The following is a 57,671-nucleotide window of genomic DNA, read 5'->3' on the forward strand; positions in this document are numbered from 1 at the left end:
CACCCTGACCGTGCTTCCCGCGCTCCCCACCCCCCACGTCCCCCCCGCCCCCCCCAGGGCCCGGGGCGCCCCCCGCCCCCCCCCCCCCCGGGGCGGGGGGGGGGGGGGGGGCCCGCCGCCCCCCCCCCCCCCCCCCCCCCCCCCCCCCCCCCCCCAACGGCCGACCAGTAGGTCGCCTCTCGGCGAGTAACGCAGTACGGCTCCAGCCGAACGGTATTCCGTACCGGTTGTTTCAGATGCGGCCCGGGGGACACGTACTGGCCAACCGCTTCCTACAACGGTACGGGTCTCCTGCTTGTTCCCGCATCCCTCGGCAGGTGCAAACGTCCGCGTGAGGATGATCACTCACCGTGGCCGACACGCCCTCGGCCGCCGCAATACGGCCTGCCCACAGGGGTTTCCGGCCAACATCGACAGGAAGCCGACACGAGGGGGCGCGCGGATGCAGGGCGGCAGGCGGCGGGAACTGGCCCGGCTGTGGCAGGTGGCGGTCCGCCGGCCGCGCTGGCAGCTCTGGGTCGCCGCCTTCGTGTCGCTGTGGACGCTGTGCTGGATCTTCGGCCAGCTCGCCGCGCACGCCAGCTCGCCGCTGGACGTGCTGCGCGGCGGCCTCGGCTGGGCCGACGTGCCGACCGGCTGGCTCGACGCGGTCACGGACTGGCTGCGGGCCGACCGGCGGCAGCCGCTGCTGGGTCTGCTGGCCGTGGCCGGCGGCCTGCTGTGGGCGTCGACGACCGAACGCAACCAGCTGCCGGCGCTGCTGGGCTGGCTGGCGGCGATGGTCGCGGCCGAGGGCATCGGCTACGCCGGCGCGATCGACCGGGCGCTGCTCAGCCTGGCCGCGTTCATCGCCGTGCTGCTGCTGTTCTCCATCCCCGGCCGGCGGGCGTTCGTGCTGCGGCGGGTGGTGCTGATGCCGCGGGACGTGCTGCACGCCGGGGTCACCGCGGCCACCCTGTCGGCGGTTGTCCCGCTGCTGGCCCCCGGATTCGTTCTGGTCCGGCTGTGCCGTCCCTACGTCACGCGGCCGCCCCGGGCCAGCGAAATGGAGATCGCTCCACCGGCTGGGACCGCGTTGACAAATGGCGACCCGCACGGTGTTGTTGAGCCATGATGGCTGCGGCTGAGCGGTTGTGCGACAGCGTTGTTACGGATGCGTTGCGCCGCTGTCGGTGATCGTCGGCGCTGGTCGCGGGCGCGTCCGAAATGGCGGACTACCGACGAAAGTCGTAGGCCGTACTGCCTAGCGGCTCACACGAATACGCGGTTGGAATACCGGTGTGTGGCCGAAGAGAATGGTGGAGTACCAACTCTGCCCTGCGGTTGAGGTACCACATCATGAATGAATCAGGCCCGGTTGGGCGTGCCGAGCTCCTGCACTCGGCACGAGAACACCTGGTGGGCGGCAGTGTGCTGTTCTGCGGCCCGGCCGGCATCGGCAAGTCGACGCTGCTGGGCGCGCTGGCCGGCGAGCTGGCCGCCGGCGGCGACCCGGTGCTGCGCTGCGCGCCGGCCGAGTCGGACCGCAGGCTGCCCTTCGTCTGCCTGATCGACCTGCTGGCCGACGTCTCCGACGAGCTGCTCGCGACGCTGCCGGCGCCGCTGCGCACCGCGCTGGACGCCGCCCTGCTGCGCGGCGAGCACCCGAGCTCGGACCAGAGCCGGCTCGGCGTGCGGCTGGCCGTGCTCCAGGTGTTGCAGCTGCTGTCCGAGCGAGGCCCGGTCACGTTGGTGATCGACGACTTGCAGTGGGTGGACCGGCCCAGCGCCGAGGTGCTGGCCTTCGTGGCCCGCCGGCTGGCCGGCGACCGGCTGCGGGTGCTGGCCGCCGAGCGGGTGCCGGAGGGGGAGCAGCCGGTGCACCGCACCCTGTGCCCGCCGGACGTGGCCGAGCTGCCGGTGCCGCCGCTGACTCCGCGCGAGGTGGCCCGATTGCTGCTGCGCGACAACGGGGTCCTGCTGCCGCACGGCTCGGTGTTGCAGATCCACCAGCTGGCCGACGGGAATCCGTTCTACGCCTTGGAACTGGGCCGGGCGGTGCTGCGCTCGGGTGTGCCGGACAGCCCCGGCCGGCCGCTGCCGGTGCCGCGGCGGCTGCGGGCCCTGCTGCTGGACCGGTTGGGGGAGCTGAGCGAACGGGCGCAGGCCACGCTGCTGCTGGCCAGCGCCGCGACCCGGCCGAGCCTGACTCTGCTGCGCGCCGCCGGGCATCCACACGCCACCGCCGACCTGGTCGCGGCCGAGCACTGCGACCTGGCCGTGGCCGACGACGACGGCATCGTCCGGTTCAGACATCCGCTCATCCGAGCGGCGATCTACGCCGAGGCCCCCTCGCACCGCCGCATCGACGCCCACGCCCGGCTGGCCGACGTGGTGACCGAGCCGGTGGAGCGGGCCCGGCACCTGGCGCTGGCCAAGCCGCACGAGGACGAGTCGGTGGCGGCGACGCTGATGGCGGCGGCCGCCTCGGCCCGGCGGCGGGGCGCGCCGGTGACCGCGGCCGAGCTGTCGGCGATGGCCGCCGACCGAACCCCGTGGGACAGTCAGCAGATCCGGGCCGAGCGCCGGCTGGTCGCGGCCGAGCACGCCTGCGACGCCGGGCTGCGGGCCGAGGCCCGGACCGCGGCCGAGTCGGTGCTGGCCGACGCGCGCAGCCCGCGGCTGCGGGTGCGGGCCCGGCTCGTGTTGCTGCGCAATGCCGGACAGGCCCTGCACGACCTCGGCCCGTTGATCGACGACGGGCTGGCCGACGCCGCCGGCGATCCGGGACTGGAGGCGCCACTGCGGATGTGGCTGGCCGGCCGGGCCCTGCTCGGCGGTGACACCGTGGAGGCGGCCAGGCAGGCCGGCCGCTCGGCCGAACTGGCCACAGTGGCCGGTGACCCGGCGACCGCCGTGCAGGCGCTGACCCGACTGGCCCATCTCCAGTCCCTGTGCGGGAATCCGCGCGCCCGCGCCACCGTGGCCACCGCCCTGGAGATCATCGAACGGCATCCGGTCACCGAGTCGTGGGAGCTGGAACGGCAGCAGGCCGTGATGGAGCTGCACGACGACGACCTGCCGCGGGCCGAGCGGCGGCTGTCCTCCTTGCTGCGCAAGGTGGAGGAGACCGCGGCGGTGGAGAACACCGTCGCGATCATGGTCACGCTGGCCGAGGTGCAGTCCCGCGCCGGGCAGTGCCGGCGGGCCGTGGACACCGCGCGGCGGGCCATGCGCCTGTTCTCCGAAGCCGGCGTGAGCTGCCCGCCCGCGCTGTTCGCGGCCGCGCTCGCGGAGGCCAACGGCGGCAGCGTGGCCGCGGCGACCGAGTACGCCGAGCGCGGCGCCCGCGAGTCGGCGGCCGACGGCGACCAGCTGTACCTGATGCGCAACTTGGCCGTGCTGGGCCAGATCCAGCTGACCACCGGTGACGCGCCGGCCGCGGTGGAGACCCTGTGCCGGGTCGGCGAGATCGGCCGGCGGATGGACATCCGCGATCCGGCGGTGGTGCGCTGGCACGCCGACCTGGCCGAGGCGCTGGTGGCGACCGGCGCGCTCGAGGACGCCCGCGAGCTGATCGACCACACGTCCAAGCAGGCCCTTGACCTGGAACGGCATTCGGTGTCGGCGAACCTGGACCGCGCGGCCGCGTTGCTGGCCGTGGCCTCGGGCCTGCCCAACGACGGGCTGGACCGGCTGCGCGAGGTCGCCGACCGGCAGACCGGGCTGGACCGGGCCCGCACCCTGATCGCCCTGGCCGGCGTGGAAAGGCGTTGCCGCCGACGGGCCGCCGCCCGGGCCGCGCTGTCGGAGGCTTACGACATCTGTGTGTCGATCGGCGCGACTCCTTGGGCCGAACGGGTTCTGGAGGACCTGGACCGCACCGGCGCGCAGGCCCGCGCCGACCACGCGGTGGCGCTCACCGTTGCCGAGCAACGGGTTGCCGAGCTGGTCCGGTCCGGGTCCACCAACCGCGAGGTGGCCGCGGTCCTGTTCATAAGCGTCAAAACGGTCGAAGCCACGCTGTCGAGGATCTATCGCAAGGTAGGCGTCCGGTCACGCACCGAACTGGTGCGGGCCATGGACGTCCCGGTCCCGCAGGCCCGCGAGCCCGAACCCGAGCCCCTGCGCAGCCAAGCCGTCTGACCACCCCGGCGAGTCCCGCCGAGCGTCACACCGAGCGTGTGAAACGAATTCGGCACTTCGGTGTGACGGCGGGCGGGACTCGCGGGGGCAGGGCAAGGGTTTCCTCGGTTTCACCGAGGGTGCGCGGTTTATAGCGTTGTGTGCGTACCGATCCTTCCCCGCACCGGGAGAGCAGACGTGAAAACAGTGAGGATCATTGGCGCGCTGGTCGCTCCGCTTGCCATCGCCGCGGTCGCGGCGCCGGTCGCGCTGGCCGCGCCGGCACCGCGGGTCACGCTGGCCACGGACACGGTGAGCGGCCTCCAGCAGGCGCAGAGCCTCGGCGCCGTGCCATCCGACCAGAAGGTGTCGGTGGCCGTCAGCCTGAACCTGCGCAACAGCGCTGAGCTGGACCGCACGATCGCGGCGGTGAACGACCCGCATTCCGCCCAGTACGGCCGCTTCCTCACCCCGGAGCAGTTCACCGCCCGCTTCGGCCCCACCTCCGACCAGGTCGACCGGGTCACGAACTACCTGCGCGGCCAGGGCCTTTCGGTGGACAGCGTCAGCGGCAACCACCTCACCGTGGACGCCAGCGGCCCGGCCGCCGCGGTCCAGAAGGCCTTCGGCACCACGCTGCAGAACTACCGCGACGGCGCTCGTTCCTTCTACGCCAACGCCTCCGCGCCCAGCCTGCCCGCTGAGCTGAGCGGAGTAGTGCTCGACGTCGCTGGTCTGAACAACCGACAGATCCGCGTCCACCACGGCGCGGTCTCCCCGCACGCGGGCCCCGGCGGCGGCTTCACGCCGACCCAGCTCAAGGGCGCCTACGACGTGTCGTCCACCTACAACGGCACCGGCCAGACGGTGGCGCTGTGGGAGTTCGACGGCTTCCAGCAGGCCAACATCACCAAGTACGACACCAACTACGCCACCGGCTCGCCCACGCCCACGGTGCAGAAGGTCTCCGGCGGCTCCGGCGCGCTGGGCGACGGCCAGGTCGAGGTGGAGCTGGACATCGAGGCCGTGCAGGCGATCGCGCCCAAGGCCAACATCACCGTGTTCGAGGCGCCCAACACCGACCAGGGCGAGGTCGACCTGGCCAACGCCGTCGTGGCCAGCAAGATCCCGGTCACCTCGATCAGCTGGGGCCTGTCGGAGAAGGGCCGCACCACCTCGGGCATCCAGGCCGTGGACAACGTGTTCAAGCAGGGCGCGGCCCAGGGCCAGAGCTTCTTCGCCGCCTCCGGCGACAGCGGCTCGGACGACAACGGCGACGGCAGCACCAGCGTCGACTACCCGGCCAGCGACCCGTACGTGACCGGCGTCGGCGGCACCAACCTGTCCACTTCCACGACCACTTCGTGGAAGAGCGAGACCGCGTGGAACGGCTCGGGCGGCGGTGTTTCCAGCGTGTTCGCGCTGCCCTCGTTCCAGAGCGGCGTGAAGGTCGGCACCTCCGGCAAGCGCCAGGTGCCCGATGTCTCCGCCCAGGGCGGGCCCACCGGCATCTCCGTCTACACGCAGGGCCAGTGGACCTCGGTGTACGGCACCTCCGGCGCGGCCCCGATCTGGGCCGGCGTCGCCACCGTCTACAACCAGGCCGCCGCCGCGGCCGGCAAGACCGGCCTGGGGTCGGCCAACGCCAAGCTGTACTCGCTCGCCGCGTCGAACTTCCACGACATCACCAGCGGCAGCAACGGGGCCTACCGGGCCGGCACGGGCTTCGACCTGGTGACCGGCATCGGCTCGCCGGACGCCGCCAAGATCGAGGCCGCCGGCATCAAGTAGCGGCCGGCGATCTGGTCGCCATCCTGGAAAATCGTCGCGCCCCGTCCGGCTCCCGCCGGGCGGGGCGCACCCGTGATCACGGCCTGTTGCGCACCGTTTGCCGCAGAGTGAGCGTTACTCGGCCGCCCGGGTGATGACCCCTCATATGGGCCCGAATGGCATTTTCCCTGGTCAGCGTGAAAGCGCTGCCACAACGCCCGGACTTTCCTGGCAGTCCGCTGAGTGTTTGGGCCGAACAGTGCGCAAAACGGGCCGTGAGGCCGCACCATGTTCCGGTGCAGGACGATCACACCAACAGCAGACTTGCCCTGCTGATGCGCAGACAGCCCGTGCAGGCAAGGGGAGCGGCCACCGTGACCGCGATCCTCGACGCGTGCCAGGCGCTGCTGGGCGAGCGGGACTACGACTCGATCACCACGGCTCGCATCGCCGAGTCCGCCGGCATTCCGATCGGGTCCTTCTACCAGTACTTCCCCGACAAGCGGTCGGTGGTGCGGGCCCTGGCCCTGCGCTGCACCGACAAGTTCCTCACGGAGGTCGAGGAGTACTTCCAGGGTGCGCCCGACGACTGGCGACAGGCCGTCGCCGGTGTGCTCGCGGTGCACGAGCGGATGCGCAAGCAGGATCCCAACTTCGGGCGCGTCCGTTTCGCCGAGGTGCTCGACAACCACCTCGAGGACCCGGAATCCGACCACCGCCGTCTGGTGGCCGACCAGATCGGCGGCATGTTCGCCACCCGGTACAAGGTGCGCAAGGGCGCGGGATACCGCCTGGCGTTCCTGGCCGCGGTGGAATCCGGCGGGTCACTGCTGCAGATGGCCGACCGGGTGCCGAGCCGGCAGCGACGCCAAGTGGTCGCGACGGCACAGGAAGTCATCACTACGCTGTTGGCCAAGGCGCTGGAGAAGAGCTGACGGCGAGAGGACACCGCGCGAATGGCCACCGACCTGTCGAGTTTCCCTCGCATCCAGTTGGGACAGTGGCCATCGCCGCTCCAGGTGTGCCCGCGCCTGTCCGAGCGCCTGGGACCAGGCGTCCTGGTCAAGCGCGACGACGTCGGCCTGATCGGCGTCGGCGGCAACAAGCTGCGCAAACTGGAGTTCCTGCTGGGCGCCGCCGTCCGTGACGGCGCCGAGCGGGTCGTCACCTTCGGCGCGGTCCAGACCAACCACGGCCGGCTGACCGCGGCCGCCTGCGCCCGGCTCGGGTTGGCCTGCGACCTGGTGCTCACGCGTTCGGTGCCGCGCGAGGGCGAGGCGTACGAGCGGTCGGGCAACATCCTGCTCGACCGCGTCTACGGCGCGACCGTGCACGTGCTCGACACCGACGAGCAAGCCGAAGTCCGTCACCAGGAGTTGTTGGCCGCTCACGGAAAGACGGTCAGCATCCCGGTCGGTGGTTCCACCGGCGTAGGGGCGCTCGGCTATGTGCAGGCGGTCGCCGAGCTGATCGGGCAGTTCGGCGACACCGGCTTGTGGCCGTCCCGGCTGGTCGCCCCGCTGGCCAGCGCCGGCACCGCCGCCGGCCTGATCACCGGCGCCGCCGCCTTCGGCTGGGAGATCGACATCGACCTGATCGCCGTGTCCCGTCCGGTCGACGCGGCCCGCGAGGTGCTGCGGCCGCTGGTCGCCGAGACGGCCGCGCTGCTGGACATCGCCCCGCCGTCGCTGGACCGGGTCCGGATCACCGACCGCACCCTGGGCCTCGGCTACGGCCAGCCCACCGACGACGTGTGGCGGGCCATCGCGCTGTTCGGCTCGACCGAGGCGATCACCCTGGAGCCCGTCTACTCCGGCAAGACCGCCGCCGGCCTGGTGTCGCTGGTCTCCGACGGCTCCATCGGCGCCGACGAGACCGTGCTGTTCCTGCACACCGGCGGCCTGCCCGGCCTGTTCGCCTACACCCCCGAAGCCACCGCCGCCCTCGCCCTGTGACGCTTGGAAGGGGGCTTTCCTCCACTCCGAGTGGAGGAAAGCCCCCTTCCAAGCGCACGGACGGCCGGGATCAGGTTGCCCGGGGATCGGCGGTGGTGTGAGGTTGCCGCGTGACAGATACCTTCGACGTGATCGTGATCGGTGGCGGCGCGGTCGGCGAGAACGTCGCCGCGCGGGCGGTTCGGGGCGGGCTGACCGCCGCCCTGGTCGAGCACGAGCTGGTCGGCGGGGAGTGCTCGTACTGGGCCTGCATGCCGAGCAAGGCTCTGCTGCGGCCCGGGCACGCGCTGGCCGCCGCCCGCCGGCTGCCGGGCGTGCCGGTCGGCGACCACCTGGACGCCGCCCAGGTGCTGGCCCGCCGTACCTACTTCACGTCCAACTGGGACGACGCCGGCCAGGTGCAATGGGCCGAGGGGGCCGGCATCACCGTGGTCCGCGGCCGGGCCCGACTGGACGGCGAGCGTCGGGTGGTGGTCGGCGACCGGACGCTGACCGCCCGGCAGGCCGTGGCGGTGTGCACCGGCAGTGTGCCGAGCATGCCTCCGCTGGAGGGCATCGCCGACACCCGGGTGTGGACGTCTCGCGAGGCCACCTCGGCCAAGGAGGCGCCGGGCCGGCTGATCGTGCTCGGCGGCGGCGTGGTCGGCGTGGAGCTGGCCCAGGCCTGGCGGCGGCTGGGCTCGGAGGTGGACCTGGTGATCAGCGGCGACCGGCCGCTGCCCAAGCTGGAGCCGATCGCCGGCGAGCTCGTCGCCGAAGGACTGATCGAGGACGGCGTCCGCGTGCACACCGGGGCCAAGGCCGTGCGGGTGTCACGGGACGGCTCGGAGATCTCCCTGGGCCTGGCCGACGGCACCGTGCTCAAGGCCGACGAACTGCTGGTCGCCGTCGGGCGTCGGCCCGCGACCACCGATCTGGGCGTGGAGACGCTGGGCCTCAAGCCCGGCGACAACCTGCACGTCGACGACTCCGGCCTGGTGTCCGGGGTGGACGGTCAGTGGCTGTACGCCGCCGGCGACGTCACCGGCCGCGCGCTGCTGACCCACCAGGGCAAGTACGCCGCCCGCGTCGTCGGCGACGTGATCGCAGCGCGGGCCAAGGGCCCGGTCGACGCCTCGCCGTGGAGCCAGTACGCCGCCACCGCCGACCACGCCTCCGTGCCGGCGGTCGTGTTCACCGACCCCGAGGTTGCCTCCGTCGGCCGCACCGCCGCCCAGGCGGCCGCCGCCGGCATCGAGACCCGGGTCGTGGACCTGGACATCGCCGTCGCCGGCTCCTCCGTGCACGCCGACGGCTACCGCGGCAAGACCCGCATGGTCGTCGACGAGCAGCGACGGGTGCTGGTCGGCGTGACCTTCGTCGGCCAGGACGTCGCCGAGCTCCTGCACTCGGCCACCGTGGCCATCGTCGGCGAGGTGCCGCTGGAGCGCCTCTGGCACGCCGTGCCCTCGTACCCGACGATCAGCGAAGTCTGGCTCCGCCTCCTTGAGGCCTACGGCCTCTAGTCCACCCCCCGGCGACCCCGCCTCACGTTCAACGCTTGGAAGGGGGCTTTCCTCCACTCGGAGTGGAGGAAAGCCCCCTTCCAAGCGTCAGGGAAGCGTCGGGGGAGCGTCAGGGGAGCGTTAGGAGAGGGCTAGGTTGAGGGTGCGGTGGGCGAGGGAGACGAGGGCGGGGTCGTCGGCGGCGCTGGGCTGTCCGATCCAGACGGTCTCGACCAGGCGCACCGTGCCGCCGGAGCGGTTGCTGGTGTAGGCGGCCCGGTCGAACGAGGTCGGGCCGCCGGGCCATGGCCGTTCCTTGAGCAGCTCGGTGATGCCGCCGGCGCCGGGCTGGTCGGCCAGGGCCTGGAACTCGGCGGCCGGCTCGGCCCCGCCGAAGCGGATCTCGGCCACGGCCACCCCGGCCGCCCGCCCGTCGCTGTCGGCCCGGTAGTTCCAGCGCCGCAGGTCCACGCACTGGTTGCGGCCCAGCCACACCTGCACGTCCCCGTACGCGTGCTCGGCGCACCGGCCGGCGTCGTCCACGGTCGCGACCCGGGTGTAGCCGTTGGCCTGCGAGGCGGCGGCCGGGGCAGGGCCGCCGGCGGTGCTCAGGGCGGCGATGACGCTGCCGACGGCCAGCGCCCCGATCAGCGCGGCGGCCCCGATCGGCAGCCAGCGGCGGCGTTTCTTCGCCGGCGCCTCGGCCGGCGCGGCTTTGACGGTGGCCGGGAAACCCTCGGCGATCAGCTCGTCGGCGGTGAATCGCTCGTCCGGGCAGAGGTGGATCAACAGCCCACCGGCCTGCTCGGCGCCGATGCCCGGGCCGGGGCCGGCGACGTCGCGCACGGCGGCCAGCAGCGTGGTCGGCATCGGGTGCAGCACGCGGATGCCGCGGTCCAGGTCCATCTGCGGCTGCGTCACCTGACCGACGTAAGGGCCGATGGCCAGGATCAGCCGAACGGGTAAGCCGGTCTCCCGCACCACCTCGGCCACCGCCCCGGCCACGCCGACCGCCTCGGCCGCCGGGTTCGCCGTCGGATCCGGGCCGACCAGCGGCCAGCCGTCGATCTTCCACTGGCCGGTGACCGGCGCGTCCAGCCGCATGGCCGGGTCGGGCAGGTCGACGCCGGCGATCACCACCACGCAGTTGGGCAGCAGCACCAGCATGTCCACCGGCCGGGGCCGGCCGGGCGGCAGGTAGCCGGCCAGCGCCACGCCGCCGAGCACGGCGTCGCCGCCGCCCCACGACGCCAGCGCCGCCTTGACGTCGGCCGCGACCGCGGACTGCGCGTCGCCCAGTCGCACCAGGCGCACGACGCCCACCTCCCCAGCTGGATGACCCGAGGGCACAACGGTAACCGGCCCGCCTGCGCGCGCCACGCCCCGGCCTGTGATCGACCTCACCCGTGTTGCTGCCCCCTCGCTCGGGTGATCTCTGCCCCGTGATCTCGCTCTTGCGGTGGCGGCTGAGCCCGGGCGCAGGGCAGAATGGCGCATCGGCTTGATCCGCTGGTGGTCACCGGCACGTGTGAGGGCGTAGGGGAAGACGTCCCTCGGCGAGTGGCGGAGGTCAGCAGTGAACAACCGTGGCAAGACCAGTGGCGTGGTGTACGTCCACTCGTCGCCGTCTGCGGTCTGTCCGCACGTCGAGTGGGCCATCTCGGGCACCCTCGGGGTCCGGGCCGACCTGCGCTGGTCCGCGCAACCGGCCGCACCCGGCCAGTTGCGGGCCGAGTGCGCGTGGACCGGCGAGCCGGGCACCGGCGCGCAGCTGTCCGGCGCGCTCAAGGCGTGGCCCATGATCAGGTTCGAGGTCACCGAGGATCCCAGCCCCGGCGTCGACGGCGAGCGCTTCTGCTTCGCCCCCGGCATCGGGCTGTGGCACGCGCGCGCCGCCGCCAACGGCGACGTGGTGGTGGCCGAGGACCAGCTGCGGGCCCTGGCGGCCAAGGCCCGGGCCGGCGAGTCCTTCGCGCACGGCGTCGACGCCCTGCTCGGCAGGCCCTGGGACGACGCCCTGGAGCCGTTCCGCCGGGCCGGCGACGGCGCGCCGGTGACCTGGTTGCACCGGGTGGGGTGAGCCGTGGCACTCTCGGTGCTGTGACCCCGCAGGCTTCACCCAATCGGACGACGTTGACCTGGCTGATCCCGATCACCCTGCTGATCGCCGTCGGGGCGATGGTCGGCGGCCTGATCGCCCGCCAGGTCTACGCGGTGACCAAGCCGCCGTCGGTCAGCAACGCGCCGGCCACCACGTCCTCCGCGCCGACGGCCACCCGGCCGTCCGACCCGCGCTCGGTGTACTTCCTGCCGTTCGCGCAGAACGACCCGCTGTTCTCCCGGGTGCGCGACGCCATCCAGAACTACTTCAACGCCACCAACGACAGGAACTTCGGCCTGTGGCGGCAGACCATGCTGCCCTCGGTGGGATCACAGGAGACCCAGCAGAGCTGGACGGGCGGGCTGGCCAGCACCAAGGACAGCGACATGACGGTGTACCGCATCGAGGCCACCGACAAGGGCGCGGACGTGTTCGGCTCGTTCACCAGCCGGCAGGAACTCAAGGACGCCCCGGACAATCTCCAGGCCACCTGCATCAACTGGTGGATGGTGTGGCCGATGCAGGACGTGGGCAGCGGCAACTTCCGCATCGGCAGCCCGTCGGTCGTCAACAAGAAATGCGACGGCTGACGCGCCCGGTCATGTCATGAAGGGCCCCTTACTGACGTTCAACGTCAGTAAGGGGCCCTTCATGACACAAAAAGGAGATCAGACCTTGGCGAAGGCGAGGGCCACGTTGTGGCCGCCGAAGCCGAACGAGTCGTTGATCGCGGCCTTGAGCTCAACGCGACGGGGCTCGCCGGCCACGACCTCGTGCAGCAGCGCCGGATCCGGGTTCTCCAGGTTCGCGGTCGGCGGGATGACACCGTCCCGGATGGACAGCACCGTCGCGATGGCCTCGACCGCGCCGGACGCCCCCAGCAGGTGCCCCAGCGACCCCTTCGGCGCGGTCAGCAACGGATGGTCGCCGATCGCCCGGTGGATGGCGATCGACTCGATCGTGTCGCCGACCGGGGTCGAGGTGGCGTGGCAGTTCACGTGCCCGATGTCCTCGGCCGCCAGCTCACCGCTGCGCATGGCCGCCTTGATGGCGCGCAGCTGGCCGTTGCCCTCGGGGTCGGGACCGGTGATGTGGTACGCGTCGGAGCTGGTGCCGATGCCGGCGAGCCGGCCGTACACCTTGGCCCCACGGGCCTTCGCGTGGTCGGCCCGCTCCAGCACCATGATGCCGGCGCCCTCGCCGAGCACGAACCCGTCCCGCTCCACGTCGAACGGGCGCGAGGCGGCCGCCGGGTCGTTGTTGCGGGTGGACATGGTCCGCGCCTGCGCGAAACCGGCCATGGTGATGCCGGTGATGCACGCCTCGGCGCCGCCGGCCACGACCACGTCGGCCTCGCCGCTGCGGATCATCCGGTACGCCCAGGCGATCGCCTCCGCGCCGGACGCGCAGGCCGACACCGGGGCGTGCACCCCGGCCCGGGCCTTGAGCGTCAGGCCGACGTGCGCGGCCGGCCCGTTGGGCATCAGCATCGGCACGGTCAGCGGCGACACCTTGCGCAGGCCCGCCGTCTCCAGCAGGTCATCCTGGGCGAGCAGGGTCAGCGCGCCGCCGATGCCGGTGCCGATGATCACGGCGAGCCGCTCCGGGTCGACGCTGTCCTCGTCGAGGCCGGCGTCGGAGTAAGCCTGCCGGGACGCCACCATGGCGACCTGTTCGCTGCGGTCCAGCCGCCGGGCCTCGACCCTGGGCAGGATCTCGGTGGGCTGAACCTTGAGCTGCGCGGCGATCTGCACCGGCAGCTCGTACTTGTGCACCCAGTCCGCGTCCAGGGTCGACACCCCGCTGCGGCCGGCGAGCAGGCCGTCCCAGGTGGACGCGACGTCCCCGCCCAGTGGGGTCGTCGCGCCGACACCGGTGACGACGACGTCGACAGAGCTCACTTCGCCTCCGCTCTACTGCTGTTGACCGACAAGCTCAGGCGTTGCTGGCGATGTAGTTCACCGCGTCGCCGACCGTCTTCAGGTTGGCCAGCTCGTCGTCCGGGATCTTCACGCCGAACTTGTCCTCGGCCTGCACGGCGATCTCCACCATGGACAGCGAGTCGATGTCCAGGTCGTCGACGAAGGACTTGTCGATCGTCACGTCGTCGACGGCGACACCGGCGACCTCCTCGACGATCTCGGCCAGACCGGTGCGGATCTCCTCGTTCTCCACCTTGTGGTTCCTTTCATCGTGATCCCCGGCGGAGCGGGTCGCCGCGCCGGAAAGCTGTTGCCCGTCACGGGCAGATGGCGACCTGGCCCGAGTAGGACAGGCCGGCGCCGAAGCCGACCAGCAGCATCACGTCGCCGCTGGTGATCCGGCCGTCGGCCCGCATGTGGTCGATGGCCATCGGGATCGACGCGGACGAGGTGTTGCCGGAGTGCACGATGTCGTCGGCCACCACCATGTCGTCGCGCGCGCCCTTGGCCCGCAGCTTCTTGGCGATGTGCTCGACGATGCGCAGGTTGGCCTGGTGCGGCACCAGCACGTCGATGTCGGACAGCTTCACGCCGGCCGCCTCGACCGCGCGCTCGGCGATCGGCGCGATCTGCGTGGTGGCCCAGCGGAAGACCGACTGGCCCTCCTGGAAGATGTGGCCGGCCGGGGTCAGACCGATCATGTCCACCAGGTCGCCGGAGCTGCCCAGCACGGCCGGCGCGATCAGCGGCTCGTCGGACGGGCCGACCACGCAGGCGCCCGCGCCGTCGGCGAAGATGATGCAGTTGCCGCGGTCTTTCCAGTCCACCCACTCGGTGAACCGCTCCGCGCCGATCACCAGCACCTTGTTGGCGCTGCCGCCGCGGATCATGTCGCTGGCCACGGTCAGCGAGTACGGGAAGCCGGCGCACGCGGCGTTCAGGTCGAACGCGGCCGGCGAGCTGATGCCGATCCGGTCCGCGGTCTGCGCGGCCGCGTTGGGGATGTTGCCCGGCATGGTGCAGGTCGCCACCAGCACGGTGTCGATCTCGCCCGGCGCCACGCCCGAGTCGGCCAGCGCGTTGGCACCGGCGCCAACGGCCAGGTCGACCAGCGTCTGGTCCGGGTCGCACAGCCGCCGCTCGACGATGCCGACCCGCTGCCGGATCCACTCGTCGTTGGTGTCCACGCCCATAGCCGCGATGTCGTCGTTGGTGACGACGCGGTTGCCCTGCGCGCTGCCGAAGCCCAACAGCCTCGTGCCGGCGGGGCCGGTGCGCCCGATCAGACTGGGACGCTCGCTCACTGCTGCACCGCCTCCACTGCCTTGTCCAGGTCCGCCGGGGTCTTGATCGCGATCGGCTTGGTCACGACGTCCTTGAGCTGTCGCTTGACCAGGCCGGTCAGCGCGCCGCCCGGGGCCAGTTCGATGGTGGTCGTCACGCCGGAGCGGGCCAGCGTGTCCATGCACAGGTCCCACCGCACCGGCAGGGTCACCTGGGCGACCAGGCGGCCGAGCATCTCGGCGCCGCTGGTCACCACCGAGCCGTCCGCGTTGGACAGCAGCGGCCGGTTCGGGTCCGCGGTCGCCACCCCGGCGACCTTGTCCCGCAACGTCTCCCGGGCCGGGTCCATGTAGTGGGTGTGGAAGGCGCCCGCCACCTTCAACATCACCACCTTGGTGCCGGCCGGCCGCTCGTCGGCCAGCTTCTGCAGCGCGTCCAGCGAACCGGCGGCGATGGTCTGGCCGGCGCCGTTGCGGTTGGCCGGCACCAGGCCGTACTCGTCCAGCCGGGCCAGCAGCTCCTCGGCCTCGCCGCCCATCACCGCGGCCATGCCGGTCGGCTCGAGGGCGCAGGCGTCGGCCATCGCGCGGCCGCGCACCGCGGCCAGCGCCACGGCGTCGTCCATGGACAGCACGCCGGCGATCGCCGAGGCGGCCAGCTCGCCGATGGAGTGACCGGCCACCGGCGCGGACGCCGGCACCGGCACGCGCTTCTGGAGCTCGCGGAAGGCCACCAGGGTCAGCGCCACGATCAGCGGCTGCGTGATGGCGGTGTCCTTGATCTCCTCGGCGTCGGCCGTGCTGCCCAGCCGGGCCAGGTCGAGGCCGGTGCTCTCGGACCAGCCGGCGACGAGCTCCGCCACGCCGTCCAGTTCGAGCCACGGGGCGAGCATGCCTGGAGCCTGAGATCCCTGTCCGGGAGCGAGCAGCGCGATCACCAGATCACTGAACACGGTCGTGGCGGCGTCCCGGGATGTCGCCACCGACGAAGTCCAGTGGTCAGCGTTGTAGGAATCCTCCAAAGGTTGCCGGAAAATGTCCAGTGAGCGGCCGGTCGGGTTGTCGAGGGCGTCGCATCCTAGCCCCTGAGGCGTCGCTCACTGCCACCCCCCGCCCATCACCCCTCGGCGCTTGGAAGGGGGCCTTCCTCCACCCGGAGTGGAGGAAGGCCCCCTTCCCAGCACAACCGGGCCCCTTGGCGCATTCCCGGGCCCCCTTGGCGCATTCCCGGGCCCCCTTGGCGCATACCCGGGCCCCTCGGCGCACAACCGGGTCCCCTTGGCGCATTCCCGGGCCCCTCTTGGCGCTGGGAAGGGGGCCTTCCTCTACTCGGAGTGGAGGAAGGCCCCCTTCCTGTGCTCACCAGAGGCCGCGGGTGCTCACCAGAGGCCGCGGGCCTTGGCCAGGCGGCCGACGGTGAGGGCGACCCGCAGCACGAGGGCGTCGCGCGGGTTGTTGGCGTTGCGGCCGGTGAGCTCGGTGACCCGCTTGAGCCGGTATCGGACGGTGTTGGGGTGCACGAACAGGTTGCGGGCGCACGCCTCCAGCACGCCGCCGGTCTCCAGGAAGGCGTCGACGGTGGCCATCAGGCCGCCGGTCGCCTCCTCCAGCGGCCGCGCGATGCGTTCGATCAGCTGCCACTCCGCCTCGGGATCGCCGGCCAGTGCCCGCTCCGGCAGCAGGTCCAGCGACCGCACCGGCCGGGGCGCGGTCGGCCAGCCGACCACGGCCCGCAGCCCGGACAGGGCGTCGGAGGCGCTGCGGTGCGCCTCGGCGATGCTGTCCACGGTCGGCCCGACGACCACGGGGCCGGGGCCGAACGCCTCGGCCATCTTGGCCAGCACCTCGTGCCCCCGGGCCTCGTCCTCGGAGCTGCCGCCCAGCACCACCACCAGCCGTGAGCCCTGCACGCTGAGCAGCACCGGCCGGTGGATGCGGGCGGCCCGGCTGCGCACGTCGAACACGACCCGGGTCGGCTCGGTCGACATCGGGTTGCCGACCAGGACGGTCGCCTCGGCCGACTGCTCCCAGCCCAGCGCCGACGCCCGTGACAGCAGCGACTCCTCGGCGTCGCCACGGACGATGCCGTCCACGATCAACGCCTCCAGCCGGGCGTCCCACGCGCCGCGGGCCTCGGCCGCCGCGGCGTAGGAAGTGGCGGCGGCGAAGGCGATCTCCCGGCCGTAGCGCAGCACGGCCTCGGTCAGCTGGCTGCGTTCCTTCTCGTCGGCGGCGATCTCCGGCAGCAGGCGTTCGAACACCTCCAGCGCCACCCGGACCAGCTCCACGGTCTGGCGCAGGCTGACCCAGCGCTGCATGTCCTTGGGGGCGGAGCGGAACGCCTCGGCGGTCAGCCGGATGGCCTGCTTGTTGTCCCGCAGCCACGACACGAACCCGGCGACCCCGGACTGGGTGACCAGCAGCACGCTGGCCCGCTGGTCGGCCGGCAGCCGCCGGAACCACGGCAGCCGGCGCTCCATCTCGCCGATCGTGCCGGTGGCCAGCCGGCCCGAGGCGTGCTCGAGCCGGCGCAACGTCTCCGTCGACAACGAGTCCCACGCCAGATCACCCATTGCCACAGCTTTGCACGCCACCCACCCGGACGACTGAACAACCTGCTGGCCGGCCGAAATCGCCCCTATGTTCGGGATCAGCCTAGGAGGAGGTCGTCTTGCGAAGACTGCTGCCCGTCGCGCTCAGCCTGCTCGCCGCCGTGCTGCTGGTGACACCGGCCCAGGCGCAGCGAGTGCTGTGGGGCCAGTGCCCCGGCGCGCTCGCCGCACTCGAATGCGCCACGCTGACCGTGCCGCTCGACTACGCGCATCCCGACCAGGGCGCCATCGCCGTCGTGGTGAGCCGGCGGCCCGCCGCCGATCCCGCGCACCGCAAGGGAGTCCTGCTGATCAACCCGGGCGGGCCCGGCGGCAGCGGGCTGTCCATGCCGCGCTACGTCGCCGACCACACGCCGCTCGGCCAGTACTACGACCTCGTCGGCTTCGACCCGCGTGGTGTCGGCGCGTCCACCGCCCTGCGCTGCCTGACCCCGCGTGGCCTGGTTGGGCTGGAATCCCGACCCGCCGACGACCAGTTCGCGGCGTGGGCGGCCGAGGCCCGCTCCAACGAGGACGCCTGCAAGCGCTCCGGCGGCGGCATCCGGCCGTTCATCGACACCCGCGACACCGCCCGGGACATGGACCAGATCCGGCTGGCCCTGGGCGTGCCCAAGATCAACTATCTGGGCTACTCATACGGCACCTATCTCGGGGCCGTGTACGGCAGCCTGTTCCCCGATCGGCTGAACCTGTCGGTGCTGGACTCCTCGGTGCACCCGGAGTGGATCTGGCGGCGGCAGTTCATGGAGCAGGCCGCCGCCTATCGGTCCGATGTGGACGCTTGGGCCTCGTGGGTCGGCGACCGCAACGGCGCTTTCGGCCTCGGTGTCGGCCGTGCCGCCGTGTTGGCGTCCGTGGAGCAGTTGGCCGGCACGCTGGCCAAGTCGCCGGTCGGCAAGTTCACCCGCAGCACTCTTGACGGCGCGGTCGGCGAGGGCGCCCGCTACCGTCCACTGTGGTCGGACCTGGCCCAGGTGCTGGTGGCTCTGCGCAAGGGGGACGCCGGCGCCCTCGGCGACGCCGTGGGGGCCGGCACCGCGCTGGCCCAGCGGGGCCTGGATGCCTTGCAGTCCGGCGTTTTCGACACCGTCACCTGCGAGGCCGACTGGCCGTCCGACCTCACTACGTACTACCAGGACATGCGGACCTACCGGGACGCCTTCCCCTACGGCTACGGCGTGCTGCGGGCCGCGCCCACCACCTGCACCTACCGCTCGTTCACGCCGGCCGAGCCACCGGTTTCCCTGTCCCGCAACGGTTATCCGGTCGGCGTGGTCGTGCAGGGCGAGGGCGACACCCAGACCGAGTACGCCGGCGGGCCGGCGATGGCCCAGCGGCTGCGCGACAACCTGATCACCGTCGCCGACGAGGGCGCGCACGGCCAGTACGGCGCCAATCCCTGCGCCACCGAGAAGATCAACCGCTACTTCGTCGACGGCGTGCTGCCCGACAGCTCCTCGGTCTGCCCCGGCTCGCCCCGCCCCGACGTCCCCGCCGACACCCTCCCCGCCCGCTCCGCCCCCCTGGCCCAGGCCATCACCACCTACCTCGCGGCCCTGTCCCCGTTCTGAAACATGCCGGAGGCCGCCCGGCGTGGGCCGGGCGGCCTCCGTCTCCCCGGTCCCCACCGGTGTGTCCACTGTGGATCAAGTCGGGGCCCGGCGCCATGCGGTTCCCCCTTTCGTGCCAACCGTGTCGAGTTGCTCCACGGTGGACGCTGCGAAACCATTCGACCATGGGCGATCAACTCAGTCAGGGGCTGGGCGACGCGTGGGCGCTGATCACCACGTTCGTGCCCAAGCTGCTCGGCTTCCTCATCGTGCTGCTGGTCGGTTGGCTGGTGGCCAAGGCGCTGTCCAAGGCGGTCGAGCTGCTGCTCGGCAAGGTCGGCTTCGGCCGGCTGGTCGAGCGTTCGGGCCTGGGCGGCCCGAAGTCCCCGGTGGACGCGGGCAAGCTGATCGTCCAGCTGGTCTTCTACTTCGTGATGCTGATCGCGCTGAACTACGCGTTCGGCGTCTTCGGTTCCGGCAACCCGGTCAGCGACCTGCTCAACCAGGTCATCGCCTACCTGCCGCGGGTGGTGGTGGCGATCATCCTGGTGCTGATCGCCTCGGCGATCGCCCGGGTGGTGCGCACGCTGATCACCGGCGCGCTGGCCGGCCGCCAGTACGGCCAGCTGCTCGGCACCGTGAGCTACGCCTTCCTGCTGGCCCTGGGTGTCATCGCGGCGCTCAACCAGCTCGGCATCGCGACCACGGTCACCGAGCCGGTGCTGATCTTCGCGCTGGCCACGGTCGGCGGCATCCTGGTGGTCGGCGTGGGCGGCGGGATGATCCGTCCGATGCAGTCCCGCTGGGAGCAGTGGCTGACCCGGGCCCAGGCCGAGGCGGCCGCCCGGCCGGCCGGCGCCCCGGCCCAGGACGCGCCGTGGGAACGCAACCAGCCGCAGCCGCCGGGCTCGGACACGCCGACGCCGGCCGAGGGCTTCCCCAAGCCGGACCTGTCCCAGCCGGAGTGACGTAAATCCCGTCGGAATAACCCTTCAGAGGCCTATGTTCATAGGTCAGGAGACGTGCGCTCCGGGGCTTGGTGAAATTCCAAACCGGCGGTACAGCCCGCGAACCACTGGACAGCGATGTCCAGTGGCCGACCTGGTGGGACTCCAGGGCCGACGGTGAGAGTCCGGATGAGAGGCGCGCACGACGCCCGCCGTCGGCGTGCGCCCGAAAACAGCCCCGGAACCGAGCCGGAGAAGGGGGCTGACCAGGGTGAACTGGTTGCTGGAGCACGGACTGACGCTGCTGGGCGAGCACATCTCGTTCGCCGAGCTGCTGGGACAGATCGGCGCGGTCGCCGTGGTGTTCCTGGCCCAGCGCCGGACCCTGTGGACATGGCCGGTGCAGATCGCCGCCGCGATCCTGCTGTTCTCCGTCTACACCTCGGCCCACCTGGGCGGACTCGCGCTGCGGCAGGTGATCGTGTTCGCCATCTCGCTGTACGGCTGGTGGGCGTGGACCCGCCGCCGGGACGCCGAGTACGGCGTGCTGGTCCGCCGCTCGACCCGGCCCGAGCTGGGCGCGCTGGCCGCGGCCCTGGTCCTCGGCACCATCGGCATGGCGCTGTTGCTCCAGGCCACCAACGGCTCGTGGGCCCCGTGGCCGGACGCGGCGATCTTCATCGGCACCGCCGTCGCCTACGCCGCCCAGGGCCTGCGCCTGGTCGAGTTCTGGCTGGTCTGGCTGCTGGTGGACGCGATCGGCGTGCCGCTGCAGATCGCGTCCGGCCTCTACTTCAGCGCCAGCGTCTACATCGTGTTCACGGTCTTGGTGATCAAGGGCTGGCGGGACTGGAACCGCAGCGCCAAGGTGGCCGCGGCCTCACTCGCGAAGGCGCCGGTCAGCAACGCCGGCGTGTGACGCGAACCACGCCGATCGGGTGGACGTAGGTCGCTGGCGCAGGAGAGTGCGAGGCATCGGCTCAGAGGGGGCCGAGCCCGCCGCGGAACGCGGCGCATGAGCACTGTCCGGTCACCGTGGGCGACAGGTTAGCCCCGTTCACACCTTCGACTGACCACCGGTGGACAAGCCGCCGACTTCGCCTAACGTCGAAGGAGAATCGGCCAGGGCGGAGGTGGAAACTGTGCTGTCACAGCAAGAACGTCTCACCTTCCTGGCCGGCGGCCTGGCCGCGCTGCGCGACGGGGCCGCGCCGACCTGGACTCAGCTGGGCCTGTCCCGGCCGAATCCGGGAATCTACGGGGAACTCGCGGCGGCGGTGCGAGAGATGCTCGCTTCCGACCGGATCACCGACTTCTTCTTCATGCACAAGGCGCCCGGCCTGCGGGTGCGGTTCGCCGCCGGGCCCGGGCTGGAGTCGTGGGTGCGGGCCGAGGTGCGGCGGCTGGCCCGGTGTTGGCAGCGGCAGGGGCTGATCGACGGGATCGTGCCCGGCGTCTACGAACCCGAGGCGTTCCTGTTCGGCGGGCCGGCGGCGATGCCGCACGTGCACCGCCTGTTCACCGCCGACTCCTTGGCCTGGCTCGATCATCACGTGCGGCCGCAACTGCCGTCCTGGCTGGTGTCGATGCGGCTGCTGCGCTCGGTGTTCGGCGGGCTCGGCCTGTGCTGCCAGGCGTGGCCACGGGTACGGGACACCTGCGGCCGCCGGGTGTCGTTCCGCGACGACTCGGTCGCGGTCGCCTGCGCCGAGCTGCGCGGCGTGTGGGAGACGACCCGCTCGCCGGCGTCGCCGGACGCGCGGAGCTGGCGGGTGGCGGTCGAGCGGGCCGGTGTCGACCCGGCCGACGTCGCGGCGCACTACGTGGTCTTCCACTGGAACCGGGCCCGGCTGAGCTCGGCCCGGCAGGCTCTGATCACGGAAGCGCTGGCATGACGGCGCTGCTGCGGGTTGCCGGCCTGCCGATACGGCTGTGGACCGCCGCCGGCAATCCCGCCTTGGTGGCCGACCTCCGCGAGCTTCTGGCCGAGGAGGAGGCCTATGCCGCCTACGCCCGTTCACTGGCCGACTGGGTCGGCGCGCTCATCCCGGACGCTGAGGCCCGGGCGGAGTTGCTGGTGCTGCGCCGAGACCTGCACAACGGGCGTCTGGTGTGCAGCGACCTGCCGGAGCTGGCGCGGGCCACCGCCTGGTCGACCGCGCTCGGCCTGCGGCGGGCCGCGGTGGACGAGGACATCGACCGCGAGCGTGAGCGGCTACGAGGGCTGCCTTGGCGGCTCGTCGACGAGACCCTGGCCCGGGCCGTGCCCGAGCTGGTCGAGGACATGGCCCGGCGGCTCGACGCCGGCGAGGACTGGGGTAGCAAGCGTTTGCGGCAGCGGTCGGAGTACCTGCTGCGCATGATCGCCCGGGGCGCGGCCAAGCCGACCCCGCGCGGCTGGCTCGCCCACGTCGGCCGGGTCGAGGTCGCCGGGACGGCGTCGTGGCCGGTGGTGGGGGAGCACTCGGCCCAGTGGGTCAGCAACGTCAACGCCGACCGGCGCGGGGCCGTCCTGGACGGCGGCACCCTCACCATGAACGGGCTGACCTGGGTCGAAGGGGACCGGCTGCGCTGCTGGTCGACGACCCGGGTGGTCGAGGTGCGGCGGAGCCCGCTGCTGGACGCCGTCCGCAACGTCCTGGCCGACGGCGTGCACGATGTCGACGAGCTCGTCCGCCGCCTGGCTCCCACCTCCGGTGACCTGCTGCGCGGCTTCCTCCAGCACCTGGTCGACCTGGGCGTCGTGCAGCTGTCCCGGCCGCCCCGGACCAGCTGGGACGTGCCCATGGACGGCTTCGTCGATGTGTACCGGCGGGTTCAGGGCGCCGTGCCCGTGGACTTCGTGGCCCGCACCAGCGAGCTCGCCCTCCAGGCCCTCCGCCTGGCCGAGCTCCTGCCCCGCCCGCCCGAGCACCCCGTCCTGGCCACGGTCGGCTCCGCGCCGCGCCCGGTGACCGATCTTGTCGCCGAGTTCCTCGCCGGCGACGCGGCCGGGCCGGTCGAGCGCCGAAGACCGCCCGAGCTGCCGAAAGTCCTTACCCCGCAACTGCTTGACCAGATGGGCCTACCGCCGGCCGAGTTGCCGGACTGGCCGCTGGACTGCCTCGTCCGGCCCATGGCCGACGGGGCCGTGCTGGAGGCGATCCTGCCCGCCGGCGTGCTGGACGCCCGGTTCGCCGCCGCGTTGACCGAGCTTGGCGGCGAGCCGCCGCAGGTCGCCTCCTACCGGGAATTCCTGGCCGCTCGGGCGGCAGAGGACGGGGCCACGCCGGTGGAGCTCCTTGTGCCGCCGCTGGACGACCGCGCCGCCAACGCCGTGCGAAGACCGGCCTACTGTCCACTATGGACGGGCGACGCCGACGCCTCCGCCTATCTGCCGTCGGCCGGCCGATATCTGCCGCTGGACCGAATCACCGTGCGGCGTGAGGGAAATCGCATCATCGCCGAGGAACTCGGCGGCCGCCGGCTGTGGCCGACGCACCACGCCACGCGAACGCCGATCGGGCCGTGGGAGCTGGTCCTCACCCTGCTCACCGCGGCCACGCCGCGCGGCCCGTCGATGTCGTTCGGCAACCGCATGGCCGCCTTCCCGGAGCGGGATTTCCTGCCCAGCCTGGAGATTCGCGACGGGGTGGGCAACGGCGATGGTCCGAGGGCGGCCGGCGCGTTGGTGCTGTCGGGGCGGCACTGGCGGATCCGCCCGCCCGCCACCTTCCGGGACCTGGTCGCGCTGGACCTGCCGCGTTGTGTGTTCGCCCGGGCCGTGGGAGGCAAGCCGCGGCCGGTGGACCTGCACAGTCTGGCGGCGTTGCGGGAGCTGGCCCGGTTGGGCGATCCCGTGGTGCTGGAGGAGATGCTGCCGGATCCGGACCACATGCCGTTGCGGGATCGGGCCGGGGAGCCGGTCGCCGGGCAGTTGCTGGTGCGGTTGCCGCACCGCCGAGCCACCACCGCGGTCGCGGTGGGGAATCAGGAAGGGGACAGTGGATGGAATCCGTCTTGGCCGTCGACGAACTGGACCGTCTCATCGCGGAACTGGACACCCGGATGACCGAGGTCGCCCCGGAGGGCCGGGCGCCGGACTCGGCGATCTGCTCGCTCGTCGGGTGTCAGATGAGTCGCTGGGACTGCTGACCCGCGCCGCGGGCTCGCCGGAACTGGGTCCGTGCGTGCTCGCGACGTTGCTGGCCGGCTCGGCGGACCGCGCGGTGCAGGCCGCCGTGCGGTCCGCGGTGCCGTCCTGGCTGGACGCCGCCGTGCGGCCGATGCGCAGCGTCGGCCTGCACGGCGGCATGGCCGGCACGCTGTTCGGCCTCGGCCTGATCACCGAGCTGCATCCGCCGGTTTCCTTGCTGGCGCAACGGGTTTCGGGCTGGCTGGGGGAGCGGCGGTTCGAGGAGTTCGACCTCATCTCCGGCGCGGCCGGCGCGTGCCTGGCCGGCTATCCGCAGCCGGTGTGGTTCGACGGCGAGGACACCGGCCTGGCCCACGGGGCCGCCGGCGTGCTGGTCGTCTCGCCCCAACCGGAGCTGGTCGACTGGTTGCTTGAACAGTCCTTTGTGGACCAATGTCGGCAGGGCTGGTGTTACGGCATGCCCGGCATCGCCTGGGCCCTGTGGACCGCCGGGGCCCGCGCCGAGGCCATGCGCTACCTGCGAATCCTGGGCCAGACCTTCGATCCCGACCGCAACCTCCACGGCCGCGACGCCGACCGCCTCGGCATCTGCCACGGCGCGGCCGGGGTCATGCTCATCGCCGACGCCTTCGTGCACGCCGGCGTCGACGCCGCTCGCGGCCTGCGCGACCTCACGCACGCCTACCTGGCCGACCGCCTGGATCTAGTGTCCACATTGGATGAAACCCTGCTCATGGGGGCCAGCGGCGTGCTCGCCGCCCTGCTCACCGTCGAGGGCGCCGACCGCCGCTGGCTCCGCTGCCTCGGCTTGAGCTAGGCCGCCGAGGCGATCAGTTGCAGGGCGGCCAGGCCGACCAGCAGGGCGGGGCCGCGGACCAGTTGCCGGATGAGGTTGACCGGCATGCTGCCGAACGGGCTGTCGAAGGCGGGGCTGACGTAGGTCATCGGCGGCCGGGTGGCCATGGCGTAGACGACGATCACGGCCCCGGCGGCGGAGATCACGGTGGTCGCGGTCGGGGCGATGGGCAGCGCGAAACTGGTGAGCCCGCACCACACGACCGCGCCGACGGCCGGCAGCACCAGGTGGATGCTCTTCAACGACGCGTCGGTGCCGCCGAGGGCCCGGCGCAGCGCGGCGGAGCCGCAGATGGTGCGCAGCCCGCCGGCAAACCGGTCGGCGGCGATGTAGGCGGCGAGCAGCTGCACGGGCCCCACCGCGATGGGCGGCAAGGAGATGACGGCGAAGAACGGCACCGGCAGCAGCGCCACCCACATCGCGATGGTGGCCGGATAACGGCGTAGCCGGGCCAGATCGGCGAGCACGAAGGCCAACTCCCGGCTGCCCTTCAGCCGTACGGAGCGAACACGGCCGATCCGCCGGGCCCGACGCAGTGCCAACGCCGACGTGAGCAGCGAGAAGTCCAGCCACGTCGAGGAAACGCTGGCGGCCAGCATCAGGTCGGCCCCCGCGCTCAGCGAGCCCCGGTGCAGCCGCGGCAAGGCCCGGAAACCGACCACGAGGGCCACAACCGCCGGCACGGCAAGGATCAGGGCCGGGTAGGTCGCCGGCATGGCCAGACTCGGCACGTCCAGCCGCAACGCCACCACGCCGCCCATGACCACGGCGATGCCCAGCAGCGCGGCGAAAAGCCACCGCACCGGCCGGGCCCGGGTCTGCATCTCGGCGGTCACGCCCACCAACAGCACGCCGACGAGGAAGCCGGCGACCCCGTTCCACGGCACGTTCACCAACGCCGGCGGGTAGATCACGGTCAGACCGCCGCCCAGCAGCCCGCCGGCGATCCCGCCCAGCAGCACCGTCCGCAGGTACGTCGGCAGCAACGCCGACCGCCGATCCACCGGGCTGGCCAGGATCCACGCCTGCGTGGCCGAACCGGCCCAGACCGGGCCCACCGCCAGCAGCGCCTGCCCGAACGCCGCCACGGCCGCCAGGGCGACCGCTACGGCCATCCACGACACCGACGCGGCGGTGTGCGGGGCCGGCGCGAGCGACAGCGCCGGCGCGGACTGGGTCTTGATCACGGCCTCGGTCACCAGGCCGCCGGCCATGCCGAGGTACAGCGCCGTGTCCGACAGGTCGTAGAGCCGGCGGAGGATCGAGCGCGGATTACGTCGCCGCCGCATCCTCCGCAGCTCGGACCGCACCGCCCGAGCCGTGATAACCGTCACAGTCCGACCTCGATGTAGAGATCGGCGACCGCCTCGATCAGCTCCGGGTCGTGCGAGGCCATCAGCACCGACGAGCCGGCCGCCTTCTCGGCGTTCAGCTTGGCCGCCAGCCAGGCCCGGCCCGCCACGTCCAGCCGCTGCTCCGGCTCGTCCAGCACCAGCAGCGACCGGGGCCGCACGAAGCAGCTGGCCAGCGCCAGCCGCCGCCGCTGCCCGCTGGACAGCGTGGCCGGCAGCTGGTCCCGCTGGTCGGTGATGCCCAGCTCGTCGAGCACGGCGTCGACCGTCGCCTCGGCGTCCGGCTGACCATGGGCCAGCGCGCACAGCGCCAGATGCTCGCCGACCGACAGGTCGGGGAAGAAGTCCACGTCGTCCAGCACGCAGGCCATCGCCGCCCGGGTGTCCGGCGAGGTCTCCAGCACCGGGAACCCGTTCAGCGTGATGCGACCCGCGTCCGGCAGGTCCGTGCCGGCCACACAGCGCAGCAGCGTCGTCTTGCCCGAGCCGTTCGGCCCGATCACCGCCGCGCCCTCCCCGGGCGGCAGCTCGAAGCTCAGCTCGTGCAACACCAGCAGCCCGCTGAACCCCCTGGTCAGCCCGTCCACCCGCAACACCGCTCAAGCCCCCCTCAAGATCAAGGGACCGATCCTGACGTTCAACGTCAGGAAGGGCCCCTTCCTCGCGTTGAACGAGAGTAAGGGGCCCTTCATGACATCAGCCGTCGGGGACTAGGCGGCGCCGGAGTCGGTGGTGGACGGGCCCGCGGCCTGCGGGTCGTCCAGCCGGTACCGGCGGGTGGCCTCGACCACGTTGGCGTGGTCCACCTCGCCGCGCTGGGCCAGCGCGGTCAGGACGGCCACCGCGATCGACTGCGCGTCCACCAGGAAGTGGCGGCGGGCCGCCGGCCTGGTGTCGGAGAAGCCGAAGCCGTCCGTGCCCAGCGACACCATGTCGGTCGGCACCCACGGGCGGATCAGGTCCGGCACCGCGCGCATGTAGTCCGACACCGCCACGACCGGGCCGGCCGCCTCGGACAGCACCTGCGTCACGTACGGCACCCGCGGCTCGGCCTCGGGGTGCAGCATGTTGTGCCGGTCCACCTCCACGGCCTCGCGGCGCAGCTCCGCCCACGAGGTCGCCGACCACACATCGGCCTGCACGCCCCACTCCTCGGCCAGCAGGGCCTGGGCCCGCATGGCGTCGGGCATGGTGACGCCGGAGACCAGGATCTGCGCCCGCGGGCCGGTCACGCCGGGAGCCGTGGCGTAGCGGTACAGACCGCGCAGCAGGCCCTCGACGTCCAGGTGCTCCGGCTCGGCCGGCTGCTGCACCGGCTCGTTGTAGATCGTCAGGTAGTAGAAGACGTTCTCGGCGTTGTCGCCGTACATCCGCCGCAGGCCGTCCTTGACGATGTGCGCGATCTCGAACGCCCAGGCCGGGTCGTAGGCCACGACCGCGGGGTTGGTCGCCGCCAGCAGCAGCGAATGGCCGTCGGCGTGCTGCAGGCCCTCGCCGGTCAGCGTGGTGCGGCCGGCGGTGGCGCCGAGCACGAAGCCCCGGGCCATCTGGTCGGCGGCCGCCCACAGGCCGTCGCCGGTGCGCTGGAAGCCGAACATCGAGTAGAAGATGTAGATCGGGATCATCGGCTCGCCGTGGGTGGCGTACGAGGTGCCGACCGCGGTGAACGACGCGGTGGAGCCGGCCTCGTTGATGCCCTCGTGCAGGATCTGCCCGTGCTCGCTCTCCTTGTAGGCCAGCATCAGCTTGGCGTCCACGGAGGTGTAGAGCTGCCCGTGCGGGTTGTAGATCTTCTGCGACGGGAACATGGCGTCCATGCCGAAGGTCCGCGCCTCGTCCGGGATGATCGGCACGATCCGGCCGCCGATCTCCTGGTCCTTGATCAGGTCCTTGATCAGCCGGACGATGGCCATGGTGGTGGCCACCTCCTGCTTGCCAGAGCCCTTGCGGATCGTGTCGTAGACCTTGTCGCCCGGCAGCACCAGCGCCGTGGACTTGCCGCGCCGCTCCGGCACGAAGCCGCCCAGCTGGCGGCGGCGCTCCAGCACGTACTGGATCTCCGGCGAGTCCGGCCCCGGGTGGTAGTACGGCGGCAGGTACGGGTCGCGCTCGAGGTCGGCGTCGCTGATCGGGATGCGCAGCTCGTCCCGGAAGAGCTTGAGGTCCTCCAGGGTCATCTTCTTCATCTGGTGCGTGGCGTTGCGGCCGGCGAAGTGCGGGCCCAGGCCGTAGCCCTTGATGGTCTTGGCCAGGATGACCGTGGGCTGGCCGTTGTGCTCGGTGGCCGCCTTGTACGCCGCGTACACCTTGCGGTAGTCGTGGCCGCCGCGCTTGAGGTTCCAGATGTCCTGGTCGCTCATCGGCGCGACCAGCTCCTTGGTGCGCGGGTCGCGCCCGAAGAAGTGCTCACGCACGTAGGCGCCGTCGTTGGCCTTGTAGGTCTGGTAGTCGCCGTCCGGCGTGGTGTTCATCAGGTTGATCAGCGCGCCGTCGCGGTCGGCGTGCAGCAGGGCGTCCCACTCGCGGCCCCAGACCACCTTGATCACGTTCCAGCCGGCGCCCCGGAAGAACGCCTCCAGCTCCTGGATGATCTTGCCGTTGCCCCGGACCGGGCCGTCCAGCCGCTGGAGGTTGCAGTTGATCACGAAGGTGAGGTTGTCCAGGCCCTCGTTGGCGGCCACGTGGATCAGGCCGCGCGACTCCGCCTCGTCCATCTCGCCGTCGCCGAGGAACGCCCACACGTGCTGCTGGTCGGTGTCCTTGATGCCGCGGTCGCGCAGGTAGCGGTTGAACCGCGCCTGGTAGATCGCGTTCATCGGGCCAAGGCCCATCGAGACGGTCGGGAACTCCCAGAAGTCCGGCATCAGCCGCGGGTGCGGGTAGGACGGCAGGCCGCCGCCCGGGCCGGCGTGCGAGTACTCCTGGCGGAAGCCGTCCAGGTGCTCGGCCGACAGCCGGCCCTCCAGGAACGCGCGGGCGTACATGCCCGGCGAGGCGTGGCCCTGGAAGTAGACCTGGTCGCCGCCGCCCGGGTGGTCCTTGCCGCGGAAGAACCAGTTGAAGCCGACCTCGTACAGCGTCGCCGAGGACGCGTAGGTGGAGATGTGCCCGCCCACGCCGACGCCCGGACGCTGCGCGCGGTGCACCGTCATGGCCGCGTTCCAGCGGATCCACGCCCGGTACCGGCGCTCGGTCTCCTCGTCGCCCGGGAACCAGGGCTCCTGCTCGGTCGGAATGGTGTTGACGTAGTCCGTGCTGGTCAGCGACGGCACGCCCACCCGGCTCTCGCGGGCTCGCTCCAGCAGCCGCAGCATCAGATACCGGGCGCGCTGCTGCCCGGCGCCCTTCAGCACGCCGTCGAAGGACTCAAGCCACTCCGCGGTCTCATCGGGGTCGATGTCCGGGAGGTGGGCGGCGAGGCCGTCGCGGATGACCCGGACCCGCTCCGGGGGGCTCGCACTGCCAGCGCCGTTGCTCTGCGGGGCCAAGGGGTCTCCTCGCCTGGTGTTGTCGACAGGTTCACGTCCATCCTCCCTCATTCGGCGCTCGCTGATCCCTAAGACTCCGTGCTACCGGTCGGTAGCTCCCTCGCGCGCGCGTATAGGAGGTATGTAGAGCCTGCCTGATGCCCCGAACGGGTGGCAAAGCGGGGTCGAATCCCGAGCTCGTCTTCGGTGTGTCACGGTGTGGGTGGTTGCGCAGGTGGGCACCCTCAGTGTTCGCTGTGCGCGACCGGTGTTGAATACAGGTGTGGCGGCTGAACCCAGTCGCCCTACTGGCATAGCTTGGAGGAGTGGAAGCCGTGGTGGCCGCGGGAGACGCTGGCAAGGTCGGCGTCGCCGACAGGCTCGGGATCGAGCCGGACATGGTGGTCCAGGAGATCGGCTGGGACGAGGACGTCGACGACGACGTGCGTGCCGCGATCGAGGAACGGATCGGCAGTGACCTGCTCGACGAGGAGTCGGACGAGGTCGTCGACGTCGTTCTGCTGTGGTGGCGGGAAAGCGATGGAGACCTGGTCGACACGCTGATGGACGTGACCGGTCCGCTCGCCGAGGACGGCGTCATCTGGGTGCTGACTCCCAAGACGGGGCGCCCCGGCTACGTCGAGCCCAGCGACATCGCCGAAGCGGTGCCCACCGCCGGACTCGCCCAGACCCTCAACGCGAGCGTCGGCGAGGACTGGGCGGGCATCAAGCTCGTGTCGCCGAAGTCGGCCAAGGCCAAGCGCTGAGCTCTCCCTCCCGGTGGCATAGGCTTGGCGGGTAACTGCCGAGCCCACCGGGAGGTAGCGCGAGCATGGCGCTGGAAGTCGGTACCCAGGCCCCTGACTTCACGCTCAAGGACGCCAACAGGGAAGACGTGACCCTGTCGTCGTACCGCGGCGAGAAGAACGTGCTGCTGGTGTTCTACCCGTTCGCCTTCAGCGGCATCTGCACCGGCGAGCTCTGCCAGGTGCGGGACGAGTTGGCCGAGTACCAGAACGACGAGGTGCAGGTCATCGGCGTGTCCGTGGACACCCCGTTCAGCCTGAAGGCGTGGGCGGAGAAGGAGGGCTACTCCTTCCCGCTGCTGTCCGACTTCTGGCCGCACGGAGCCACCGCCCAGGCCTACGACGTGTTCAACGACAAGGCCGGCATGGCCTTGCGTGGCACGTACCTGATCGACAAGCAGGGCGTCATCCGCTTCGCCGAGGCCAACCAGCCCGGCGAGGCCCGCGACCAGGACCAGTGGAAGCGGGCCCTCAAGGCGCTCTGAGACGCAACGCACGCCACCCGGCCGCGGACTTCCGCCCCGGGTGGCGTTGCTTCCCTCCGCGACAGCGCAGCCGAGTGGAGGACGACCGTCAAGGCTCGCGTTCGTCGGGTTTGCGATGGCGCAGCCGAGCCGGCGTTGCGATGGCGCAGCCGAGCCCGGGCGTGCGATGGCGGAGCCGAGCCCTGGGGGTGTGGGGGCGGAGCTCCCGCGTCGGGGGTCTGGGGGTCGTCCCCCAGAACGGAGGACGACCGACAAGGCCCGCGCTTTCCGCGGGCATGCGTCGCCTGAGGGAGTGGGCACAGCAGGTTTCGAACCTGCGACTCCCGCCTTGTAAGAGCGGTGCTCTACCACTGAGCTATGCGCCCCTGAACACGAGCATGAACGATACACGAGCCGGTGGCCGAGGTTCGCGGCATTCGTGCCGTGAACGATGTGACACGCAGCGGCCTGGCGTCTGTCGCGGCGGTGCGACCATGGGGCAACGGTCGGTGTGGCTATGGGAAGTCGCGGAGCAGTTCGGTCATGCGGTCGGCGCCGAACTGTAGGGCGCTGGCGGGGATGCGTTCGTCGGCGCTGTGTGAGAGCCCGCGGTGTTCTGGGCTTTCGGGCAGGCGCTGCGGGAGCCAGCCGTAGCAGTGGATGCCGAGCCGGCTGTATTGGGCGGCCTCGGTGGAGCCGGGCGTCAGCACGGGCAGTGGCACGGCGTCGGGGTCGGCCTTGGTGAGGATTTCCACGAGCCGGTTGTAGAACGGCCCGAATTCGGACTTGGCGTTGTCGGGCAGTGGGTCCTCGTGCAGCACCTCGACCTGGGCGGATCCGGTGAAGGTGCGCAGTTCGGCGAGGAAGGCCTCGGTGCCGCATCCGGGCAGCAGCCGGCAGTCGATGTCGGTCCTGACCCGGGCGGGCGTACGGTCGGCGGCCCTGTCGGTGTGGATCGCGACGGGGTTGGCGGTGTTGCGCATCAGCGAGTCGATGAACAGCGCCTGGGGCAGCGGCAGGCTGGCCGGCACCCGGTCGTTGGCGTGGTCGGTGCTGAGCCGGTGGACTGCGGCGGACAGGCTGTCGGGCAGGGCCGCGGCGAGGTCGTCGAGCATCCGCTCGACGACGGGTGTTCGGCGGCGGGCCAGCCGGGCGCCGGATAGCGCGGTGAGCAGCATGCCGAGCTGGGCCATGGGTGAGTCGGATGGCGCGAGCAGGGCGGCGTCGCCGTCGGCGCCGGCGATCGTGACCCGCACCAGGCAGGCCCGTTTCTCGGCGACGACGATCGGATGGAAGGCGACGGCGCCGGGCAGTCGGATGTCCGCATCGGCTTCCCGGCCGATCGCGCAGCGAATGCCGGTGAAAAGGTCGGCGTGTTCGTCGACGAGGTGCTTGGCGCCGAGTTTCCCGTTGGCCACCACGGCAAGCACCACGTCACCGGCCGGACGCTCGCCTTGGGCGTCCAACCGCAGCAGCGCGGCGATCATCATGGCCAGGCCGTGCTTGCCGCTCGCGGCCCTGCGGCCCCACACCGGTCCGTCGGCCGGTTCGGCGTCGAACGGCCCGTGCCGCCATAACTGCCCGTCGACGGGCGCGATGTCGGCGGTCCCGTGCAGCAGCAGCGGCCGTGCCGCGCCGCAGCCCGGGATCCGCAGCACGAGGCTGATATCGTCGGCGTGTTCGATCTCGACGCCGGACACTGTGGACAGGGCCGCGGCGACATGGTCGAGGCAGCCGGGGCCGGTGTCGATCTTGGTGAGCTCGCGGAGCAATCTGACCGGGTCGGCCTGCTCTTGGTCGGTCATCGCACTGTGCTTCCCGTCGGGGAGCGGTGCCCGGGGTGGGTGGTGTTCAGGGTCGTGTCCTTTGATCATATCGGCGTCCGTCGACAGCGTTCGACGCCGGGTCACGGCGAATGATGTCAGCGCGGTGAGGTCGCCACCAGTAGGGGAATCACCTGACAATACCGCGGCAACCGTGCAATTCGGACACTGGTCGACGATGTGAGCAGTGCGCACACGTCGGATAACTGGACAGCGGTTGCCCGGTTGCCGTCCAGCCGGGCAGCAGGATTTCCTCTTCGACACAGCGGTGTCGCCGCGAGCCGCCGGTGACGACATTGTCTGCCCGATACTGGCCGGATGGACGAGCCGGTGGTGTTCCGAATCGGTCTGGAGAAGCTCACGGCGCGGTTGAGCGTGCAGGCCGTGCAGCTCTACAAGCTCGCCGTCGAGTACCCCGCGTGGACACGGCAGCAGGCCGAGCGCGAGCTGGGAGTGGGCGCGACCGAACTCGAGGAGCTGATCACCACCCTGACCGACCTGCTGCTGCTGCGCCCGTCGCTGGACCCGGACCGCGAGTTCACCGCGGTCGGGCCGGACACCGCGACCGCCGAGCTGCTCACCGCCGAGGAGAACGAGATGCACCGCAGGCGGGCGGTGCACCAGCAGCTCAGGCGCGAACTGCTCGCGCTTCAGCCGACCTACTTCGAGGCGCGGCAGACCCGGCGCCGGGACGAGGCCATCGACGTGGTCGACGACGTCGGCATGGTCCGCCACCTGCTGGCCGACCAGGCTCGCAAGTGCGAGCGGGAGTTGCACATCGCGCACCCCGGCGGCGGCATGAACGAGGCCGGCCTCAGCCGCAGCCTCGCGCTGGACCTGATGATGCTCGACCGCGGCGTGGTGATGCACTCCGTGCTCCAGCACTGCACCCGGTCGCATGCGCCCACCCAGCGCTATGTCGCCGCCGTGACCGCTGCCGGTGCTCTGGTGCGCACCGCGCCGATCGTGCCCCGGCGCATCATCGTGTTCGACCGCGAGGTCGCCTTCCTGCCCACCGCGAGCGGCGACCCCGCCGACGGCGCCGTGCTGGTCCGCGAGCCCGCCGTGCTCAGCCACCTGTTGGACAGCTTCGACCTGCTGTGGCATTCCGGGCGGCAGTTCCCGGCCGAGCGCACCGAGGTGGCCGAGGACGAGTCCGAGGAGGCGGGGGAGGAGCTGACGCGGGCCATCCTGCGGCAGATGGCCGCGGGCGCCAAGGACGAGGTGATCGCTCGCCGGCTCGGCATCTCGGTGCGCACCTGCCGGCGGCACATCGCCACCCTGGCCGCCGATCTCGGCGCGCAGAGCCGATTTCAGGCCGGTGTGCTCGCGGAGCAGCGGGGTCTGCTCGACTGAACGGCCGGAGTCTGGGCACGTTGGCGGCGCCGACCGACGGTCGGCGCGACCTCGGCCCCGGGGCGACACGGTGGGCTGCCGAAGATCCGCCGCAGGTGGGTCTGCACGGTCTTGGGGGAGCAGGACGTGAAGGGACCGATCGGCGGTGGTCAAACCGGAAAACCGAGCCTTCGTCATGATCGCGCCGGCGCGGCGTGCCGCAGCCGGCGTGGATCGTCGGCGGGTCCGGTCGTGACGACCGGCGGCCCCCGCTCGGCCGCGATCCGGGCGAACTCGGCCAGCAGCCGAGTCTTGCCGACATCGGGCGGGCCGGACACCGTCACCGCAAGCCCGCCGGCGCGGATGTCGAGCTGTGTTGTCAGGGCGGCAAGTTCGCGGTGCTGACCGAGACAAGGCCGGGTTCGCCCCGCCGGTTCGGCGGGGCGAACTTCGGTCACCAGTCCGTGCCGCCCGGAATGCTCTTCGGTGGCGCGCAGGGATTGGTCGGCCGATCATTGTCGGCCGGCGTCGGTAAGGCATGAGCGGCGACCACCCGAGTCGCGGCGGGTGTCGACGCGGATGTCACCGGCGCCGCGTCCACCAGGGCCAACAGCACGCCGGCCGAAACCATTCGGGCGATTGCCGCGTGTGCCACCATCCGCTATACCTCCCCTGTCGGGACCCATCCGGTGAGGACGATGATGCCGTAACCGGTGGCTGCTCAGAAGAGGACGGGCGCGGCACAAGTTGCCAGGCGACTAGTGCCATCCCGTCAGGTCGAATGAGTGGCCAAGCGGGCACGTCTTGCGCGTGGAAATCCCCGGCGCTGTTGTCGGGGTTGACAGGCGATCCCGGGTTGGATAGCTGAATCACTTTCGGGTGACAAAGGCCGCCACGGACTAATGCCCATGGCGGCCGGTGTGGTGCTAACGGCGTATTGACGTCACCAGTCGGTGCCGCCGCCGGCCGGGCTGGTCTCGGCCGGCGAAGCGGCGGATGCGGTCGTGACCGCTGCGCCGGAAGCGGTGCGGTGCTCGGCCGCGGTGGCCGCGGTCGCGGTGCAGATGGCGAAAACGGCGCTGGCCAGGACGATGACGGCAAGACGCTTCTGCGACACGGTGTGCTCCTGTCATGTGGTGCTCGCCTCGACGAAAGCTCATCGGGCTCTTTCGCCGACAGCCGGCGTTGTGAGAACCATTCTTGGCGTGTTCTCTCGACCTTGGCCAGATGGTTGCGAGGCAAATAACCTGCATGGCAGCAAGTTACCTCCTGCCCCGGCTCGCAGGCCGTCCTCGCTGGTGGAGAGGCCATGGGAACTTGTTGTCAGGCACTTTGCTGAACGGTCGAAACCGTCGACACCGCATCGCCGGCCCCCGCACAATCGACCTCATTGCACCCGCCAGTGTCTCCCATTGAGAGGACCGCGATGATGTCGAGTATTCGCAGCATGGAAGGCATCGTCGGGCCGGTGGCCGAGCACGGCGCGAAACGGTCGATGCTGTCGCGGGCGCTGGCCATCCTCTGCCAGTTCGAGCCGACCGACCGCGCGCTGACCCTGACCGAGCTGTCCCGCCGCGCCCACCTGTCCAAACCCACAGCGTCCCGGCTGGTCACCGAGCTGGTGCAGTGGGGTCTGCTCGAACGCAGCGGCCGCCAGTTGCGGCTCGGCCAGCGGCTGTCCGTGCTCGGCTCGCGGGTGCCGCGTCACCGCGTGCTTCGCGATGCGGCCACCCCGGTGCTGATGCGGCTGCACGAGGTGACCGGCGGTTGCGCCTACTTGTCCGTGCGCGACGGTGACAGCGCGGTCCCGCTGGACCGCTTCGGCTGGCAGACGCCCGAGGGGCCGGTCCCGTCGAGCTGGGAGCGGATCATCGCCAGCGCGGCCATCCGGGCCATGGCGGCGTTCGACCGCCCGCTGCGTGCACTGTCCACTGTGGAGCAGCGGCGGCCCGTCGACCGCCAGCTCACCGCCATCCGCTCGCTCGGCTACGCCGTGGTGCAGCACGCCGATGGCGCGGACCGGGTGCTCGGCATCGCCTGTCCGGTGGTCCTGCCGGCCGCGGGCGCGGTCGCGGCGGTGTCGCTGGTCGACCTGGCCGATCGCTGTGCGGTCGGCACGGTCGCGCCGTCGCTGCGCGCGGCCGCGATCGCCATCGGCCGCGCGCTCAACGAGGCCGCCGACGTCGAATGGGTCAGCTGATGGCGCCGCTGAATTACGGACACAACAGCATGCCGGCGATGTCAACCGTTGTTTCGGGGTGCGGAAACATTGCGGTGAATGCGGGATCGACGATGTGGCCGCGTGCTAAGAATGTGGAGGATCGTGCCGGACGCAGTGAGCCGGCCGATGAGGTTGGCCCGCTCGACCGGGGTCTCTTCGGCGCGCACCACGCTCATCACGGCCTGCCGGCACGCCGACGGACTCGGACTTCCCTTGCACGGCAACGTCGTGCACCCCGCCGACGATGCGCTCACCGGTAAGGGCGAGCGCATCCTGGCCGCCCCGCGCCGACACGGCTGGCGGCCGTTGCACCGATTCGGGTTCGCGCCATTGGGGGACGTGTCATGACCTTTTCCGACCGCCTGGACTTCGACCTGCTCCGGGACCTGTTCGGCGTCGGCCCCGGGGAGAGCGACCGGGCGGTGATCCGGGCCGCGGCGAACATCTCCTCGCAGCTGCCGCAGCTGGTGATCTCCGTCGCCGCCAGGGAGGGCATGCCGATCGGCACCGGCAGCGCCGACGCGCTGCGCCGGGCCCGGGCCCGCGCCGACCACTACGACCTGCTGTACAAGGAGATCACCGCGGAAGTGCCGGCTCGCGTCCGCAAAGGACGGTCGATCGCCGCTTGCTACCCGCCGGACCTCGTGCGTTCGTCGGCCGACATCGACCTGCTGGTGCCGGACGAGGCCACGCTGTGGGCCGCGGCCCTGGCGGTGTGCGGCCGGGAGGACGTGGAGCGGATCGAGGTCGCGCTGATCCGGCACGGTGACCGCACGCACGTGGTGCTCGGCTTGGCCTGGCCGACCGAGGACCCGTTGCTGGACCGGGATCTCAGGGTGGAACTGAGCACGCTCGCGCTGGCCGGCGACCATCCGCGGGTGCCGCCTTCGCCCGACCTGCCGGCCGACGAGACGCTGGCCGACCTGCTGTGCATCGCCGACGAGCGGTTCTCGCGCGAGTTCACGGTGCGGGACGTGCTCGACACACTGATGGTGTTCGACCACCGGCCACCGCGACCGGACGAGTTGGCCAAGGCGGCGGCCGAGCGGGCGCCGGAGCTGGTGGAGCTCATGGAGAAGGCCCTCGCGGTGGCCGAGACGACGGTCCTGGCGGAGTGTGTCGCGGCATTACGCGCACCGGCCGACGCCGAGCTGCTCCGCCGTTCGCCCGCGCCGGCCGACACCCCGCGGGCCGTCGTTGAGCGGCTGGCGCGCGGCCTGCCGGTCTACGGGTTGCTGCTGCGCGAGACCCGGCGGGACTGGCCGGCGAGTCGCCTGCACGAGGTCGACGGCCTGCACCTGCTGTGCACGCCGATCGCCGACTTCCTGATGGTGGGCAGCGAACTTGTGGCCGAGGAGGACTACCACGCCGCGATGCGTGCACTGGAGGTGTGCCAGCCATGAGCTACGCGGTCCAGACCCGGGCGCTGCGCCGGGTGTTCGGCGCTCGGGGCGAAGTCGTCGCACTGGACTCGGTCGACCTGTCCGTGCGGGCCGGCGAGGTGCGCGGCCTGCTCGGGCCGAACGGCGTGGGCAAGACCACGCTGTGCAAGATCGTGTAGCTCGTGCTTCACCGGCGCCGGTCCGCAGTGTGCGTGGTCATCTCGTGCTGCGTTGTCGGTCGAGGCGCAGGACCTCGTCGAGCGTCGCCGTGGTGGGCAGCCCGGCAAGGCGGTGCGCCACCCGGGCGACGGCGACCTCCCGGTGCTCGGCGTCCAGGTCGTCGGCGATCGCGACCGTCGCCTGGGTGTGCAGGTCGGCCAGGAAAGCCCCGAGGTACGCCGAGAACGCCGACCGGCCGGTCAGCCGCGCCGGGCCGCCGCCGGCCTCGTACGCGGCCAGCGTGGCCGCGATGCCCTCCGTGTCGACCTGATCGCCTACGACGTGCCAGTTCATCAAGGCGGCCGCCAACTCCTGCTCGGCCAGCGCCGGCCCGGTGTTGTCCCAGTCGATCAGCACCAGGTCGCCGGCCGGGGTGCGCATGACATTGCTCGGCACGATGTCCTGGTGGCACATCACCCAGTCGTCCCGGCCGGCCGGCGCCACCAGCGTGGCCAGCTCGGTGATCCGGGGCAGCGCCCGGGCCAGGTCGTCGGCCCACCGAACCCGCTGGCGGCGCAGCGCCGCCAGCAGGTCGTCCCAGCTCTCCGGCGGCGACTCGAACCGGGTGTCCGGCTCGCCGACCACCGCGTTCGGCAGCCGGTGCAGCCGGCTCAGGGTCTGCCCGAGCCACCGCGCCGCCCCGTCCGGGCCGGCCAGCAGCTCGCCCTCGATCCACCCGAACAGGCGGACCAGGCCGCCGTCGGGGAGATGGCACAGGTAGTCGCCATCGGTGGTGGGGAAGCTCTCCGGGCTCAGCACGCCCACGTCACGGGCGGCGGACTCGAAGGCCACCTGCGCGCGGATCTGCCCCTCGTCGTGGTCGGTGGGCCAGAACAGCTCCTTCAGCGCGTACGGGCCGTCAGCGGTCTCCAGCCGCCACACGCGCCCGCACAGCCCCCGGGCCGCCGGCGCCGCCGCGAACTCCGTGCCGCGGAGCCCGAACCGGTCGCCGATGATCGCTGCCGTGACGGTGGACGGCGCCAGCGGTCCGGGCGGCGTCACGAGGACTGCACCAGCGCGGTCGCCATGGACCGCACAGTCGGGTAGTCGAACACCATGTCCACGGTAATCGGACCGTCCATTCGAGCCCGGACCCGGGACACCAGCCGCAGCGCGAGCAGCGAGTGCCCGCCCAGCATGAAGAAATCGTCCTCCGGTCCGACGGCGTCCCGGCTGAGCACCTCCGACCAGATCGCGGCCAGCTCCGACTCGGCGTCCGACAGCGGCTCCACCTCGGCCGGGGCCGTGGCGGCGACGGCCGGGTCCGGCTCGGGCAGCGCCGACCGGTCGAGCTTGCCGTTGGCGGACAACGGGATCCGCTCCAACGTGGCGAACACCGGCGGCACCATGTACGCCGGCAGCCGGGCGGCCAGGTGCTCGGTCAGTTCCGCCGCGTCGACCCGGCCGTCAGCGGGCACGACGTAGCCGACCAGCTGCTCGCCGCGCGGTTCGACCACGCAGTCGGCGACCGACGGGTGCGCGTGGAGCACCTGTTCGATCTCCGGCAGCTCGATCCGGTAGCCGTGCAGCTTGATCTGCCGGTCCACCCGGTGCAGAAACTCCAGCTGACCGTCCACGCGCAGCCGGACGACGTCGCCGGTGCGGTAGAAACGGCCCTCCGGCAGCTCGACGAACCGCTCGGCGGTCAGCTCCGGCGACGTGTAGCCGGCCGCGACACCCGTGCCGCCGATGTAGAGCTGGCCGGGCAGCCCGGCCGGCACCGGCCGCAACCCGTCGTCCAGGACCTGCACGACGGTGTTGGCCAGCGGCGTCCCGATCGGCACCGGCGACTCGCCGCCCAGCACCTGGTACGCCGTCGACCAGATCGTGGTTTCGGTGGGGCCGTACAGGTTCCACACCTTGTCGGCCCGCTCGACCAGCTCGGCCGCCAAGTCCGCGGGCATCGCCTCGCCGCCGCACAGCACGGTGAACCGGTTGGCCGGCCACCACTTCGCCTCGACCAGCAGCCGCCACGTCATCGGCGTGGCCTGCATCGCCGTCACCGCGTGCCGGGCCAGCAGCCCGACAAGCGCCTCACCGTCCGAAGTGGACTTCTCGTCGGCCACGACGACGTGACCGCCGCACACCAGCGGCAGCAGCATCTCCAGCACGGAGATGTCGAACGCCGGCGTGGTCACCGCCAGCAGCGTGTCGGCCGATCCGAAACCGACCCGGTCCCGCATCGACACCAGCAACCCGGCCAGCGCCTTGTGCCGCACCCGCACGCCCTTCGGCTTGCCGGTGGAGCCGGAGGTGTACAGCACGTACGCCTCGCGGTCGGGATCGGCGGCCACCACCGGCGCGGGGCCGGCCGGTCCGTCGACGAACTCCTTGCGGTAGCCGGGGAACTGGCCGCCGAGCTCCGGTGTCGTGACGATGATCTGCACGCCGGCGTCGTTCAGCACGAACTGTCGCCGAGCCGCCGGGTGCCGGTGGTCGAGCGGCGTGAACGCGGCACCGGTCAGGAGAATGCCCAGCAGGCCGACCACCGACGCCACCGACCGGTCGACGCACAGCCCGACCCGGCTGCCCGGGCCGACGCCCTGCGCCGCCAGCCGCCCGGCCAGTCCGGACGCCTGCGCGTGCAGGTCGGCGTAGGTCAGCATGCGGCCGGCCGAGGTGACGGCGGGGGAGCCCGGGCGCTGCTCGACCTGCTGACGGATCAGCGCCAGCACGTCGTCCTCGGCCGGGAAGGGCTGCTGGGGAGCAATGGACGTGATGGCCGCGAGGTCGGCGTCGGTCAGCATCGACAGGTCGTCGACCGGGGTCTGCGGCGACGTGATGGCCGCGGAGAGCAGCTGCTGGTAGTGGGCGACTAGCCGCTCGGCGGCGTCGGCCGGGATCAGGTCGGTGTTGTACTCCCACATCAGCGCCAGCTGCTCCCGGTCACCCGGGTCACCGGTCCGGCGCAGCTGCTCGGCGCGGGGGATGACCACGATGTTCAGGTCGAACTTGGCGCTGCCGTTGTTGTGCTCGGTGAGGTAGCCACGCGCGCCGGGCCAGTCGAACGCCGGCACGGGCGAGTCGTGGAAGCTGAAACAGGTCTGCACCAACGGGTTCCGGCTCGGGTCGCGGGGCAGGTCGAGCTCGCGGACCACGTCCTCGAAGGGGGCCTCGCCGTGCGCCAGCGCCTCCAACACGGTGTCGCGGGTCTGCGTGAGCAGATCGTGGAAGGTCGTCTGCGAGGCCAGCTTCAGCCGCAGGCCGACCATGTTGACCAGCATGCCGAGCAGGTGCTCGGTCTCGCGGTGGTCCCGGTTGGCCAGCCAGGAGCCGATGGTCAGGTCCCGGACGCCGCTGTAGCGGTTCATCAGCAGCGTGAACGCGGAGAACATGACCGTGAACAGGGAAACGCCGGTGGACCGGCTGAACTCGCGCAGCCGCGCGTACAGCTCGTCGGGCAACGTGATCCGCATGGCCTTGCCGTTGAACGTCTGCTTGGCCGGCCGCGGGCGGCTGACCGCCAGATCGAACGTGGTCGAGCCGGCCAGCTGCCCCTTCCAGTACGGGAGCACCTTCTCCCGCCGCAGCGCGTAGCGCTCCCGCTGCCAGCCGGCGAAGTCGGCGAACTGGATCGGCAGGTCGGCCAGGGCCGGCTCACGGCCCTCGGCCCATGCCTCGTACAGCTCGCAGATCTCCCGCCAGAACACGGAAACCGACCAGCCGTCATGCACCAGGTGGTGCTCGGTCTCCACCAGGGCCCAGTCGTCCTCGGCCAGGCGGATCAGCGTCCACACGGCCAGCGGGCCGACGGCCAGGTCGAAGTTGCGCGCGAACTCGTCGCGCAGCGCCGCGGCCAGCGCCTCCTCGCGCTGCTCCACCGGCACGTCCCGCAGGTCGCGCTGGTGCAGCGGCACTTCGGTCGGCTCGTGCACCACCTGCACGGGGCCGTTCTCGGTGTGGTGGAAGGTGGTGCGCAGGATCTCGTGCCGGCGTGTCACCTCGGTGAGCGCCCGCTGGATCAGGTCGGGGCGCAGCGTGCCGGTGAACCGGATGCTGCACTGGAAGTGGTACGCCCGGTTGCCGCCGGCCAGCTGGTCGAGGAACAGCACCTGCTCCTGGCCGAAGGACACCGGCAGCGCGCGGTCGCGGGGCCGAGGCGCCAGCGCGGGTTCGGACGCCGCGCGGGCCGCCGGCAGCTCGCCCAGTGCCGCTGCCATCTTCGCGATCGTGTTGTGCTTCAACGCCAGGCCGGTCGGGGCGTCCACGTCGAGCAGCCGCCGGATCCGGGTCACCAGCTGCACTGACAGCAGCGAATTGCCGCCCAGCTCGAAGAAGTTGGCGTTGCGGTCGGCGATCGGCCGGCCGAGCAGGTCGGCCAGGATGTCGGCCAGCACCAGCTCGGTGCCCGGCCGCGGCGGCTCGCCGCTGCCCGTGCCGCGGCCGGCTTGTCGCACCAGCGCGGCCCGGTCGATTTTTCCGTTGCTGTTCAACGGGAAGCTCTCCAGCACGTGCACGCGCTGCGGCACCATGTAGCGCGGCAGCCGAGTCGTGAGCTCGGCGGTGAGAGCGTCTTCGTCGACGGGGCCGGTGACGAACGCGACGATGCGGTCCAGTGCCGTCGCCGGGCCGAGCGCGACCGCGACGGCCTGCGTGACGCCGAGGTCCTGCAACACGGCCTCGATCTCGCCCAGTTCCACCCGGAAGCCGTGGATCTTGACTTGCCGGTCGCGGCGGCCGAGGAACTCCAGCGTCCCATCAGGACGGTTGCGGGCCCGGTCGCCGGTGCGGTACATGCGAATCCCGAGCGTCGGGTGCTCGATGAAGCTGGCGGCCGTCTGCGCCGGGTCACGCCAGTAGCCCCGGGCCAGGCCGGTGCCGGTGATGTACAGGTCCGCCGCGGTGTCGTCGGGAACCGGGGACAGCGACTCGTCCAGCAGGAAGTAGCCCTCGCCCGGCAGCGGCTCGCCGTAGGGGATGCTGTGCCAGCTCGGGTCGACCGCGCCGATCTCGTAGACCAGTGAGTTGATGGACGTCTCGGTCGCGCCGCCCATGCTGACCACGTGCGCCCGCAGGAAGTGGCCGCGGACGCGGTCCGGCAGGGCCACCGGGATCCAGTCGCCGCTCAGCACGGCCAGCCGCAGCGCCGTCGGCGCGGGCTCCCCGGACTCGTCCAACCAGGACACGAGCATCTCCAGCAGCGCCGGCACGGTGTGCCAGAGGCTGACGCCGTGCTCGCGCATCAGGTCGGCCCAGTGCGCCGGGTCGGCCGCGCGGTCGGCGTCGGGGATGACGATCGCGCCGCCGGCCGTGAGCGGGCCGAAGATCTCGTACACGGACAGGTCGAAGCTCAGCGCGGTCAACGCGATGGACCGGTCATCGGGGCCGACGCCGAACCGGCGGTTGATCTCCAGCACGGTGTCGGCGACGCCGCCGTGCTCGACCATGACACCCTTGGGCGTGCCGGTGGAACCCGAGGTGAACATGACGTAGGCCAGGCTGTCGCGGCCGCCGTCGGCCGGCCCGGCCGGGGCGAGCGGCACATCGTCCACAGTGGACAAGGTGACGCCGTCCGGCCAGTCGATCTCCAGCAGCGACGGCTGGGTCAGCACCTGCGAGCACTCGCCGAGCTCGACCAGTTGCCGCAGTCGGGCTGCCGGCAGGTCGACCGACAGCGGCAGGTACGCCGCGCCGGCCTTGAGCACGCCGAGCACGGCGACGATCTGCCGCCAGCCCTTGTCGATCGCGACCGCGACCAGCTCCTCCGGGCGCACCGCGCCACGCAGCCGGGCGGCCACGCCGTTGGCCATGCCGTCCAGCTCGGCGTAGCTGAGGGTGCGCTCCGACGTGATCACCGCGGGGGCGTGCGGCCGGCTGTGCGCCGTCGCCGCCACGAGTTCGTGCAGTGTCATCAGATTCCTCTCAGTTCAGTTCGCGGGCCAGGTCGGCGACGCGGTCCAGGCCCTTCAGCACCGACGCCCGATCGACGCCGAAGTCGATCAGGCACGCCACCTCGTCCACGCCGGCGTCGGCGAGGGTGGCGATCAGCCGGCGCGCGGTGTCCACGGACCCGAACAGGCCGGCTTCGCGGGAATAGCGGTCGAAGGCCCGGCGCAGCAGGGCCCGCTGGTCCTGCTCGGTGAGCTCGTCGATGCCCTCGGTGGTCGGCCCTGACCGGCTGGTCAGGTCGAGCGAGCTGGCCAGGTAGGCGCTGAAGGGCTCGCGCACGAGCTCGAGCACCTCGGCGTCGCAGTGGCCGAGCAGGGTGTGCAGCATGAGCGTGACCCGGCCGCGCTTCGCGGGGCCGTGGTGGGCGGCCAGCGTCTCGCGGTAGATCCCGATGTTGCGCCGCAACACATCCAGCCGCTGGCCGAGCAGGTGCGTGAGCAGGTTGCCGCCCAGCTCGCCGGCGGTGCGGAACGTCTCGGGGCGGCCGGAACTGGTGACCCAGAACGGAAGTTCGGACTGCACGGGCGGCGGGAAGATCCGGACGCTTGCCTTGTCGCCGCCGCCGTCGGTCCGGGTGACGGTCTCGCCGCGCCACAGTCGCCGCACCACGTCGATGTTGTCGGTGAGCGTGGTCTTGCGGGCTGCGTAGCCGGCCTGCGGATCGGGATGCAGCACGAAATCCTGTGCGTGCCAACCAGATGCGAAGGCAACCGCGGCACGGCCGCCGGACAGGTTGTCCACCATGGACCATTCCTCGGCGACCCGGATCGGGTCGTGCAGCGGCAGCACGACACTGCCGGCACGCACGCCCACCCGCCGGGTGATGGCCGCGACGGCGGCGCCGGTGACCGCGGAGTTCGCGTACAGGCCGCCGAACGGGTGGAAGTGCCGCTCCGGCGTCCACACCGCGTGCAGGCCGGCGTCGTCGGCCAGCCGAGCGCCGTCCAGCAGCAGGTCGTACCGGCCGCCGTCGGCGCTCGCCGCGTCGTCGGCGAAGTAGAACAGGCTGATGTCCATCGTTTCTCTCCGATCGCTACGCCGAGGCGCCCGAGTAGTGCCGCAGGCCGCGCCGCCACAACACCCTGGTCACGGCCAGCGCGGCGGCGGCCAGCGCGGCCAGGGCGATGAGCCCGAAGCCGCTGGGCTTCGAGGTGAGGACCTCGGCCGGCACCGTGACGGCCACGCCGACCGGCACCAGGAAGGTCAGGCCGACGCGCAGCCAGCCCGGGTAGATGCCCACCGGCCAGCGCGCGGCCTGGAAGATGCCGCCGAACAGCTCGCCGATGTTGTCCAGCTTCACGAACCAGAAAGCGCTGATGGTCAGCGACATCAGGAAGCTGTAGACCAGCACGCCGCCGCAGACCAGCGCGACCAGGAACGCCGGCGCCGCCGCCGGCCGCACCCCGCCGGCCAGCACCAGCCCGACCACGACCGTGCCCGCACCGGTGAGGATGTCCAGTCCCTGCCACACCTGCGTGGCCCGCAGGCTCACCGCCAGCTGGGCGTCCACCGGCTTGAGCAGGACCAGGTCGAGCGTGCCCTCCTCGATCTCCACCAGCAGCTGGAGCGCGTTGGGCAACACCAGCATCTGCACGACGCCGTTCAGCATGGTGTAGACCCCCATCAACACCAGCAGCTGGTTGGCGTCCCACCCGTCCAGCCGGTCCACCTGGCCGAACACCAGCGCCAGCGCCACCAGGCCGGAGCCGAGCGCCAGCACCGAATGCACCAGCCGCAGCAGGAAGTTGGCCCGGTACTGCAACTCGTTGAGCAACTGAACTCGTAGGTACAGCAGCGCCAGCCTCATGCCCCCACCCCCGTGTACCGCCGGACCGCGCGCCGCCAGACCACGGCCAGCAGCAGCGAGCCGATCCCCACCCACAGCACCTGCACACCCAGCCCCGTCAGCAGAACCGACGGCGGCTGCGGGGTGACGACGGCGTCGATGGGGAAACCGAACGTCCACTTGAACGGGAACCATGCGGCGGCGTCCTGCATCCACTGCGGCAGCAGCGTGATCGGCACCAGCCGGCCGGACAGCAGCAGCTCCAGCACCAGGTACAGCTCGAACAGCGCGCTGGCCCGCGTGGTCCAGAACGTGACGAGGCCGATCAGCCAGAGGAACAGCGACCGGATCACGAAGGCGCCCCAGATCGCCACCAGGAACACCAGCACGCCCACCACCGTGAAGTGGAACTCCGGCCGGAACAGCAGGACGAGCACAGCAGCCACCGGCAGCCACTGCGCGATCCACACCACCTTCGCGCCGCCGAAGCCGGCCAGGTCGTAGTGGATCGGGTGCAGCGGCAGCAGCAGCCGGCCGGACATCCGGCCGGTCGCGATGCGGTGCTCGAAACCGGACGGCGCGTAGACCACGTTCATGTTGCGCACCAGCGTCCAGACGATGTAGTACGCGGCCAGCGAACCGGGGGTGTAGCCGCCGACCGAGCCGCCCTGCGCCCGCGCGACCGTGGACCAGACGATCAGGTAGATCACCGGCTCGGCCAGCATGCCGGCCATGAACAGGTAGTTGCTGGCCCGGTAGCTGAACCGCTGGATCACCGACTGCCGCGCGGCGGCCAGGTAGAACGCGGGCAGCCCGGTCATGGCAGCACCTCCACGTTCGAGGCGAAGATCTGCTCGATCACGTCCTCGATCGGCGGCGCCGCCACGGTCAGGTCCGTGACCTCCACGTCGGCCAGCAGCTTGGCCATCACTGCGGGCGCCTGCTCGGCCGGGACGCGGATCCGCGACCGCCCGTCGCCGCAGGGCCGGCATTCGCCGTACGGGCTGAGATCGACGGTCGGATCGGCCGGCGTCACCTCGATCTCCCGGTGCGCGGCGAAGCGCTCGCCCAGCCGGGACAGCTCGCCGTCGAACAGGATCCGGCCGTGGTGGATCACCACCACCCGCCGGCACAGCGCCTCGATGTCGGCCATGTAATGGCTGGTCAGCAGCACGGTCGCGGACCGGGTCCGGTTGTACTCGGCGACGAAGGCCCGGATCCGCCGCTGCATCACGACGTCGAGGCCGAGCGTCGGCTCGTCCAGGAACAGCACTTCCGGCTGGTGCAGCAGGGAGCCGACCAGCTCCGCCTTCATCCGCTCGCCGAGCGACAGGGTGCGCACCGGCTTGCGGACCAGGTCGCCGAGCTCCAGCAGCTCCACCAGCTCGTCCCGGGTGCGCCGGAACTGCTCGCGGGGGATCTGGTAGATGGTCCGGTTCAGCTCGTAGGAGTCGACCGCGGGCAGGTCCCACTGGAGCTGGTACCGGTTGCCCATCACCAGCGCCATCCGGCGCAGGTACGCCGGCTCGCGGCGGGCCGGCCGGCGGCCAAGCACCCGCACCGAGCCGGCCGACGGGTGCAGCAGTCCGGCCAGCAGCTTCAGGGTGGTGGTTTTGCCCGCCCCGTTCGCGCCGAGGAAGCCGACGATCTCGCCGGGCTCGATGGTCAGGTCGACGTCCCGCACCGCGTGCACCGTCCTGGTTGGACGGTGGAACAGGCCGCCGAAGGCCGATCGCAGCCCCGCGTCCCGTTCCGTGACGGTGAACGACCGGGTCAGTCCGACCGCTTCGATCGCCGCCGTCACCGGTCGGCTCCCAACGGATCCACCAGCACCATGCGGATCTCCGAGGTGTAGGTGGCGCCGTCCGCGTCGGACAGCCAGGACTGCTCGACGTCCGGCAGCATCTCGGAGATCGTCAGCGTGTGCCGCACGGCGTCGTCCTTGGCCGCCTTGCGCACGGCCTTCGCCACCTGCTCCAGCAGCGGCACGCTGGTGAAGTCCAGCAGCACCGGCTTGCGCTCGGTGTGGATGCGACAGAAGGTGCGCACCGGCATGTCGTGCGCGGCCCGGAACTCCTGTGCCGCACGGAACCGGGCGGCCGCGGTCTTGACGAACGCCCACGCCAGCTCGGCCGGCGTGAAGGTCCACGTCTCACGGTGGATCACCAGGCGGTCGACCGAGATCCTCGGCATGGGCTTGCCCGGGGGAAGCGGTTGAAACGCGCCGACCACCGCCGCCGACACCTGCTCGGCCAGCACCTCCAACAGGTCGTACGGGCCCTCGCCGGTTCGGGAGGAGACCAGCAGCCGATCGCCGTCCCGATGGACCTCCAACGCCGCCGACGGCAGCACCGGCCCGGGGGCCCCGCTGCCCGCGTCGTGCAGGCACCAGTAGTGGTACTGCGGCGACAGCAGCGCCGCCGGATAGGTGCGTGAGTTGACCAGCGGCGAATCCTTGGTCGGCACGGTGTAGAACCGCCGGCCGCCATGGTCCCGTTCGGCCGCGGCCAGCAGGCGTTTCTGGTTCGGGTGCCGCTCGACGAACAACCGCGACTCCAGCGTGTTCGTGGCCAGATGCAGTTCGCCCAGCACCACGTCGAACTCGCCGCGCCGGATCGCCTCCACAGTGGCGGCGGCGATCATCAGGTCGGGGGAGTGGTGCCGGGCGGTGGCCCACATCGGTGTCGTGGCCGGGAATTCCCGGCGCACGGCCTCCCGGATCTCGTCGGCGGTCACCGTGTGCCGGTGGACGCCGGCCGGAACCTGGAGGATGCGGGTCCACTTGGCCTGGAGACGGGACACGGCATCGTCGACCGGGGCGGGCAGGCGGCCGTTGCGGGGCACCAGGTGCGGGGTGGCCATGCCCAGCAGTTGCGACAGCGGCATCCTCGCCCCGCCGTTGGCCGCCGCGTGCCGGTCCACCAGCTTGCCGAACAATTCCAGGTAGTTCCGGCCGGCGCGGGCGACGAACCAGCGGGCGCTGTCGGCCACCAACCCCAGCGGCGCGCCGATCGCCGCCAGCACCGGGCGGCCCAGGTCCAGCCGCACGTCCCGCCGCGCGTCCTCGTACAGCAGAGTGCGGCCCGCGTACATCTCACCGTGCCGGCGGACCGGGTCCGCCCCGGTGACGCGGCGGAAGGTCTCGTCCAGCTCGGCCGAGGCGGCCATGAGCTTGTCCGGATCGCCCGCGGCGGCCGACACCACATCGCGGCCGCGCACCAATTCGTCCAGTGTGGACAGTGCTTGGTCCAGAACCTCGGCGTCGCCGATCTCCAGCAGACGCTCCCGCAGCGTGTCCTCCGGGTGCGCCTCGATCGGCCCGCGCAGGGTCAGATGCACGATGTCGTCGTCCAGCCACGGCTGTAGCGCCGCCAGCACGGACTCCTCCGTCGCCGCCGGCAGTTCCGCCGCGATCTGCCGGACGGTCCTGGCGCCGTCACAGGCTTCGAGTAGTGGCCGCAGTTCCCGCGGCACCTCGATGGGGTCCCGGTACGGTCGCAGGATCTGCTCGCCGGTGAAGTGCATGCCGCCGGACAGCGCCGGTCGCAGCCACGGTTGCATCGCCGGCCACTCCGACAGCCGCCACGCCAGCGTGTCCACCGCCCAGTTCTCGATGTACACGGTCCGGTCGGCCACCAGTCCTGGCCCGCACTCGAAGCGGATCGGCTCATCGTCGTCGGTCAGCTGCCCCCAGGACGCCGGCCCGAAGAAGCCGATGGTGTCGTTCTTGACCGTGTAGCGCTGAAGGTAGTTGGCCACCAGCTGGATGTGTTTCCACGCCGTTGGTCTGCCCGGTTCCGCCGGCCGCGCCACCTTCTCCACGCCGGTGCGCACCACCGTCGGGTTCTGCCAGGCCACGGCTTCCCGGAACCGCGGATCCGCCGCCACCTCCCGCACCGAGTCGGCGAGGCGCTGGATCTCGGCCGGCCAGGCCGCGTCGAGATCGTGCGCCGTCGTCAGCTCGGGCGCCGACAGGCGCAGCACGTCCGTGACCGGGAACCCGGCCCCGCGCAGCACGAAGTCTCGCCACACCGACCAGCCGGAGTCCGCCAGCGGCAGCAGGTGCGGCTGGTCATCCGTGTCTTTCATCGGTTCCCCTTCCACTTCTCCCGCAGCTCGCGGTGCTTTCCGTTGCTCCGTGTTCGTGCTCGGCCAGGTTGAGTTCGCGGTTGGCGAGCCGGCCGGGCCGTCCACCCGGTCATGGCAGGCTCTCGATGGCCTCGCGGACCACGTCGGTGAAGATCGTGCGGAAGTCGGCGTTGCCGAAGATCGAGTACTCCTGGTGGTCGGCGTCGATGCCGTGCCGGTGCACCTTGCGGGCGTGCGGATTCCAGTGGCTGATCAGGTCACCGTCCACATAGGCGTTGAAGTAGTGCAGCTCACCGTCGTAGTAGCCGGGGCGGTAGAACCGGTCCGCGCGCACCGACCGGGCGAACATGACCAGCTGCCGCTGCAATGTCTCCGCGCCGAGTGTCTCGGCCAGCACCCGGGCCTCGCGCAGGCTGTCCACCACGCCGTCGTCGTTGACGGTGATCGTGTCCGGCACGTCGACCCCGATGCGGCGCAACAGCTCCCGCAGCCGACCGGCGATCTCCACCTGCTCCGACGCGATCTTCTCCAGTGGCACGGTGTTGGGCGGCTGGCTGTCGAACAGCGCCACCAGCCCGACCTTGCGCCCCTCGGCGACCAGCCGGCAGGCCAGCTCGAACGCGATCGTGCCGCCGGTGGAGAACCCGCACAGCAGATACGGCTCGCACTCCGGCAGCCGGCGAAGCTCCTCCATGTAGACGTCGGCGAAGCCGGCGATGGTGGTCGGGATCTCGCGCTCGCCCTCGAGGCCGGCCCCGCGGACCGAGATCGGCTGCGCCGGCAGCACGGTGCGCAGCGTCCGGATGGCCAACGCGTTGCCGGACGCGGAGTGGAAGTAGAACAACGCGGGCGAGGTCGGATCGAAGCCCGCAGGCAGCTGCACACAACGGTCCTTCGGGGCGCGCTCACGCAGGTGCGCCGCGACCGCCTCCACGGAGTCGCGCTCCAGCACCACCTCCCCGGCAAGTCGAGTGTTGGTCGCCTTCGACACGCGGGCGGCGACCCGATCCGCCGCGGCGGCGTCGCCGCCGAACCGGGTGCGTGGCGTGATCTCGGCCAGCCCGAGCTCGTCGGCGTACGCCTCGGCGACGGCCGACTCCCACTCGTCCCGGAAGCGCTTGTCCTGGCTCACGGACATGGACCGGCTCCTGTTTCCACGGTGCCCCCATCTCTCTGCGGTCATCGCCGATGCTAGGCAGGTGGCACTGGCGAAAAACTGGCCGCGGACTGAGCGCCGTGAACAGAGCGGCGACAGTGGCCGGCGCTCAGAGAAAGGACAGTCGTGTCTACCTACACTCGTTGCGGCGAAACACAAGCGAAGGAGCCTTGACATGGAACGTCCCCGGGTGACCGTCGTCGTCCCCGCGCACGACCGGACCGGCCCGCTGCGCCGCACACTGTCCAGTTTGGACCAGCAGTCCCTCGACCGGGACGCCTACGAGGTCATCGTGGTGGACGACGGCTCGACGCCGCCGGTCGTGGACGACATCACCGAGTTCGTCGACGGCACGCACACCCGCCTGCTGCGGCACGACCGTGCCCGGGGCGCGAGCGCCGCGCGCAACACCGGCGCCGCGGTCGCGCGCGGCGACCTGCTGGTGTTCATCGACGCCGACGCGCTCTGCCATCCGGGCCTGCTCGAGGCCCACATCGACGCGCAGGCCGACGGCCCGGTCGCGGTCTGCGGCTTCAGCGGCGGGCGCGAGCTGACGCCGTCCACCTGGCGGCTGAAGTTCGGCGCGGACTGGGACTTCGGCGATGTGGCCGCCACGTTCGAACAGTTCAGGTCGACCCCGCTGCTGCACGACCCGCTGACCGAGCTGCTGGCCCGGCCGCGCCCGGCCGACTGGGCGTTCTTCTGGACGCTCAACGCCGGCGTGCCCAAGGCCAGCTTCGACCTGGTCGGCGGCTTCAACGCGGATTTCGAGGTCAAGGGCAGCGAGGACATCGAGCTGGGCTACCGGCTGGCCCGGATCGGCGTGCCCACGGTGTTCGCGCCGGCGGCGATCACCATCCACCAGCCGCACGAGCGCAACCGCAACGTCGAGGTGGTGCGGGACCGCCGCAACGAGCACATCCTCGTCCGCGAGTACCCCACCGTCGAGGTCGAGGCCGTGTGCAGCTACGACATCGCGCGCTCCCGGGACCTCGTGCCGGCGGTGGAGCAGTTCGCCGCCAAGCTCACGGCCGGCGCCGCCGACTGCGCGCGGCTGTCCGAGCTGCCCGGACTCGTGACCAGGCTGGCGAACTCCGGTCCGACGCTGCTGATCGGTTCTCCCGAGGGCTGGCCGGCGCACATCCCGCCGCCGGACACCGTGTGCTACCCGGCGGCCGTCACGGCGGGGCGGCACCTGCCGTTGCTGGGCACCCGCCTGCCGGCCGACGACAAGCAGTTCGAGCTGGGCGTGATCACCGACTACTGGCGGCACTTCCCGGACGGCACGCTCAGCCGCATCTTCGGCGAGGCGCACCGGGCCTGCCGCGAGGTGATCGTGCTGGCCGGGGTGAGCGCCGCGCCGGTGGACGCGCCGGACCGCGAGCTGAGCGAGGCGCTGGCCGCCTACGACCACCCGTACTGGGAGTTCACCGTGTCGCTGCGCCGCGAGCTGCATCAGTTCGACCTCACCGAGCTGGAGTCCAACGGCCGCGGCCAGTCGGCGTTCGGCTGCGCGCCGATCCCGTGGCCGACGCTGGAGCTGACCGACCTCAAGTCCTCCGGCCGGTAGCGGTTCAGCACGCGGGCCACCGCCGCGGCCCGCTCGGCCGGCGGGTCGGCGTCGTGCAGGGCCTCGCGCGCGAAGTCGGCGACGAAGTCATGGATCCGGAACCCGCCGCCGGCCGACTCGGTCAGCAGGCAGACGGCGACGAGGTTGGCCAGCAGCTGCCGGCAGCGGGACACCGGCACGTCGGCCAGCGCGGCGGCGGCGTCCACCGGGAACGAGGCCGGCCGCAGCGCGAGGCGGCGGAACAGCCGGGCGGTGTCCTGGTCGAGCCGCCGGTACGAGCGGGCCAGCAGCCGGCGGATGTCCATGTCGGGATCGGTGGCGCAGAAGGCATCCAGGCCGTTGTCGGCCGACCGCAACTCCGCGGCGATCTCGGCCAGCGACTTGTGCGGGGTGAGGGCGGCGCGGGCGGCCACCGAGGCCAGTGCGATGGGCAGGCCGGCGCACACGTCGACGACGTCCTCCACGGCCGCCCGCTCGTCGGCCGCCCGTGCCGCGCCGAGATGCCGCTCCAGCAGGGCGAAACTCTCCTCGGTTGTCATCTCGGCCAGCCGCACCGGCTCGGTGTGGTTGGTGATCAGCAGGCCGGCCAACACGTTCCGGCTGGTGACGATGGCCATGCAGCCCGGAGTCGCCGGCAGCAGCGGCCGCACCTGTTGGGCGTCAAGGGCATTGTCCAGCACGACGATCACCCGCAGGCCGGCCAGCCGACTGCGGTAGAGCCCCATCAGGCCGGGCAGGCCGGCCGGCAGTTGCGCGGCCGGCTGGCCGAGGCTCTCCAACAGGTGTCGCAGCGCCTCGGTGGGGGACATCGGCTCGACGTCGTCGAAGCCGTGCAGGTTCAGGAAGAGCTGGCCGTCCGGGAAGCGGTCGGCGATGCGGCGCGCGGCATGTACGGCCAGTGCGGTCTTGCCGATCCCGGCCATGCCGCTGATCGGCGCCACGACCGGGCCGGCAGTCCGCGCGGCTGCGGTGAGGATCCGGGTCAGCCCGGCCTCACGGCCGGCGAACACCGGCAGGTCCGGCGGCAGCTGTGCCGGTCGCGTGCTCGGACCCGGCAGCGGAGCGGTTTCGGCCGGTTGCGTGTTCTGGCGTAGCACGGCAGTCTGCGCGGCGCGCAGCGCCGGCCCCGGTTCGATGCCCAGCTCGTCGGCCAGCCGGCCGTGCAGCGTCCGGTACACGGCCAGCGCGTCGGCTTGACGGCCGGTCGCGCCGAGCGTCCGGATGTAGGCCGCCTGGAGGCGTTCGTCCCACGGGAACCGGTCGGCGGTCTGCCGCACCAGCGTGACGACTCGCTGGGCGTCGCCGATGCGCAGGTGCACCTCGACGGCCTCCACCACCGCCTTGCCGTAGTCGATCTCCACCTCGGTGAAGTGCGCGCTGTCGATGACGTTGTGCGGACTGCCCGTGCCGACCGGCCCCTGACGCAGCGCCAGTGCGTCCAAATAGGACGATGCGGCCTGCCGCCAGTTCTCGTTCGCGGCGCAGGCGCGGGCGTGTTCGACGCGTGCGCGGAACACGTGCAGATCGACGCGGTCCGGCTCGACGGCCAGCCGGTACCCGCTGCCGTCGCGCCGCAGCCAGCTGCTGCTGTTGCGTGGACCCAGATCCGGCTCCAGCAGCCGGCGCAGCGCGCTCACATGGTGGTGCACCACGTTGGCCGCGCTGGCCGGCGGGCCGTCCCGCCACAGGAAGTTCGAGATCTCGCTGAGCGGCACGGCCTGGCTCGCCCTGATCAGCAGCAGCGCCAGCAGCGCCCGCTGCTGCGGGCTGCCGAGCACCAGCTCGGTGTCATTGAGCCACGCTCGGATCGGTCCCATGACCGTGAAGCGGAAATTATTGTCTGGCATGTGAAGTCACCACCGGCTCCGGTTGTGCCGCCCATTCTGCGGCGGCGTCGGTCGGCCGGGCCAGTGGTCGGCCGGGGCAGCAAGCTGCGTGACAACAAGTTCCTCGTTTCGCACAGCGATACGGACCTGTTGAGGCGTTCTCCGCGCTGCCTATCGTGGTCGGCGATCACTGAAGATGCCACGCCCGTCGCACCACGGAGGTGCTGTGAAGCGCGTCGTTGTCACCGGGGGCGCCGGATTTCTGGGCTCCCACTTGTGTACGGCCTTCATCGAGCGCGGGGACGCGGTGGTCTGCGCGGACAACCTGTCCACCGGGCGCATGGACAACATCGGCCACCTGCTCGGCCGGTCGGACTTCGAGTTCGTGCGGGCCGATGTCAGCGAGGGGCTCGACGTCGTCGGACCGGTCGATGTGGTGGCGCACTTCGCCAGCCCTGCCTCGCCGCCCGACTACCACCGCAGTCCACTTGAGACGATGGCCGTCGGCAGCCGGGGCACCGAGCACGCGCTCCGGCTGGCCGAGGCCAACCGGGCCCGATTCGTGCTCGCGTCCACCAGTGAGGTGTACGGCGACCCGGTTGTGCACCCGCAGCGCGAGGACTACTGGGGCAACGTCAATCCCGTCGGCCCGCGCAGCGTCTACGACGAGGCCAAGCGGTTCGCCGAGGCGCTCACCGTGGCTTATCGGCGCACCCGCGGCGTGAACACCGGCGTGCTCCGTATCTTCAACACCTACGGGCCGCGCATGCGGCCGCACGATGGCCGGGTCGTCACCAGCTTCATCACGCAGGCCCTGACCGGCGAGCCGCTGACGATCTACGGCGACGGCAGCCAGACCCGCAGCTTCTGCTACGTGGACGACCTCGTGCGCGGCATCCTGGCCATGGCCGACTCGGCCGAGCCGGGGCCGGTCAACCTCGGCAATCCCGACGAGCACACCATGTCCGAGCTGGCGGCGCTGATCGTCGCGATCACCGGGTCGCCGTCGGCGGTGGAGCACCACCCGCTGCCGGTGGACGACCCCGCCCGACGCCGGCCGGACATCGGCCGAGCGCGGGAAGTGCTCGGCTGGCAACCGGAAATCGACACGAACGACGGGCTGCGCCGGACCGTCGACTGGTTCGCGGCCCGGATGGACGAGGTGGCCGCGGCGGCGTCGATGGTGGCCGGCGGACAGACGGATGGCGGGCACTGACATGCGAATCTCGGTGATAGGAACCGGTTATCTCGGCGCGGTGCACGCGGCCTGCCTGGCCGACATCGGCCATGACGTGCTCGGCGTCGACGTGGACGCGGCGAAGATCGAGGCGCTCGCGGCCGGCCAGGCGCCGTTCTACGAGCCGGGGCTGTCGGACGTGTTGTCGCGGGCGGTGGGTTCGGGCCGGCTCCGGCTGTCCATCGATCCGGCGCAGGCGGCGGAGTTCGCGGACGTCCACTTCATTTGTGTCGGCACGCCGCAGCAACCGGGCTCGCAAGCCGCGGACCTGACGTATGTGCACGCGGCGATCGACGGCCTGGCCAGGCATCTGCGGCGGCCGACGCTCGTGGTCGGCAAGTCGACGGTGCCGGTGGGCACGGCGGCGGCGCTGGCGCGACGGCTGGCTGAGCTCGCCCCGGCCGGTGAAGGTGTTGAACTGGCGTGGAATCCGGAGTTCCTGCGCGAGGGCTACGCGGTCGCGGACACGCTCACGCCGGACCGGCTGGTGGTCGGTGCGCGCTCGGACGCCGCCGACGAGGCGCTGCGCGAGGTCTACGCGCCGATGCTGGCCGCGGGCGTGCCGTACATCCGGACCGATCTGGCCACCGCCGAGCTGGTCAAGGTGGCCGCGAATGCCTTCCTGGCCACGAAGATCTCGTTCATCAACGCCGTCGCCGACGTGTGCGACGCGGCCGGCGCGGACGTGGTGCGGCTGGCCGAGGCGATGGGCCACGACGCGCGTATCGGGCGCCGCTTCCTCGGCGCCGGGGTCGGCTTCGGCGGCGGCTGTCTGCCCAAGGACATCCGCGCCTTCCTGGCTCGGGCGCGGGAGTTGGGCGTCGCGGACTCGCTGGCGTTCCTGGCCGAGGTCGACACGATCAACACCGGCCGACGCCGTCGGGTGGTGGAGCTGGCCCGGGAGTTGGTCGGCGGCTCGCTGCACGGCCGCAATGTGGCCGTGCTCGGCGCGGCGTTCAAGCCCGACAGCGACGACGTGCGGGACTCGCCGGCGCTCGCCGTGGCGGCGGCCGTGCAGGCGCGGGGCGCGAATGTTCGCGTGCACGACCCGGCCGCGATCGACAATGCCCGTGCGGTGTTCCCGGAGCTGGACTACACCACGGATGTCGCCAAGGCGTGCGAGCGCGCGGACGTCGTGCTGCATCTGACCGAGTGGCGCGAATACCGTGACCTGGAACCGGAATCGCTGGCCAAGGTGGTGGCGCACGCCCGGATCGTGGACGGCCGCAATGTGCTGTCCCTTGAGCGCTGGGAGGCGGCGAACTGGACCGTGGCGGCGCTGGGCCGGGGGCGCAGACAGGGATGAGGCAGGCCCACCACGAAGGTGGGCCTGTCCACTCACACCGCGTGCGCGGCGACCAGGATGTTGTCGGAACCGCTGTCGGGCAACGTGTCGATGACCGCGTCGAGCTCGAATCCGGCCAGCCGCACGGCGGCGGTCACCTCGCGCAGCCGGCGCGGGTACATCCGCAACTGGCGGTGCCAGGCGGATTCCACCTCCGCGTCGGTGTCGAGCACCTCGTAGCGCATGGTGCAGAGCAGGATTCCCGAAGCGGCGTCGTAGCTGCTCCACTCGCTGACGTCGATCAGCTTGCCGCCAGGGTAGTCGGAGTAGTAGTGCGTGGTGCGGCTGCCGGCCCCCAGCCGGGCCACGTCGTACGGCGACACGTCCAGCGCCAGCTGGCCACCCGGCTTCAGCGCGCTGCGCACGTTGTGCAGCAACAGATCCAGGTCCTCGTCGCTGAGGATGTGGCTGACCAGGTCGTTCGGCATGATCACGGCGTCGACCGGTTCGACCGCCGGCAGCGCCGGCAGCGTCGCCTCGTGCAGGCTGACCCGGTCCGCGACGTCGGCCGGCTCGGACTTGAGGCTGCGGGCGAAGTGCCCGAGCATGTCCGGCGACCCGTCCACCCCGACGGCGGTCGCGCCCGCGCGGGCCAGCGGCAGCAGCACGGCTCCGGTGCCGCAACCAAGTTCCATGATCCGGCCGGTGTCGGCCAGCGGGCCGAGATGGTCCCGGTACACCTCGCCGAACCGCGGCGTGTAGCCGATGTTGAGCTCGTACATGCGGGGGTCGTAGAACCGGGCCATGGCGGTCCTGGCTGTGCTCATCTCGCACGCTCCCAACGGAGTCCCTGTAGCGGCAAGGGCGAAAGCTAGCCACGGCGGCGCACCGGGGCAACGCCGGTTTCGTGCTGCGAAAACAAACCGGGCGCGCGTTGACCGGCGCCAGCGCCGTGCGTAGCGTCCGAAATGCTGTTTCCCCTTGTCAGTAGGGAGAAATCGACGTGACCACGACGACTGTGCACGGCCGTGCCGAGGAGATCGCG

At 71.7% G+C, this 57,671-nt stretch carries 47 protein-coding genes, 1 tRNA gene and 1 riboswitch (1 of these 49 running past the window's edge); of the genes, 25 read left to right on the top strand and 23 right to left on the bottom strand.

Features of this window, described 5'->3' with window-relative positions:
- Positions 1-442: 442 nt before the first annotated feature.
- The 6 genes from ACIG5F_RS45390 (at position 443) to ACIG5F_RS45415 (ending at position 9,334) form a co-directional block, all read left to right on the top strand.
- Positions 443-1,114, top strand: a complete 672-nt coding sequence (locus ACIG5F_RS45390) for a hypothetical protein (RefSeq protein ID WP_396526476.1) — start codon at positions 443-445, stop codon at positions 1,112-1,114.
- Between the two features lie 224 nt (positions 1,115-1,338).
- On the top strand, positions 1,339-4,125 hold the full coding sequence (locus tag ACIG5F_RS45395; RefSeq protein WP_396526477.1) for an AAA family ATPase: 2,787 nt from the start codon (positions 1,339-1,341) through the stop codon (positions 4,123-4,125).
- Positions 4,126-4,311: 186 nt separating this feature from the next.
- On the top strand, positions 4,312-5,895 hold the full coding sequence (locus tag ACIG5F_RS45400) for a protease pro-enzyme activation domain-containing protein (protein ID WP_396526478.1): 1,584 nt from the start codon (positions 4,312-4,314) through the stop codon (positions 5,893-5,895).
- A 275-nt stretch (positions 5,896-6,170) separates the two neighbouring features.
- Complete coding sequence (locus tag ACIG5F_RS45405; RefSeq protein WP_396526479.1) at positions 6,171-6,809, top strand: TetR/AcrR family transcriptional regulator; 639 nt, start codon at positions 6,171-6,173, stop codon at positions 6,807-6,809.
- 21 nt (positions 6,810-6,830) lie between these two features.
- Positions 6,831-7,829, top strand: a complete 999-nt coding sequence (locus tag ACIG5F_RS45410) for a D-cysteine desulfhydrase family protein (RefSeq protein WP_396526480.1) — start codon at positions 6,831-6,833, stop codon at positions 7,827-7,829.
- A 110-nt stretch (positions 7,830-7,939) separates the two neighbouring features.
- Positions 7,940-9,334 carry a dihydrolipoyl dehydrogenase family protein gene (locus tag ACIG5F_RS45415; protein WP_396526481.1) on the top strand — a complete coding sequence of 465 codons (1,395 nt, stop codon included), beginning with the start codon at positions 7,940-7,942 and terminating at the stop codon, positions 9,332-9,334.
- 120 nt (positions 9,335-9,454) lie between these two features.
- Here ACIG5F_RS45415 and ACIG5F_RS45420 read toward each other — a convergent pair whose 3' ends face one another.
- Entirely contained in the window at positions 9,455-10,627 is a 1,173-nt protein-coding gene (locus ACIG5F_RS45420; protein ID WP_396526482.1) for a hypothetical protein, read from the bottom strand.
- A gap of 262 nt (positions 10,628-10,889) precedes the next feature.
- Between ACIG5F_RS45420 and ACIG5F_RS45425 the strand changes: the two genes are divergently transcribed.
- Positions 10,890-11,393: a DUF3145 domain-containing protein gene (locus ACIG5F_RS45425; RefSeq protein ID WP_396526483.1), complete on the top strand. Its 504-nt coding sequence runs from the start codon at positions 10,890-10,892 to the stop codon at positions 11,391-11,393.
- Positions 11,394-11,413: 20 nt separating this feature from the next.
- Entirely contained in the window at positions 11,414-12,004 is a 591-nt protein-coding gene (locus ACIG5F_RS45430; protein WP_396526484.1) for a hypothetical protein, read from the top strand.
- Between the two features lie 78 nt (positions 12,005-12,082).
- On the opposite strand, the gene ACIG5F_RS45435 is transcribed toward ACIG5F_RS45430, so the two are convergent.
- From ACIG5F_RS45435 to ACIG5F_RS45455, 5 genes are all read right to left on the bottom strand, one after another.
- Complete coding sequence (locus tag ACIG5F_RS45435; RefSeq protein WP_396526485.1) at positions 12,083-13,315, bottom strand: beta-ketoacyl-[acyl-carrier-protein] synthase family protein; 1,233 nt, start codon at positions 13,313-13,315, stop codon at positions 12,083-12,085.
- Between the two features lie 34 nt (positions 13,316-13,349).
- Positions 13,350-13,589 carry an acyl carrier protein gene (locus ACIG5F_RS45440; RefSeq protein WP_396526486.1) on the bottom strand — a complete coding sequence of 80 codons (240 nt, stop codon included), beginning with the start codon at positions 13,587-13,589 and terminating at the stop codon, positions 13,350-13,352.
- Positions 13,590-13,653: 64 nt separating this feature from the next.
- Positions 13,654-14,640: a beta-ketoacyl-ACP synthase III gene (locus ACIG5F_RS45445; RefSeq protein WP_396526487.1), complete on the bottom strand. Its 987-nt coding sequence runs from the start codon at positions 14,638-14,640 to the stop codon at positions 13,654-13,656.
- Entirely contained in the window at positions 14,637-15,572 is a 936-nt protein-coding gene (locus ACIG5F_RS45450; protein ID WP_396526524.1) for an ACP S-malonyltransferase, read from the bottom strand. The genes ACIG5F_RS45445 and ACIG5F_RS45450 overlap by 4 nt, the downstream gene beginning before the upstream one ends.
- Positions 15,573-15,998: 426 nt before the next feature.
- Positions 15,999-17,192 carry a PucR family transcriptional regulator gene (locus ACIG5F_RS45455; protein WP_396526488.1) on the bottom strand — a complete coding sequence of 398 codons (1,194 nt, stop codon included), beginning with the start codon at positions 17,190-17,192 and terminating at the stop codon, positions 15,999-16,001.
- 98 nt (positions 17,193-17,290) lie between these two features.
- On the opposite strand from ACIG5F_RS45455, the gene ACIG5F_RS45460 reads away from it, so the two are divergent.
- From ACIG5F_RS45460 to ACIG5F_RS45485, 6 genes are all read left to right on the top strand, one after another.
- Positions 17,291-18,802 (top strand): alpha/beta fold hydrolase, encoded by a 1,512-nt coding sequence (locus ACIG5F_RS45460; protein ID WP_396526489.1) that lies wholly within the window; start codon positions 17,291-17,293, stop codon positions 18,800-18,802.
- Positions 18,803-18,966: 164 nt separating this feature from the next.
- Positions 18,967-19,749: a hypothetical protein gene (locus tag ACIG5F_RS45465; RefSeq protein ID WP_396526490.1), complete on the top strand. Its 783-nt coding sequence runs from the start codon at positions 18,967-18,969 to the stop codon at positions 19,747-19,749.
- 53 nt (positions 19,750-19,802) lie between these two features.
- Positions 19,803-19,933, top strand: a riboswitch (FMN riboswitch).
- 66 nt (positions 19,934-19,999) lie between these two features.
- Positions 20,000-20,647, top strand: coding sequence for a nicotinamide riboside transporter PnuC (gene pnuC / locus ACIG5F_RS45470; RefSeq protein WP_396526491.1), 648 nt, complete (start codon positions 20,000-20,002; stop codon positions 20,645-20,647).
- 223 nt (positions 20,648-20,870) lie between these two features.
- Positions 20,871-21,623, top strand: coding sequence for a thiopeptide-type bacteriocin biosynthesis protein (locus tag ACIG5F_RS45475; protein WP_396526492.1), 753 nt, complete (start codon positions 20,871-20,873; stop codon positions 21,621-21,623).
- Entirely contained in the window at positions 21,620-23,779 is a 2,160-nt protein-coding gene (locus ACIG5F_RS45480; protein WP_396526493.1) for a lantibiotic dehydratase, read from the top strand. Before ACIG5F_RS45475 ends, ACIG5F_RS45480 begins: the two co-directional genes overlap by 4 nt.
- A 55-nt stretch (positions 23,780-23,834) precedes the next feature.
- Positions 23,835-24,680, top strand: a complete 846-nt coding sequence (locus ACIG5F_RS45485; protein ID WP_396526494.1) for a lanthionine synthetase LanC family protein — start codon at positions 23,835-23,837, stop codon at positions 24,678-24,680.
- On the opposite strand, the gene ACIG5F_RS45490 is transcribed toward ACIG5F_RS45485, so the two are convergent.
- The 3 genes from ACIG5F_RS45490 to aceE all read right to left on the bottom strand — a co-directional run bounded on the left by ACIG5F_RS45490 (position 24,677) and on the right by aceE (position 29,559).
- The gene (locus ACIG5F_RS45490; protein WP_396526495.1) at positions 24,677-26,053 is read right to left on the bottom strand and encodes a DUF6297 family protein; all 1,377 of its coding nucleotides are present in this window, start codon (positions 26,051-26,053) and stop codon (positions 24,677-24,679) included. The genes ACIG5F_RS45485 and ACIG5F_RS45490 overlap by 4 nt on opposite strands.
- The gene (locus tag ACIG5F_RS45495; RefSeq protein ID WP_396526496.1) at positions 26,050-26,658 is read right to left on the bottom strand and encodes an ATP-binding cassette domain-containing protein; all 609 of its coding nucleotides are present in this window, start codon (positions 26,656-26,658) and stop codon (positions 26,050-26,052) included. Before ACIG5F_RS45495 ends, ACIG5F_RS45490 begins: the two co-directional genes overlap by 4 nt.
- 123 nt (positions 26,659-26,781) lie before the next feature.
- Positions 26,782-29,559 (bottom strand): pyruvate dehydrogenase (acetyl-transferring), homodimeric type, encoded by a 2,778-nt coding sequence (gene aceE / locus ACIG5F_RS45500; RefSeq protein WP_396526497.1) that lies wholly within the window; start codon positions 29,557-29,559, stop codon positions 26,782-26,784.
- Positions 29,560-29,873: 314 nt separating this feature from the next.
- Between aceE and ACIG5F_RS45505 the strand changes: the two genes are divergently transcribed.
- The gene (locus tag ACIG5F_RS45505; protein WP_396526525.1) at positions 29,874-30,305 is read left to right on the top strand and encodes a DUF3052 domain-containing protein; all 432 of its coding nucleotides are present in this window, start codon (positions 29,874-29,876) and stop codon (positions 30,303-30,305) included.
- 65 nt (positions 30,306-30,370) lie between these two features.
- Positions 30,371-30,829 (top strand): peroxiredoxin, encoded by a 459-nt coding sequence (locus tag ACIG5F_RS45510; protein WP_396526498.1) that lies wholly within the window; start codon positions 30,371-30,373, stop codon positions 30,827-30,829.
- 293 nt (positions 30,830-31,122) lie between these two features.
- Here ACIG5F_RS45510 and ACIG5F_RS45515 read toward each other — a convergent pair.
- A tRNA-Val gene (locus ACIG5F_RS45515) sits at positions 31,123-31,194 on the bottom strand.
- 129 nt (positions 31,195-31,323) lie between these two features.
- Positions 31,324-32,613 carry a M20/M25/M40 family metallo-hydrolase gene (locus ACIG5F_RS45520; protein ID WP_396526499.1) on the bottom strand — a complete coding sequence of 430 codons (1,290 nt, stop codon included), beginning with the start codon at positions 32,611-32,613 and terminating at the stop codon, positions 31,324-31,326.
- Between the two features lie 336 nt (positions 32,614-32,949).
- Here ACIG5F_RS45520 and ACIG5F_RS45525 point away from each other — a divergent pair, with 336 nt between their 5' ends.
- Complete coding sequence (locus ACIG5F_RS45525) at positions 32,950-33,987, top strand: LuxR C-terminal-related transcriptional regulator (RefSeq protein WP_396526500.1); 1,038 nt, start codon at positions 32,950-32,952, stop codon at positions 33,985-33,987.
- 173 nt (positions 33,988-34,160) lie between these two features.
- On the opposite strand, the gene ACIG5F_RS45530 is transcribed toward ACIG5F_RS45525, so the two are convergent.
- Positions 34,161-34,424: a hypothetical protein gene (locus ACIG5F_RS45530; protein WP_396526501.1), complete on the bottom strand. Its 264-nt coding sequence runs from the start codon at positions 34,422-34,424 to the stop codon at positions 34,161-34,163.
- Between the two features lie 485 nt (positions 34,425-34,909).
- Entirely contained in the window at positions 34,910-35,083 is a 174-nt protein-coding gene (locus ACIG5F_RS45535; protein ID WP_396526502.1) for a hypothetical protein, read from the bottom strand.
- A gap of 330 nt (positions 35,084-35,413) precedes the next feature.
- Between ACIG5F_RS45535 and ACIG5F_RS45540 the strand changes: the two genes are divergently transcribed.
- The 4 genes from ACIG5F_RS45540 (at position 35,414) to ACIG5F_RS45555 (ending at position 37,748) form a co-directional block, all read left to right on the top strand.
- Entirely contained in the window at positions 35,414-36,166 is a 753-nt protein-coding gene (locus ACIG5F_RS45540; protein ID WP_396526503.1) for a helix-turn-helix domain-containing protein, read from the top strand.
- 123 nt (positions 36,167-36,289) lie between these two features.
- Entirely contained in the window at positions 36,290-36,535 is a 246-nt protein-coding gene (locus tag ACIG5F_RS45545) for a hypothetical protein (RefSeq protein ID WP_396526504.1), read from the top strand.
- The gene (locus ACIG5F_RS45550; protein ID WP_396526505.1) at positions 36,532-37,590 is read left to right on the top strand and encodes a hypothetical protein; all 1,059 of its coding nucleotides are present in this window, start codon (positions 36,532-36,534) and stop codon (positions 37,588-37,590) included. The genes ACIG5F_RS45545 and ACIG5F_RS45550 overlap by 4 nt, the downstream gene beginning before the upstream one ends.
- On the top strand, positions 37,587-37,748 hold the full coding sequence (locus ACIG5F_RS45555; protein ID WP_396526506.1) for an ATP-binding cassette domain-containing protein: 162 nt from the start codon (positions 37,587-37,589) through the stop codon (positions 37,746-37,748). Before ACIG5F_RS45550 ends, ACIG5F_RS45555 begins: the two co-directional genes overlap by 4 nt.
- Before the next feature lie 37 nt (positions 37,749-37,785).
- Here ACIG5F_RS45555 and ACIG5F_RS45560 read toward each other — a convergent pair whose 3' ends face one another.
- The 8 genes from ACIG5F_RS45560 to ACIG5F_RS45595 form a co-directional block, all read right to left on the bottom strand.
- Positions 37,786-38,790: a phosphotransferase enzyme family protein gene (locus ACIG5F_RS45560; RefSeq protein WP_396526507.1), complete on the bottom strand. Its 1,005-nt coding sequence runs from the start codon at positions 38,788-38,790 to the stop codon at positions 37,786-37,788.
- On the bottom strand, positions 38,787-43,640 hold the full coding sequence (locus tag ACIG5F_RS45565) for an amino acid adenylation domain-containing protein (RefSeq protein ID WP_396526508.1): 4,854 nt from the start codon (positions 43,638-43,640) through the stop codon (positions 38,787-38,789). The genes ACIG5F_RS45560 and ACIG5F_RS45565 overlap by 4 nt, the downstream gene beginning before the upstream one ends.
- Before the next feature lie 10 nt (positions 43,641-43,650).
- A complete protein-coding gene (locus tag ACIG5F_RS45570; protein WP_396526509.1) occupies positions 43,651-44,694 on the bottom strand; it encodes a MupA/Atu3671 family FMN-dependent luciferase-like monooxygenase in 1,044 nt (347 codons plus the stop codon).
- Between the two features lie 16 nt (positions 44,695-44,710).
- Complete coding sequence (locus ACIG5F_RS45575) at positions 44,711-45,484, bottom strand: ABC transporter permease (protein WP_396526510.1); 774 nt, start codon at positions 45,482-45,484, stop codon at positions 44,711-44,713.
- Complete coding sequence (locus ACIG5F_RS45580) at positions 45,481-46,284, bottom strand: ABC transporter permease (RefSeq protein WP_396526511.1); 804 nt, start codon at positions 46,282-46,284, stop codon at positions 45,481-45,483. The genes ACIG5F_RS45575 and ACIG5F_RS45580 overlap by 4 nt, the downstream gene beginning before the upstream one ends.
- Entirely contained in the window at positions 46,281-47,267 is a 987-nt protein-coding gene (locus ACIG5F_RS45585) for an ATP-binding cassette domain-containing protein (protein WP_396526512.1), read from the bottom strand. Before ACIG5F_RS45585 ends, ACIG5F_RS45580 begins: the two co-directional genes overlap by 4 nt.
- Positions 47,264-49,552, bottom strand: coding sequence for a lantibiotic dehydratase (locus ACIG5F_RS45590; RefSeq protein ID WP_396526513.1), 2,289 nt, complete (start codon positions 49,550-49,552; stop codon positions 47,264-47,266). Before ACIG5F_RS45590 ends, ACIG5F_RS45585 begins: the two co-directional genes overlap by 4 nt.
- A gap of 109 nt (positions 49,553-49,661) precedes the next feature.
- Positions 49,662-50,690, bottom strand: coding sequence for a thioesterase domain-containing protein (locus ACIG5F_RS45595; RefSeq protein ID WP_396526514.1), 1,029 nt, complete (start codon positions 50,688-50,690; stop codon positions 49,662-49,664).
- Between the two features lie 193 nt (positions 50,691-50,883).
- On the opposite strand from ACIG5F_RS45595, the gene ACIG5F_RS45600 reads away from it, so the two are divergent.
- Complete coding sequence (locus ACIG5F_RS45600) at positions 50,884-52,278, top strand: glycosyltransferase family 2 protein (RefSeq protein ID WP_396526515.1); 1,395 nt, start codon at positions 50,884-50,886, stop codon at positions 52,276-52,278.
- Here the strand turns inward: ACIG5F_RS45600 and ACIG5F_RS45605 are convergent.
- The gene (locus ACIG5F_RS45605) at positions 52,164-54,095 is read right to left on the bottom strand and encodes a BTAD domain-containing putative transcriptional regulator (protein ID WP_396526516.1); all 1,932 of its coding nucleotides are present in this window, start codon (positions 54,093-54,095) and stop codon (positions 52,164-52,166) included. The genes ACIG5F_RS45600 and ACIG5F_RS45605 overlap by 115 nt on opposite strands.
- 205 nt (positions 54,096-54,300) lie before the next feature.
- On the opposite strand from ACIG5F_RS45605, the gene ACIG5F_RS45610 reads away from it, so the two are divergent.
- Both ACIG5F_RS45610 and ACIG5F_RS45615 read left to right on the top strand, forming a co-directional pair.
- A complete protein-coding gene (locus tag ACIG5F_RS45610) occupies positions 54,301-55,320 on the top strand; it encodes a UDP-glucuronic acid decarboxylase family protein (RefSeq protein WP_396526517.1) in 1,020 nt (339 codons plus the stop codon).
- Positions 55,307-56,647, top strand: a complete 1,341-nt coding sequence (locus tag ACIG5F_RS45615; RefSeq protein ID WP_396526518.1) for a UDP-glucose dehydrogenase family protein — start codon at positions 55,307-55,309, stop codon at positions 56,645-56,647. The genes ACIG5F_RS45610 and ACIG5F_RS45615 overlap by 14 nt, the downstream gene beginning before the upstream one ends.
- 32 nt (positions 56,648-56,679) lie before the next feature.
- On the opposite strand, the gene ACIG5F_RS45620 is transcribed toward ACIG5F_RS45615, so the two are convergent.
- Entirely contained in the window at positions 56,680-57,453 is a 774-nt protein-coding gene (locus tag ACIG5F_RS45620; RefSeq protein WP_396526519.1) for a class I SAM-dependent methyltransferase, read from the bottom strand.
- 176 nt (positions 57,454-57,629) lie between these two features.
- Between ACIG5F_RS45620 and ACIG5F_RS45625 the strand changes: the two genes are divergently transcribed.
- Positions 57,630-57,671, top strand: the start of a protein-coding gene (locus ACIG5F_RS45625) for a GNAT family N-acetyltransferase (RefSeq protein WP_396526520.1). It continues 1,077 nt past the right edge of the window; the window shows 42 of its 1,119 coding nt (coding positions 1-42); it begins with the start codon at positions 57,630-57,632; the stop codon falls past the right edge of the window.

The organism is Kutzneria sp. NPDC052558 (genome assembly GCF_044547355.1).
GTDB lineage: Bacteria > Actinomycetota > Actinomycetes > Mycobacteriales > Pseudonocardiaceae > Kutzneria.

Excerpts from the sequence above, each read along its gene's own strand:
- ACIG5F_RS45555 (WP_396526506.1), top strand. The coding sequence starts at position 37,587 with ATGAGCTACGCGGTCCAGACCCGGGCGCTGCGCCGGGTGTTCGGCGCT.
- ACIG5F_RS45540 (WP_396526503.1), top strand. The coding sequence starts at position 35,414 with ATGGAAGGCATCGTCGGGCCGGTGGCCGAGCACGGCGCGAAACGGTCG.
- ACIG5F_RS45390 (WP_396526476.1), top strand. The coding sequence starts at position 443 with ATGCAGGGCGGCAGGCGGCGGGAACTGGCCCGGCTGTGGCAGGTGGCG.
- ACIG5F_RS45520 (WP_396526499.1), bottom strand. The coding sequence starts at position 32,613 with ATGACCGACCAAGAGCAGGCCGACCCGGTCAGATTGCTCCGCGAGCTC.
- ACIG5F_RS45620 (WP_396526519.1), bottom strand. The coding sequence starts at position 57,453 with ATGAGCACAGCCAGGACCGCCATGGCCCGGTTCTACGACCCCCGCATG.
- ACIG5F_RS45595 (WP_396526514.1), bottom strand. The coding sequence starts at position 50,690 with ATGTCCGTGAGCCAGGACAAGCGCTTCCGGGACGAGTGGGAGTCGGCC.
- ACIG5F_RS45410 (WP_396526480.1), top strand. The coding sequence starts at position 6,831 with ATGGCCACCGACCTGTCGAGTTTCCCTCGCATCCAGTTGGGACAGTGG.
- ACIG5F_RS45615 (WP_396526518.1), top strand. The coding sequence starts at position 55,307 with ATGGCGGGCACTGACATGCGAATCTCGGTGATAGGAACCGGTTATCTC.
- ACIG5F_RS45570 (WP_396526509.1), bottom strand. The coding sequence starts at position 44,694 with ATGGACATCAGCCTGTTCTACTTCGCCGACGACGCGGCGAGCGCCGAC.
- ACIG5F_RS45605 (WP_396526516.1), bottom strand. The coding sequence starts at position 54,095 with ATGGGACCGATCCGAGCGTGGCTCAATGACACCGAGCTGGTGCTCGGC.
- ACIG5F_RS45610 (WP_396526517.1), top strand. The coding sequence starts at position 54,301 with ATGCCACGCCCGTCGCACCACGGAGGTGCTGTGAAGCGCGTCGTTGTC.
- ACIG5F_RS45565 (WP_396526508.1), bottom strand. The coding sequence starts at position 43,640 with ATGACACTGCACGAACTCGTGGCGGCGACGGCGCACAGCCGGCCGCAC.
- ACIG5F_RS45600 (WP_396526515.1), top strand. The coding sequence starts at position 50,884 with ATGGAACGTCCCCGGGTGACCGTCGTCGTCCCCGCGCACGACCGGACC.
- ACIG5F_RS45455 (WP_396526488.1), bottom strand. The coding sequence starts at position 17,192 with ATGGGTGATCTGGCGTGGGACTCGTTGTCGACGGAGACGTTGCGCCGG.
- ACIG5F_RS45550 (WP_396526505.1), top strand. The coding sequence starts at position 36,532 with ATGACCTTTTCCGACCGCCTGGACTTCGACCTGCTCCGGGACCTGTTC.
- ACIG5F_RS45480 (WP_396526493.1), top strand. The coding sequence starts at position 21,620 with ATGACGGCGCTGCTGCGGGTTGCCGGCCTGCCGATACGGCTGTGGACC.
- ACIG5F_RS45575 (WP_396526510.1), bottom strand. The coding sequence starts at position 45,484 with ATGAGGCTGGCGCTGCTGTACCTACGAGTTCAGTTGCTCAACGAGTTG.
- ACIG5F_RS45580 (WP_396526511.1), bottom strand. The coding sequence starts at position 46,284 with ATGACCGGGCTGCCCGCGTTCTACCTGGCCGCCGCGCGGCAGTCGGTG.
- ACIG5F_RS45465 (WP_396526490.1), top strand. The coding sequence starts at position 18,967 with ATGGGCGATCAACTCAGTCAGGGGCTGGGCGACGCGTGGGCGCTGATC.
- ACIG5F_RS45510 (WP_396526498.1), top strand. The coding sequence starts at position 30,371 with ATGGCGCTGGAAGTCGGTACCCAGGCCCCTGACTTCACGCTCAAGGAC.
- ACIG5F_RS45525 (WP_396526500.1), top strand. The coding sequence starts at position 32,950 with ATGGACGAGCCGGTGGTGTTCCGAATCGGTCTGGAGAAGCTCACGGCG.
- ACIG5F_RS45590 (WP_396526513.1), bottom strand. The coding sequence starts at position 49,552 with ATGAAAGACACGGATGACCAGCCGCACCTGCTGCCGCTGGCGGACTCC.
- ACIG5F_RS45395 (WP_396526477.1), top strand. The coding sequence starts at position 1,339 with ATGAATGAATCAGGCCCGGTTGGGCGTGCCGAGCTCCTGCACTCGGCA.